Origin of the sequence: Trinickia fusca (genome assembly GCF_003628145.1) — a bacterium.
Lineage (GTDB): Bacteria > Pseudomonadota > Gammaproteobacteria > Burkholderiales > Burkholderiaceae > Trinickia > Trinickia fusca.
On sequence record NZ_RBZV01000010.1, the window covers coordinates 623 to 58,293 of the forward strand.

General features: G+C 62.7%; 47 protein-coding genes and 1 pseudogene (1 of these 48 cut by a window edge). 30 read left to right on the plus strand and 18 right to left on the minus strand.

All coding sequences use genetic code 11. The annotated features are described in order from the left end of the window. The 13 genes from D7S89_RS27525 to D7S89_RS20150 form a co-directional block, all read left to right on the plus strand. On the plus strand, window positions 1-3,346 hold a 3,346-nt coding region (locus D7S89_RS27525), incomplete at its 5' end, for a YadA-like family protein (RefSeq protein ID WP_183085295.1). 137 nt (window positions 3,347-3,483) lie between these two features. After that, the gene (locus D7S89_RS27655; protein WP_220702189.1) at window positions 3,484-3,630 is read left to right on the plus strand and encodes a hypothetical protein; all 147 of its coding nucleotides are present in this window, start codon (window positions 3,484-3,486) and stop codon (window positions 3,628-3,630) included. Between the two features lie 6 nt (window positions 3,631-3,636). Continuing rightward, window positions 3,637-4,779 carry a DUF2827 family protein gene (locus D7S89_RS20100; RefSeq protein ID WP_121280397.1) on the plus strand — a complete coding sequence of 381 codons (1,143 nt, stop codon included), beginning with the start codon at window positions 3,637-3,639 and terminating at the stop codon, window positions 4,777-4,779. Further along, window positions 4,773-5,897: a DUF2827 domain-containing protein gene (locus D7S89_RS20105; protein ID WP_121280399.1), complete on the plus strand. Its 1,125-nt coding sequence runs from the start codon at window positions 4,773-4,775 to the stop codon at window positions 5,895-5,897. The genes D7S89_RS20100 and D7S89_RS20105 overlap by 7 nt, the downstream gene beginning before the upstream one ends. Then, a complete protein-coding gene (locus D7S89_RS20110) occupies window positions 5,897-6,532 on the plus strand; it encodes a hypothetical protein (protein WP_121280401.1) in 636 nt (211 codons plus the stop codon). The genes D7S89_RS20105 and D7S89_RS20110 overlap by 1 nt, the downstream gene beginning before the upstream one ends. A gap of 118 nt (window positions 6,533-6,650) precedes the next feature. Next, window positions 6,651-7,781 carry a DUF2827 domain-containing protein gene (locus tag D7S89_RS20115; protein ID WP_121280403.1) on the plus strand — a complete coding sequence of 377 codons (1,131 nt, stop codon included), beginning with the start codon at window positions 6,651-6,653 and terminating at the stop codon, window positions 7,779-7,781. A gap of 267 nt (window positions 7,782-8,048) precedes the next feature. Continuing rightward, window positions 8,049-9,518: a carbohydrate porin gene (locus D7S89_RS20120; RefSeq protein WP_121280405.1), complete on the plus strand. Its 1,470-nt coding sequence runs from the start codon at window positions 8,049-8,051 to the stop codon at window positions 9,516-9,518. Between the two features lie 20 nt (window positions 9,519-9,538). Next, window positions 9,539-10,672: an NHL repeat-containing protein gene (locus tag D7S89_RS20125; protein WP_121280407.1), complete on the plus strand. Its 1,134-nt coding sequence runs from the start codon at window positions 9,539-9,541 to the stop codon at window positions 10,670-10,672. Window position 10,673: 1 nt separating this feature from the next. Continuing rightward, window positions 10,674-11,978 carry an iron uptake transporter deferrochelatase/peroxidase subunit gene (gene efeB, locus D7S89_RS20130; RefSeq protein WP_121280409.1) on the plus strand — a complete coding sequence of 435 codons (1,305 nt, stop codon included), beginning with the start codon at window positions 10,674-10,676 and terminating at the stop codon, window positions 11,976-11,978. An 81-nt stretch (window positions 11,979-12,059) separates the two neighbouring features. Beyond that, entirely contained in the window at window positions 12,060-13,073 is a 1,014-nt protein-coding gene (locus tag D7S89_RS20135) for an iron ABC transporter substrate-binding protein (protein WP_121280411.1), read from the plus strand. Next, complete coding sequence (locus D7S89_RS20140) at window positions 13,073-14,659, plus strand: ABC transporter permease (protein WP_121280413.1); 1,587 nt, start codon at window positions 13,073-13,075, stop codon at window positions 14,657-14,659. Before D7S89_RS20135 ends, D7S89_RS20140 begins: the two co-directional genes overlap by 1 nt. Window positions 14,660-14,767: 108 nt before the next feature. After that, window positions 14,768-15,826: an ABC transporter ATP-binding protein gene (locus D7S89_RS20145; RefSeq protein ID WP_121280415.1), complete on the plus strand. Its 1,059-nt coding sequence runs from the start codon at window positions 14,768-14,770 to the stop codon at window positions 15,824-15,826. A 96-nt stretch (window positions 15,827-15,922) separates the two neighbouring features. Next, complete coding sequence (locus D7S89_RS20150; protein WP_121280417.1) at window positions 15,923-16,201, plus strand: hypothetical protein; 279 nt, start codon at window positions 15,923-15,925, stop codon at window positions 16,199-16,201. A 34-nt stretch (window positions 16,202-16,235) separates the two neighbouring features. On the opposite strand, the gene D7S89_RS20155 is transcribed toward D7S89_RS20150, so the two are convergent. The 4 genes from D7S89_RS20155 to D7S89_RS20175 all read right to left on the minus strand — a co-directional run bounded on the left by D7S89_RS20155 (window position 16,236) and on the right by D7S89_RS20175 (window position 24,027). Then, complete coding sequence (locus D7S89_RS20155) at window positions 16,236-21,083, minus strand: RHS repeat domain-containing protein (protein ID WP_121280419.1); 4,848 nt, start codon at window positions 21,081-21,083, stop codon at window positions 16,236-16,238. 89 nt (window positions 21,084-21,172) lie between these two features. After that, window positions 21,173-22,141, minus strand: a complete 969-nt coding sequence (locus tag D7S89_RS20160) for a hypothetical protein (RefSeq protein ID WP_121280421.1) — start codon at window positions 22,139-22,141, stop codon at window positions 21,173-21,175. A gap of 53 nt (window positions 22,142-22,194) precedes the next feature. After that, window positions 22,195-22,650 (minus strand): hypothetical protein, encoded by a 456-nt coding sequence (locus D7S89_RS20165; RefSeq protein ID WP_147426715.1) that lies wholly within the window; start codon window positions 22,648-22,650, stop codon window positions 22,195-22,197. A gap of 333 nt (window positions 22,651-22,983) precedes the next feature. Further along, entirely contained in the window at window positions 22,984-24,027 is a 1,044-nt protein-coding gene (locus D7S89_RS20175; protein WP_183085283.1) for a hypothetical protein, read from the minus strand. A 174-nt stretch (window positions 24,028-24,201) separates the two neighbouring features. Between D7S89_RS20175 and D7S89_RS20180 the strand changes: the two genes are divergently transcribed. Beyond that, complete coding sequence (locus tag D7S89_RS20180) at window positions 24,202-25,113, plus strand: ATP adenylyltransferase family protein (RefSeq protein WP_121280427.1); 912 nt, start codon at window positions 24,202-24,204, stop codon at window positions 25,111-25,113. A 52-nt stretch (window positions 25,114-25,165) separates the two neighbouring features. Then, entirely contained in the window at window positions 25,166-26,713 is a 1,548-nt protein-coding gene (locus D7S89_RS20185) for an SH3 domain-containing C40 family peptidase (protein WP_121280704.1), read from the plus strand. Between the two features lie 73 nt (window positions 26,714-26,786). On the opposite strand, the gene D7S89_RS20190 is transcribed toward D7S89_RS20185, so the two are convergent. Beyond that, on the minus strand, window positions 26,787-27,539 hold the full coding sequence (locus D7S89_RS20190; protein WP_121280429.1) for a fumarylacetoacetate hydrolase family protein: 753 nt from the start codon (window positions 27,537-27,539) through the stop codon (window positions 26,787-26,789). Between the two features lie 105 nt (window positions 27,540-27,644). After that, window positions 27,645-28,621, minus strand: a pseudogene (locus tag D7S89_RS20195) (aldo/keto reductase). A 198-nt stretch (window positions 28,622-28,819) separates the two neighbouring features. Between D7S89_RS20195 and D7S89_RS20200 the strand changes: the two are divergent. Further along, the gene (locus D7S89_RS20200) at window positions 28,820-29,722 is read left to right on the plus strand and encodes a LysR family transcriptional regulator (RefSeq protein ID WP_121280431.1); all 903 of its coding nucleotides are present in this window, start codon (window positions 28,820-28,822) and stop codon (window positions 29,720-29,722) included. Between the two features lie 149 nt (window positions 29,723-29,871). Here the strand turns inward: D7S89_RS20200 and D7S89_RS20205 are convergent, their stop codons facing one another. Further along, window positions 29,872-31,065, minus strand: coding sequence for a porin (locus D7S89_RS20205; protein WP_121280705.1), 1,194 nt, complete (start codon window positions 31,063-31,065; stop codon window positions 29,872-29,874). Window positions 31,066-31,388: 323 nt separating this feature from the next. Beyond that, window positions 31,389-31,826, minus strand: a complete 438-nt coding sequence (locus D7S89_RS20210; RefSeq protein ID WP_121280432.1) for a hypothetical protein — start codon at window positions 31,824-31,826, stop codon at window positions 31,389-31,391. Between the two features lie 148 nt (window positions 31,827-31,974). Between D7S89_RS20210 and D7S89_RS20215 the strand changes: the two genes are divergently transcribed. The 7 genes from D7S89_RS20215 to D7S89_RS20245 are packed head-to-tail and all read left to right on the plus strand — an operon-like array spanning window position 31,975 to window position 39,221. Next, entirely contained in the window at window positions 31,975-32,670 is a 696-nt protein-coding gene (locus D7S89_RS20215; protein WP_121280434.1) for a CDP-alcohol phosphatidyltransferase family protein, read from the plus strand. Next, the gene (locus D7S89_RS20220; protein ID WP_121280436.1) at window positions 32,667-33,449 is read left to right on the plus strand and encodes a HalD/BesD family halogenase; all 783 of its coding nucleotides are present in this window, start codon (window positions 32,667-32,669) and stop codon (window positions 33,447-33,449) included. The genes D7S89_RS20215 and D7S89_RS20220 overlap by 4 nt, the downstream gene beginning before the upstream one ends. After that, a complete protein-coding gene (locus D7S89_RS20225) occupies window positions 33,446-34,450 on the plus strand; it encodes a flippase-like domain-containing protein (RefSeq protein ID WP_121280438.1) in 1,005 nt (334 codons plus the stop codon). Before D7S89_RS20220 ends, D7S89_RS20225 begins: the two co-directional genes overlap by 4 nt. 43 nt (window positions 34,451-34,493) lie before the next feature. Then, window positions 34,494-35,258, plus strand: a complete 765-nt coding sequence (locus D7S89_RS20230) for a phosphocholine cytidylyltransferase family protein (RefSeq protein WP_121280707.1) — start codon at window positions 34,494-34,496, stop codon at window positions 35,256-35,258. After that, entirely contained in the window at window positions 35,255-36,958 is a 1,704-nt protein-coding gene (aepX, locus tag D7S89_RS20235) for a phosphoenolpyruvate mutase (RefSeq protein WP_121280440.1), read from the plus strand. The genes D7S89_RS20230 and aepX overlap by 4 nt, the downstream gene beginning before the upstream one ends. After that, window positions 36,955-38,121: a phosphonopyruvate decarboxylase gene (gene aepY / locus D7S89_RS20240; RefSeq protein WP_121280442.1), complete on the plus strand. Its 1,167-nt coding sequence runs from the start codon at window positions 36,955-36,957 to the stop codon at window positions 38,119-38,121. The genes aepX and aepY overlap by 4 nt, the downstream gene beginning before the upstream one ends. A 32-nt stretch (window positions 38,122-38,153) precedes the next feature. Next, the gene (locus tag D7S89_RS20245; RefSeq protein WP_121280444.1) at window positions 38,154-39,221 is read left to right on the plus strand and encodes a 2-aminoethylphosphonate aminotransferase; all 1,068 of its coding nucleotides are present in this window, start codon (window positions 38,154-38,156) and stop codon (window positions 39,219-39,221) included. A 145-nt stretch (window positions 39,222-39,366) separates the two neighbouring features. Here D7S89_RS20245 and D7S89_RS20250 read toward each other — a convergent pair whose 3' ends face one another. The 9 genes from D7S89_RS20250 to D7S89_RS20290 all read right to left on the minus strand — a co-directional run bounded on the left by D7S89_RS20250 (window position 39,367) and on the right by D7S89_RS20290 (window position 50,730). Continuing rightward, window positions 39,367-40,818 carry a sialidase family protein gene (locus tag D7S89_RS20250; protein WP_121280446.1) on the minus strand — a complete coding sequence of 484 codons (1,452 nt, stop codon included), beginning with the start codon at window positions 40,816-40,818 and terminating at the stop codon, window positions 39,367-39,369. Window positions 40,819-41,412: 594 nt separating this feature from the next. Beyond that, window positions 41,413-41,733, minus strand: coding sequence for a hypothetical protein (locus D7S89_RS20255; protein WP_147426716.1), 321 nt, complete (start codon window positions 41,731-41,733; stop codon window positions 41,413-41,415). After that, complete coding sequence (locus D7S89_RS20260; protein ID WP_121280450.1) at window positions 41,720-42,001, minus strand: PAAR domain-containing protein; 282 nt, start codon at window positions 41,999-42,001, stop codon at window positions 41,720-41,722. The genes D7S89_RS20255 and D7S89_RS20260 overlap by 14 nt, the downstream gene beginning before the upstream one ends. 110 nt (window positions 42,002-42,111) lie before the next feature. Next, window positions 42,112-42,708: a hypothetical protein gene (locus D7S89_RS20265; RefSeq protein WP_121280452.1), complete on the minus strand. Its 597-nt coding sequence runs from the start codon at window positions 42,706-42,708 to the stop codon at window positions 42,112-42,114. A 132-nt stretch (window positions 42,709-42,840) separates the two neighbouring features. Next, complete coding sequence (locus tag D7S89_RS20270) at window positions 42,841-43,440, minus strand: hypothetical protein (protein ID WP_147426717.1); 600 nt, start codon at window positions 43,438-43,440, stop codon at window positions 42,841-42,843. 14 nt (window positions 43,441-43,454) lie between these two features. Further along, window positions 43,455-45,332 carry a LysM peptidoglycan-binding domain-containing protein gene (locus tag D7S89_RS20275; protein WP_147426718.1) on the minus strand — a complete coding sequence of 626 codons (1,878 nt, stop codon included), beginning with the start codon at window positions 45,330-45,332 and terminating at the stop codon, window positions 43,455-43,457. 42 nt (window positions 45,333-45,374) lie between these two features. Further along, on the minus strand, window positions 45,375-45,923 hold the full coding sequence (locus D7S89_RS20280; RefSeq protein ID WP_121280458.1) for a hypothetical protein: 549 nt from the start codon (window positions 45,921-45,923) through the stop codon (window positions 45,375-45,377). A 2-nt stretch (window positions 45,924-45,925) separates the two neighbouring features. Then, window positions 45,926-48,928 carry a type VI secretion system Vgr family protein gene (locus tag D7S89_RS20285; protein ID WP_121280459.1) on the minus strand — a complete coding sequence of 1,001 codons (3,003 nt, stop codon included), beginning with the start codon at window positions 48,926-48,928 and terminating at the stop codon, window positions 45,926-45,928. Window positions 48,929-49,215: 287 nt separating this feature from the next. Continuing rightward, a complete protein-coding gene (locus D7S89_RS20290; RefSeq protein WP_121280461.1) occupies window positions 49,216-50,730 on the minus strand; it encodes an aminotransferase-like domain-containing protein in 1,515 nt (504 codons plus the stop codon). A 117-nt stretch (window positions 50,731-50,847) separates the two neighbouring features. On the opposite strand from D7S89_RS20290, the gene ltaE reads away from it, so the two are divergent. The 6 genes from ltaE to D7S89_RS20320 all read left to right on the plus strand — a co-directional run bounded on the left by ltaE (window position 50,848) and on the right by D7S89_RS20320 (window position 56,309). Then, window positions 50,848-51,882, plus strand: coding sequence for a low-specificity L-threonine aldolase (gene ltaE / locus D7S89_RS20295; protein WP_121280709.1), 1,035 nt, complete (start codon window positions 50,848-50,850; stop codon window positions 51,880-51,882). 27 nt (window positions 51,883-51,909) lie between these two features. Beyond that, window positions 51,910-52,683: an arylamine N-acetyltransferase family protein gene (locus D7S89_RS20300; RefSeq protein WP_121280463.1), complete on the plus strand. Its 774-nt coding sequence runs from the start codon at window positions 51,910-51,912 to the stop codon at window positions 52,681-52,683. Between the two features lie 78 nt (window positions 52,684-52,761). Further along, window positions 52,762-53,670 carry an RNA polymerase sigma-70 factor gene (locus D7S89_RS20305; RefSeq protein ID WP_121280465.1) on the plus strand — a complete coding sequence of 303 codons (909 nt, stop codon included), beginning with the start codon at window positions 52,762-52,764 and terminating at the stop codon, window positions 53,668-53,670. A gap of 86 nt (window positions 53,671-53,756) precedes the next feature. Continuing rightward, window positions 53,757-54,209: a carboxymuconolactone decarboxylase family protein gene (locus D7S89_RS20310; protein ID WP_121280467.1), complete on the plus strand. Its 453-nt coding sequence runs from the start codon at window positions 53,757-53,759 to the stop codon at window positions 54,207-54,209. Window positions 54,210-54,330: 121 nt separating this feature from the next. Continuing rightward, complete coding sequence (locus tag D7S89_RS20315; RefSeq protein ID WP_121280468.1) at window positions 54,331-55,428, plus strand: OpgC domain-containing protein; 1,098 nt, start codon at window positions 54,331-54,333, stop codon at window positions 55,426-55,428. Next, on the plus strand, window positions 55,425-56,309 hold the full coding sequence (locus tag D7S89_RS20320; protein ID WP_121280470.1) for an alpha/beta hydrolase: 885 nt from the start codon (window positions 55,425-55,427) through the stop codon (window positions 56,307-56,309). Before D7S89_RS20315 ends, D7S89_RS20320 begins: the two co-directional genes overlap by 4 nt. A gap of 24 nt (window positions 56,310-56,333) precedes the next feature. Here the strand turns inward: D7S89_RS20320 and D7S89_RS20325 are convergent, their stop codons facing one another. Further along, window positions 56,334-57,401, minus strand: a complete 1,068-nt coding sequence (locus tag D7S89_RS20325; protein WP_121280472.1) for an AI-2E family transporter — start codon at window positions 57,399-57,401, stop codon at window positions 56,334-56,336. A gap of 167 nt (window positions 57,402-57,568) precedes the next feature. Between D7S89_RS20325 and D7S89_RS20330 the strand changes: the two genes are divergently transcribed. Continuing rightward, on the plus strand, window positions 57,569-57,671 hold the 5' end (the start) of the coding sequence (locus D7S89_RS20330) for a S10 family peptidase (protein ID WP_121280473.1). Its footprint extends 1,619 nt past the window's final position; the window shows 103 of its 1,722 coding nt (coding positions 1-103); the start codon lies at window positions 57,569-57,571; the stop codon falls past the right edge of the window.

A 57,671-nucleotide genomic window follows, 5' to 3' on the forward strand; every position in this document is an offset into this window, starting at 1 on the left:
GGGTCTAAGCACCACCAACAGCAATCTCGGTACGCTGGCAACCCAGGAATCGACGGACGTCGGCTCACTGTCGACGGGACTGAGCACGACCAACAGCAACGTCACGAGCCTGTCGACCTCCGCCTCGACCGGCCTTGCCACCGCCGTGAGCGGTGTCAGCTCGCTCTCCACGGGTCTAAGCACCACCAACAGCACTCTCGGTGCATTGGCAACCCAGGAATCGACGGACGTCGGCTCACTGTCGACGGGACTGAGCACGACCAACAGCAACGTCACGAGCCTGTCGACCTCCGCCTCGACTGGCCTCGCCACCGCCGTGAGCGGTGTCAGCTCCCTCTCCACCGGGCTGAGCACCACCAATAGCACGCTCGGTGCGCTGGCAACACAGGAATCAACGGATGTCGGTTCACTGTCGACGGGACTGAGCACCACCAATAGCAATGTCACCAGCCTCTCGACCTCCGCCTCGACGGGCCTGGCCACCGCCGTGAGTGGCGTGAGCTCGCTCTCCACCGGCTTGAGTACCACCAACAGCACGCTCGGTGCGCTGGCAACACAGGAATCAACGGACGTCGGTTCGCTGTCGACGGGACTGAGCACGACCAACAGCACCGTCACGAGCCTCTCGACCTCCGCTTCGACCGGCCTCAGCACCGCGGTAAGCGGCGTCAGTTCACTCTCCACCGGCCTGAGCACGACCAACAGCACCGTCACAAGCCTCTCGACCTCCGCTTCGACCGGCCTCAGCACAGCGGTAAGCGGCGTCAGTTCGCTCTCCACCGGCTTGAGCACCACCAACAGCAACGTCACGAGCCTCTCGACCTCTGCCTCGACCGGCCTCAGCACAGCGGTAAGCAGCGTCAGGTCACTCTCCACCGGCCTGAGCACAACCAACAGCAACGTCACGAGCCTGTCGACCTCCGCCTCGACCGGCCTCAGCACAGCGGTAAGCAGCGTCAGGTCACTCTCCACCGGCCTGAGCACAACCAACAGCAACGTCACGAGCCTGTCGACCTCCGCCTCGACCGGCCTCAGCACCGCCGTAAGCGGTGTGAGTTCGCTCTCGACGGGACTCAGCACCACCAACAGCAGTGTCATGAGCCTGTCGACCTCAACTTCGACTGGCCTCAGCACCGCAGTAAGTAGCGTCAGCTCGCTCTCCACCGGCTTGAGCACCACCAACAGCAGTGTCACGAGCCTGTCGACCTCAACTTCGACCGGCCTGAGCACCGCAGTAAGCGGCGTGAGTTCGCTCTCGACAGGACTCAGCACCACCAACAGCAACGTGACGAGCCTGTCGACCTCCGCCTCGACCGGCCTCAGCACCGCAGTGAGCAGCGTAAGGTCACTCTCCACCGGCCTGAGTACCACCAACAGCAACGTCACGAGCCTGTCGACCTCGACCTCGACCGGCCTCAGCACCGCAGTGAGCAACGTCAGCTCGCTCTCCACCGGCCTGAGCACCACCAACAGCAATGTCACGAGCCTCTCGACCTCCGCCTCGACCGGCCTCAGCACCGCGGTGAGCGGCGTCAGTTCGCTCTCCACCGGCCTGAGTACCACCAACAGCAACGTCACGAGCCTGTCGACCTCAGCCTCGACGGGTCTCAGCACCGCAGTAAGCAGCGTCAGCTCGCTCTCCACCGGCTTGAGCACCACCAACAGCAATGTAACGAGCCTCTCGACCTCCGCCTCGACCGGCCTGAGCACCGCAGTGAGCAGCGTAAGGTCACTCTCCACCGGCCTGAGCACCACCAACAGCAATGTCACGAGCCTGTCGACCTCCACCTCGACCGGCCTCAGCACCGCAGTGAGCAGCGTCAGTTCGCTTTCCACAGGCCTGAGCACCACCAACAGCAATGTCACGAGCCTCTCGACCTCCACCTCGACCGGCCTGAGCACCGCAGTGAGCAGCGTCAGCTCACTCTCCACCGGCCTGAGCACGACCAACAGCAACGTGACACGCCTATCGACCTCCACCTCGACCGGCCTCAGCACAGCAGTCAGCGGCGTGAGCTCGCTCTCGACAGGGTTGTCGACCGTCAGCAGCAACATGCTGTCGCTGTCCACCGGACTTTCGACGACGAATAGCACCGTGGCGGGCCTGAGCACGTCAGCCTCGACTGCGATCAGCGGAGCGGTAAGCGGTGTGACTTCGCTCTCCACCGGCCTGTCGACGACGAACAGCAATCTGGCTTCGTTGTCGAGCTCGTATTCCGGGTCGGTGGCATCCTGGTTCAGCAGTTTGAGCACGGTCAACAATAGCCTTTCGACATTGACCTTTTCCACATCGACGAGCGTGGTCCAGCTGTTTTCAGGTGTTGCGTCTCTCTCGACCGGTTTGAACACGACAAACCGAAACGTGGCGCAGTTGAGTACCCAGTACACATCGCTGTCGACTGGGCTGGCCTCCCTGTCCACGCAGATATCAAGCGGGAACGGCCAAGGAAACAAGAGCAGCACCACGTCCAACGCGACATCGGCAGCAACAACAAGTATCAGTACCGTGCAGAGCACCGTCGCCTCTTCGTCGACCAGCATCAGCACGACGACCAGCTCCACATCGAGCGGTTCGCACACGACGTCAGCGACCACCAACCCGGTTGCGGTTGCCAGTACACAAATTCCAAGCGCTTCGTCCGCTTCAAGCACCGCATCGGTGTACGGAGCTAACGCCAATGCCGTCGTCAATACGACGACCTCGGTCGGTCAAAACGCCACCGCAGCCGAAGCGGGTTCCGTCGCCTACGGTAACGGCGCGAGTGCCAACAGCGCCAATACGACCGCCGTGGGCTACCAGGCTGTCGCAACCTACACAGGCTCGGTTGCGATAGGCGCCGGCGCGCAGGCAATCGCCGACCCCAGTACCGCAGTCGGTATGAACTCGCTCGCCTCGGGGAACAACTCGGTCGCGCTCGGTGCAGGAGCGACAGCAACAGCGGCGAACTCAGTCGCGTTGGGAGCGAACTCGATAGCGACCCAAGAGAACTCGGTGTCCGTGGGTTCGCCGGGCAACGAACGCACGATCACGAATGTGGCGCCCGGCGTCAACCCGACCGACGCGGTCAATGTGTCTCAATTGGCCGCTGTGCAGTCGAACATGAACCAAGTGGCAAGGCTCGCCTATTCCGGAATCGCCGGCGCCGCCGCACTCTCGATGATTCCTGAAGTCGATCCCGGCAAAACGATCTCGGTTGGTATAGGAACGGCCGGCTACCAGGGTTATCAGGCAATGGCCGTCGGTTTCACTGCGCGAATAACAAACAACCTCAAGATCAAGGGAGGCGTAGCGGTCAACGCCGCAGGTGGCAATACCTACGGAATTGGGGCCTCATACCAGTGGTGAGTAAGGCAAATCACTGATTGATGTCATATGCGAGAGCGGAAAAGATGTGCTATCACACTAGCAGGGTGCTCGGAAGCCGTTTCAGGGGTAGCCTCTACTCCTTAGCGAGTCTCACGAGCGATTCGGGGGGATTTCCTATGCAGCCGGCAATTCTTTTGCTCAACCCTACCGGAAGGCATTTCAACAACCTGCTGGCTCTGTGCGATCAGGTGCGTCGTATGAGCAACGTCATCGACCTTGCTTTGTCGGTCATGTTGGCGGCGCAGCACGCTTCTCTGCGATAACCAGCTATGCGCATCGGGATATCGGTTCTCACACATGCCGGCCAGAACATCTGGGAAAACGGTTTGGGCCAGAACGTGTATTTTCTGGCCCGCCTGTTGCAGGCTTTGCCGTCCGTCGAGGTGCTGCTTCTCAATTGCGGTGACCAGCCGCACCTGCCCGATGACGTAGAGCAAGACGCAAACGGCTTACGACTCGTAGCGCCGCGAGATGCGACCGACCTGGTCGACGTGGTGATCGAAATGGCCGGGGGACTCGACACCAACTGGCTCGACCATTTGCGTGCAAAGGGAAAGAAGGTGGTGTACCTCTGCTGCGGGCAACCCTATACGGCACTGGTCGAACCCGCCATCTTCGGCACTACAGGCTATTTCTCGCGCATCGAGCGTTGTGACGAAATCTGGACCCTACCGAGAGATCGGTGCTTCCACCCGATGTTCGAATCGCTTTACCGATGCCCGGTATTCGAAGTGCCATACCTGTGGGAGCCTACGTTTCTCGAACGCCGTGCCGCGTCGCTGGCGAAGGATCATGGCATCGAATTCGGCTATCTCCCCTCGCTGCACAAAGACTATACGTTTCGCGCACTGAGGGTTGCGGTACTGGAGCCCAACATCTCGGTTACCAAGGTCTGCAGTATTCCCATGCTCATCTGTGATTCAGCTTTCAGGGCGAATGCGGATACCGTTTCCGAACTGCATTTGCTCAATACGATTCAGATGAAAGATCATCCGACGTTCGTGCATCTCGCCAATTCGCTGGATTTGGCGAAGAACGGAAAAGTTCGCTTCGAGCAGCGGCATGACTTCGCCGGCTACATGAGCCAGTTCGGCGACGCCGTCGTCACGCATCAGTGGCAGCAGGACCAGAATACACTCTATCTGGATGCGCTTTACGGCGGATACCCGCTGGTTCATAACTCTAAGTGGTTGGGCCCGGTAGGGTACTACTATCCGGATTCGGAGATCGCCAAGGGGGCAGCTCAGCTTATCGAAGCCTCCCGCAACCATGACGAAAATTTTGACGCCTATCGGAGCTCGGCCAGGGAGTTTCTGGCCACCCTGAGTCCGCTCGATGCGATGAATCAGACAGCCTATAGTCGCAGCCTGTTGCGGCTGACATCAGCGCGAAAACGAGGAGCGTCATGCTGAACGGACGGCGACTTAAGGTAGGCGTGACGCTCTTTGTGCGCGATGGTCAGCAATCGCTCTGGGAGAACGGAATTTTCCAGAACTGTTTCTTCCTGACCATGCTGCTCGCACAATCGCCGCTCATCGAAACCGTCTATCTGGTCAACGGCGGCGAGGGCCGGGCCGAGGATGCACGCGATTTTCTCGCCGATGCGCCGGCACAGGTGATCGACCTGCAAACGGCGAGCACACAGCTCGACGTCATCATCGAGTTGAGCGCGCAACTCAATCCGGAGTGGGCCCGCGAGTTCCGCTCCCGCGGGGGGCGCATCATTGGCATGCGCGTCGCGAACGATTACGCAATCGATGTCGAGCGCATGATCTTCGATCGCCCGCAGGGGATGCTGGTCTCTGGCACCGGATACGACATGATCTGGACATTGCCTGCCTTCGAAAAGACCTGCGCGCCCTACTACGAAGCAGCGTTGCGCGCCCCGGTGCGGGCCATGCAGCATATCTGGAGCCCGTTACTTCTCGAGCGCGCGGCAAGCCGAAGCGCACAGAACCGAGCGTTCGGCTATACCCCCGGCCGTTCGCAGTGGCGCCTCGCCATTCTCGAACCCAACATCTGCATGGTAAAGACCAGCCACATTTCAATGCTGGTTGCAGATGTCGCCTATCGTCAGTCGCCCCACTTCATCGAAGTGCTCCGTGTTTACAACTCGTTTCACCTGAAAGACGAACCGCTGTTCTTCGGTTTCGCGACAAGCCTGGATCTGGTGCGCCACGGGCTCGCCTCGTTCGAGGCGCGCTTTGCCATCTACGAAGTCATGACATCGCAGGCTGACGCGATTATTTCCCATCACTGGGAGAATGCTCAGAATTACCTGTATTACGAAGCGCTGTATGGCGGATACCCCCTTATCCACAATTCTGCGCTGCTAGGGGACTGCGGATACCGGTACACCGACTTTGATCCGCAAGAGGGAGCGCTAGCCTTGCGCCAGGCATTTGCGGAACACGATGGCCGGCTGGACGATTACAACCGCGCCGCGCGCACGTTTTTGAAAACGCTTGATCCGGTTGCCGAGCGCAACGTCGAGCAATACAGCATGGCGATCGCGGATCTCTATCACTGATGGGAATCGCAATGGGACGCTTCGGGGAGCGGGGTGATCTGAAGACTTACGCCGGGTCGGGGTGTGCGGATCGGTATCGCGCTTGGCGACAGGCCGCGCTGTGTACGGCCCTGTCCACCCTGGCGATCGTCCCTTATGCGCAGACCGCGCCGAATGGCGGAACCGAGATGAGTGTCGTGGCTCGTGCCGCCCAAACCGTAGGCATCCGGCAGTGCTTTCCGGTCATCGATCGGGTTTCGTCGCGCGTGCTCGCGGACAACCAAGGACAGGACATCGTCGCGGACTGGGATCACATCAATCCGGACAATGCCCCGTTCTTTTCTCTGACAGGTTTTCAGTATCACGGGGAGCCAGCCCTGTTCTCGCTGACCACGATTCCCGACAACGTCGGCCATTGCGCAATTCTGGCCGAGCGCATCTCGGTCAGCCCCGTCTCGTGCACTCAGGTGGCCAGCAAGCAACTCGTTGGCTATCGTGGAACACCGCTCGTGAAAGCCATCACCGTGTATAGCTTGCCGTCACGTCCGCGTGAAACCATTACGCTTTCCAATATCGCAGGCGGCTGCCTGATCGTACGGCGGCAAGTCGAGTACCAATGGCCCGCCGCCCCTGCCAGTCCCGGCTCGTCAAAATAGGCGCGCACGCACGATGGCGTGTGACATCTCCTCAACGAGGGCGCGCAACTGAAGTCGGCAGCCCAGATTGCGTCCACCGGCCGTGAAGCGCAAGGCGAGATGAGAGAGGGAGAAAAGTATGGCTGCACGATCATTGCGCATCGGCATAACCATCGGCCTGCGGGAGGAAGGAGAAAGCTTGTGGGTCAACGGGATCAAGCAAAATGCGCTGTATCTCGCGAAGCTCTTGCAGCGCTCGACGCGCTGCCATCAGGTCACACTGGTCAATACGACCGCAGTCCGCGTTACGTCGCAGCTGAAGTGGGATATCGGCCAATACCCGGTGCGAACCTTCGAGGAAGCCAAGGACAATCTCGATGTGCTCATCGAACTCGGCGGGCAGATCAGCGAAGCGCAGACAAGATACGTTCGGGACCATGGAACGAAGCTGGTGAGCTATTGCTGTGGGCCCGAATACGTGCAGCGTATGGAGGCGATGATCTTCGGGCGGAACCTCGGGAATGCCGTTTTCATCAACCAACAATACGACGCGATTTGGGTCATCCCCCAAGTTGTGGAAACGAGCAAGCATTACCTTGGGATGCTGCGCCGTTGCGTCGTGAGAGAAGTGCCCTTTGTGTGGGATCCGATGTTCATCGATGCCAGCACGAGTGATTTTCCTCACAACGGCGAGTATCGGCCGCGAGGGACATCGAAACGGATCTCCGTCATGGAGCCGAATATCGATGTGCTCAAATTCTGCCTCTATCCGATTCTGATCGCCGAACGGGCCTACCGCACGGAACCGGACAGCATCGCGCACGTGCACGTGACCAACGCCGACCGCCTTGCAACCGAGAATGTAGAGTTCGCCGGCACGATGCATTACCTCGATCTGGTCAAAGAGCACAAGATCAGTTTTGTCGGACGATACGAGACCCCAACGTTTCTTGCAGAGCAAACGGATATCGTCATTTCCCACCAATGGGGGCTGGCACTCAACTATTTCTATTTCGATGTGTGCTGGAAGGGCTACCCGTTGGTGCACAACGCGCACTTGTGTAGCGACCTTGGGTACTTCTACAGCGCCAATGATGTAGACGAGGGTGCCCGTAGGCTGCTGGACGCCGTCCATCACCACGACAAGAACTGGAACGGCTATTTGGAGCGACAAAGGGGGCTGATCTCCCGGTTCACCCCGGACAATGCGTCGCTGGTCGAGGCCTACGACAGGTTGCTCGATGAGCTCATGGTTTCGGCTGGCAACTGACTCGGTGACGCAGCGGTCTGAACGCGCAAGCGCCTAACTCAAAGCGCCGAAGATTACAAATCGCTAACGTAGATGCGAATCATTCGCATTTGTATTGACGCTCGCATTCCCTATGGGTACGATTCCGCCAGTCGTCGCCGCCATGGTCGTTTTCGTTTTTGCGGATATCCCTCTCGAACGTCATGCGCCGAACACCGCGGCACGTTCAATAACAAGCCAGCGCAGCCCATTTGCCGCCAGCCAATGCAACGAACAAGAAGGATATCGATGAAGTCCGCTTCGTCCTCCGCGCGCCCCGCGGCGGTGCCGGCATTGCGCCGCATCGTCTCGTGCACGGCCCTCGCCTGCGCCACGCTCTCCGCCTCCTCTGCCTTCGCAGCCTCCCCCGACGCCACCTCCGACGCGCAAGAAGCCGACCTCGCCATTCAGGCGAAGCCGACTACGCAGTGGACCGGCCTGTGGACGCGCCAGACGCTGCTCGGCGACATCGGCGGCTTGCGGCCGTGGCTCGGCAAGTACGGCGTCAGCTTCGGTTTGAGCGAGACGAGCGAATACCTCGCGAACCTGCGCGGCGGCCTCGCGCGCGGTGCGACGTACGACGGCCTCACGACGATGTCGGTCGGCATCGATACGCAAAAGGCCTTCGGCCTGCCTGGCGGCACGTTCAACGTCAGCGCGCTCCAGATTCACGGCCGCAATCTGAGCCAGTACTACCTCGGCACGCTGAACACCGCGAGCGGCATCGAGGCCGACGACACGACGCGACTGTGGGAGCTCTGGTATCAGCAGTCGTTCTTCAACCAGCGCATGGATATCAAGGTCGGGCAGCAGAGTCTCGACCAGGAATTCATGGTGAGCCAGTACGCCGGCACGTTCATCAACACGATGTTCGGCTGGGCAGGCGTGCCGTCATACGACATGCCCGCAGGCGGCCCGGCGTACCCGCTCTCCTCGCTCGGCGTGCGCGTGCGTGCGCAGATCACGCCGTCGCTGACCGCCCTCGCGGGCGTGTTCGACGGCAACCCGGCACCCGGCGTGGGCGACGCGCAGAAGTTGAACGGCAGCGGCACCAACTTCAACCTTCACAACGGCGCGCTCTATATCGGCGAGTTGCAGTACTCGATCAATCAGCCTGCCGAAGGTCAGATGGATCTCGGCCAGGGCAAGACCAGCGGAGGTCTGCCGGGCACCTACAGGATCGGCGTCTGGTACAACAACCAGAGCTTCCCCGATCTGCGCATGGACAACACGGGCCTGCCGCTCACCGATCCGTCGTCTAGCGGCACCGCCGCCCAACACCGAGGCGACTACAGCTTCTACGCGGTAGCCGATCAAATGATCTGGCGGCCGAACCCCGACGAGCCGCGCAGCATCGGCGTCTTCGCACGCGTGATGGGCGCCCCGGGCGATCGCAATCCGGTCAGCGTCAGCGCGAACCTCGGCGTCGTCATGAAAGCGCCGTTCAAGGGGCGCGATAACGACAGCGTCGGCTTGGGCCTCGCCTATATCAAGATCGGCAACCACGCCCGCGCGTCCGATATCGACAACAACTTTGTCCCGCGCGGCAGCGAGACCGCACTCGAAGCCACCTACCAGTATCAAGTCACGCCGTGGTGGCAGGTGCAGGGCGACATGCAATACACCTTCAACGCCGGCGCGGGACAGAACCCGAACGATCAGACACGTACGCTGCGCAACACGTTCGTGGTCGGCGTACGTACGAATATTACGTTCTAACTTTCGACGAGGGCCTCCTCATGACACATCTCAAGCTTGGCAGACTCGCGGCAACCGCAGCCGTCCTCGTCGCCGCGAGCACCGCACACGCACAGCCGCAAGGCTTCCTTGAAACGATCAAGCGGCACACGACGCTGATCAACACGGTGCCCGAGAACGGCGATCAGAACCCGTACGCCATCGCGGTCGCGCCGGTGTCGGCCGGCACCGTGAAAGCCGGCGACGTGCTCGTCGACAACTTCAACAACGCGACGAATCTGCAAGGCACGGGCAGCACGATCGTCGACTATCACCCCGACACGAAACAGATGTCGGTGTTCGCGACAATTCCGCGCGAGCTCAAGGAGTGTCCGGGCGGCGTGGGCCTGTCGACGGCGATGACAATGCTCAAGTCGGGCTGGGTCATCGTCGGCAGCACGCCCAGCAACGACGGCACGACGAGTACGAAAGGCGCCGGGTGTCTCATGGTGCTCGACAGCAACGGCAAGGTCGTCTCGACGATCACCGGCGAGGACATCAACGATCCGTGGGGCAACATGGCCGTCGTCGACAACGGCGACACGGCGACGCTGTTCGTCAGCAACGCCGGCTTTGGCGTAGGCGGGCCGACGCCCGGCGCCGACGGTGAAGTGCCCGTGTTCAAACAGTCGACGGTCCTGCGGCTCGATCTCGAGATTCCGGCTGGCAAGGTGCCCGTTGTGAAGTCGCGCACGGTGATCGGCAGCGGCTTCGGCGCGCAGGCCGACAAGGGCGTGTTTCTCGTCGGGCCGACGGGCATGGCGCTGTCGGCCGACCGCAAGCTGCTCTACATCTCCGATGCCATCGGCAACCGCATCACCGAGATCGACGAACCGATGACGCGCGACACGAGTGCCGGCGTCGGCCGTCAGCTCACGGCCGACGGTCTGCTGCACCGTCCGCTCGCGATGGTGACGGCGCCGAACGGGCACCTGCTCGTCACCAACGCATTGAACGGTCAGGTCGTCGAAATCGATCCGCAATCGGGCAAGCAGCTCTACGCGCGCTGGATCGACACCGACAAGGCGCAATCGCCCCCGGGCAACGGCGACCTGTTCGGCATTGCCATGACGCCGCAAGGCGATGGCTTCTACTACGTCGAAGACGACGTGAACACGCTCGTATTGGCGAAATGACATGAGCACACACGACGACAACGCGCCGAAAGAGGCCAAGCGGCGCGGCTTCTTGAAGGCGGGAGGCGTGGCAGGCCTCGCGGCTGCGCTCGGTGCAGCCTCCGGCGGCACGCAAGCGGCGGCCAAGCCGTCGCATGCGCCCGACGCACGCGATCCGATGGCGGCCGCCGAGCCGTTCTTCGGTGAGCATCAAGGCGGCATCGTGACGCCGCAGCAAAGCCACGCCTACGTGGCTACCTTCGACCTGAAGACGGAAAAGCGCGACGAGCTCGTGCAGCTGCTGCGCGACTGGACCGCGGCGGCAGCGAAGCTCACGCGCGGCGCCGCGCTCGAAGACTACGGCCAGACCGGTGACGACGCCGTGCCGGCCGATTCGGGCGAAGCGCTGGGCATCGGCCCGGCAGGCCTCACGATCACGTTCGGCTTCGGCCCCGGCATCTTCACGCACGAAGGCAAGGACCGCTACGGACTCGCGGCGCGCCGCCCCGCTGCCCTCGTCGATCTGCCGCGCTTCAACGGCGACCAGCTGCTACCCGAGAAATCGGGTGGCGACCTGTTCGTCCAGGCCTGCGCGAACGATACGCAGGTCGCGTTTCACGCGGTGCGCCAGCTCGCGAAGATGGGCTACGGCATCCTGCAGATGCGCTGGGGACAAGCTGGCTTCATGTCGAGCGCGCGTGGACAAACGCCGCGCAACCTGATGGGCTTCAAGGACGGCACGAACAATCCTTCGACGCAAGACCGCTCGCTGATGAACCAGTTCGTCTGGGCCCGCGACGAAGGCTCCGCGTGGATGAACGGCGGCACGTACACCGTCGTGCGCCGCATCCGCATCACGCTCGAGCACTGGGATCGCATGGAGCGCGGCTTCCAGGAGCAGGTCGTGGGCCGGCACAAGCTCAGCGGCGCGCCGATCGGCAAGCAGCACGAGCACGACCCGGTCGACCTCACGGCGACGGACAAGGACGGCAACCCGCAGATTCCCGAGAACTCGCACGTGCGCCTCTCGAACGCCGCCAGCAACAACGGGGCGCAAATCCTGCGTCGCGCGTACTCGTACAACGACAGCACGAATTTCTACATCGAGCGCTGGCCGCCATGGCGCCAGGAAACCGAATATGATGCGGGGCTGTTGTTCATCGCGCATCAGCGCGACCCGCGCACGGGCTTCATTCCGATCAACGAAAAGCTCTCGAAGCTCGACATGATGAACCAGTTCACGACACACGTCGGCAGCGGCATCTTCGCCTGCCCGCCCGGTGCGCGCGAGGGCTCGTTCATCGGTGCGGGGCTGTTCGAAGTCTGACGAAACCCGCATGCCCCGATCGAGGGTGCCGCATGCGCTGGCGCCCGTGACAACACGACAATAGAGAAAGGACTCACCAACATGACCCAGTTCCGATTCGGTTCGCGCGTCGCAGCGCTTGCGCTCGCCGTGGCAGCCGCCGTACCGTTCGCGGCGCACGCTGCCTCGCTCACGCTCTACAGCGCGCAGCACGAACAGGTCGTCAACATGCTCGCGAAGGACTTCCAGAAGGAAAGCGGAATCTCGGTGAAGGTGCGCAGCGGCGAAGGCCCCGCACTGGCCGCGCAGCTCGTCACCGAAGGCGACAAGACCCCGGCTGACGTCTACTTCACGGAAAACTCGCCCGAGCTCGTGCTGCTCAGCGAAAAGGGCCTGCTCGCGAAGGTCGATGCCCCGACGCTGGCTGCGGTACCGGCGAAGTTCAGCTCGCCGCAAAGCGACTGGGTCGGCGTGCTCGCGCGTGAGAACGTGCTCGCCTACAACACGACGAAGATCCAGAGCGCACAACTGCCTGCATCGCTGCTCGATCTGGCCAAGCCCGAATGGAAAGGCAAGGTCGGCATCGCCCCCAGCGATGCGGACTTTCTGCCGGTCGTGAGCGCCGTGCTCGCGATGAAGGGGCAAGCCGCGACGCTGCAATGGCTCAAGGGCCTGAAGGCCAACGCGCAGATCTTCGACGACGACGAAGGCGTCGTGGCAGCCGTCAATCGCGGCGCCGTGGCGACGGGCATCGTCAACAACTACTACTGGGCCCGTCTGCACGCCGAGCTCGGCGACAAGAAGACGCAAAGCACGATCCATCACTTCGGCAACAAGGATGTCGGCTCACTCGTCAACATCTCGGGCGCTGCCGTGCTGAAGGCTTCGCACAACGGCGAAGCGGCGCAGAAATTCGTCGCGTACCTCGTGTCCGAACGCGCGCAAAAGCTGATCGCGGGCAGCCACGTGAGCTTCGAATATCCGCTCGTCAAGGGCGTCTCGCCCGATCCGATCCTCAAGCCGTTCGCCGAGCTGACCCCGCCTGAGCTGACGATTCAGCAACTCGGCGACGACAGCCAGGCCGGCAAGCTGCTGCGCGAAGCCGGGCTGCTTTGATGAGCGCGACGGCAGCACTGATGCAGCGCGCAAGATCCCGTGTGGGCCGTGCGCCGCGTGGCCTCGTCGCCGCGGCGGCGGTCGGCGCGCTGCTCGTGCTGCTGCCGCTGGCGCTTACGCTGTACCGCGCCGTGAGCTTCGGGCTCGCCGACGCGGCCGAACTCGTGTTTCGGCCGCTCGTCGGCGAGCTGTTGTGGAATACGCTGGCGATCACCATCACGACGACGCTGACCTCGGCCGTCATCGGCACGACAGCCGCGTGGTTCATCGAACGCACCAAGCTGCCCGCGCGCGGCTTGTGGTCGATGTTGGCTGCCGCGCCGCTCGCCATGCCGGCGTTCGTCACGGGCTACGCCTGGGTTTCGCTGAGTCTCGATTTGCAGGATTTCGCGGGAGCCGTCGTCGTCATCACCTCGACGTACTTTCCGCTCGTGTATCTGCCTGTGGCTGCCGCCCTGCGCGGGCTCGATCCCGCGCTCGAGGAAAGCGCGCGCGCCCTGGGCTGCGGACGCTGGCGCACGTTCTTGCGCGTGATCCTGCCGCAGCTGCGGCCCGCCCTGCTCGGCAGCATGCTGCTCGTCGCGCTCGGCGTGCTCTCCGAGTTCGGCGCTTTCTCGCTGCTGCGCTTCCGGACGTTCACGACGGAGATCTACGCCGAATACCGCACGAGCTTCGACGGCGGCGGCGCGGCGATCTTCGCGTGCCTGTCGATGCTGATCTGTCTCGCGTGCCTCGCACTCGAGTTTCGCGTGCGCGGCCGCTCGCGCTATGAACGCGTCGATCGCGGCGCGCGCCGGGCAGCGCTGCGCTACGAGCTCGGCCCGTGGCGCTGGCTCGTCGTCGCGGGGTTCGTCGTGCTCGCGATCGTCACGCTCGGCGTGCCGCTCGGCATGATCGGCTACTGGCTCACCCAGCCCGGCGCCGCAGCGGTGACGCCCGCTGACGTCTCGCCGCAGTTGCTCACCGACGCCGCGCTCGCATCGATCGGCTTCGGCGCTGCCGCGGCAAGCGTCACGACGCTGCTCGCGCTGCCGCTCGCGTTCCTGCTCGCGCGCCATCCGGGCCGCATCGCCACTGTGCTCGAACGCATCGTGCTCATCGCGCAAGGCATGCCGGGCCTCGTCATCGCGCTGGCGATCGTCTCGCTGGCCGTGCGGGTGCTGCTGCCGCTCTATCAGAGCGCCGTGCTGCTCGTGTTCGCCTACTCGGTGCTGTTCCTGCCGCTGGCGCTCGTCAGTGTGCGCGCCGCGTTGCTGCAAGCCCAGCCGCGGCTCGAGGAAACGGCCCGTGCGCTGGGCTTGAACGCATGGCAGGCACACCTGCGCGTGACGCTGCCGCTTGCCGGCCCCGGGCTCGGTGCGGCGGCGGCGCTCGTGTTCATCTCCGTCGTGACGGAGCTGAACGCCACACTGCTGCTCTCGCCGATCGGCACGCATACGCTGGCCACGCAGGTGTGGGCCGATACGTCGTCGCTCGCCTTCGCCGCCGCCGCGCCTTACGCCGCCCTGCTCGTGGCGATCTCGCTGCTGGCCTCGGGCGTGCTGTTCGCCCTGCTCGGCAAGTCGGCCGTCCTCGAGCGCACGTGATGGGCTGGCCGTTCGAGGGCAACTCGCGTTAAGCTCTCGGTCCTTCCCATTCCGATTCGCGCGCCGCGCCTGCGGTGCGAAACACGTGCTCCACGCCCAGTCAATCCGATGAGCAACCTCGACATCCACGGTCTCACGAAATCGTTCGACGGCCACGCCGTGCTGCACGGCATCGATCTTTCCGTCGAGCGCGGCACGCTGCTTGCGCTGCTCGGCCCGTCCGGCAGCGGCAAGACCACGCTGCTGCGCGTGCTGTGCGGCTTCGAGCGTGCCGACGCGGGCACCATCGACATCGACGGCCGCCGCGTGGCGGGGCCAGGTCTGCATTTGCCCTCTGAAGCGCGCCGTATCGGCTATGTGCCGCAGGAAGGCGCGCTGTTTCCGCACCTGTCGGTGGCCGACAACATCGTGTTCGGCCTGCCGCGCGCACAGCGCCGGGCGCGGCATCGTGTCGCGGAGTTGCTCGAGCTCGTCGGTCTGCCGGCTTCGTACGCCGACCGCGCGCCGCAGCAGCTCTCGGGCGGGCAGCAGCAGCGCGTCGCACTGGCGCGCGCCCTGGCGCCAGCCCCGACGCTCGTGATGCTCGACGAGCCGTTTTCGTCGCTCGATGCGACGCTGCGCATCGAGACGCGCCAAGCCGTGGCCGATGCGCTGGCTGCCGCCGGCGCCACGGCCGTGCTCGTCACGCACGACCAGTCGGAAGCGCTGTCGCTGGGGCATGAGGTCGCGGTGCTGTGGCGCGGCAAGCTGATTCAGAGCGCGACGCCCGATGTGCTGTACCGGCGTCCCGTCTCGCGCGAACTCGCCTCGTTCGTCGGCGACGCCGTGCTGTTGCCCGGTAATGTCGAGAATGGCGCCGCCGTCTGCCACCTGGGCCGCCTGCCGCTGGCGGTGCCGCATGCGGAAGGCCCCGTCGACGTGATGCTGCGCCCCGAACAGATCCGTATCGCGCCGGCCGGGTCGGCGACGCAAGACGATGCCGGCACGCATCTGGCGACCGTGCACGACGTCTCATTCTTCGGTCAGGATGCGAGCGTCGGGCTCACGCTGACCGAAGCGCCGCAGTTCACGCTACGCGCGCGCGTGCCCGGTCATTTCTGCCCGCACGTCGGCGAGCGCGTGACGCTGCGCGTCGAGGGCGGTGTCGTCGCGTATTCGCGCCCCTGAACGCCGTTCGTCACCGGCACGCCGCGATCGGCGAAAATAGCGGGCACATGGCATAGTCGAAACCCATGCCACGTTCGAACGGATGAGGAGCCCGCTGTGATCCGAAAAACGCTCAACGCCTCCCGGCTGCAAGACGAAGTCAGCCGGCGTCTGCATCGCATTCACGAGATCGTCGAAGACGGCGTGAAGATCCGCGTCCCACGCCCGCAAAAGCAGGAGCCCGATGCCTCGGGCTGCAACTGGACGATGAAGCACTTCGGCAATGCGATCGGCTACGAACGGTTCGTCGACGAAGTGCTCTCCGAAGTACGTGCCCAATACAACCTGTCGGACAGCGACGAGACGAAGGACATTCGTAGCCTGTTCGGCGAATAAGTCGTGCGCGGCCCGTGATGAGCCGCGCGGTTGGCTACAGACGCGTGATCTGCTGCTCGCCCGGAGCCGTAGCACCGACACGGCGCACGGCTTCGTTTGCACGCGAGGCGGCCGATTCGCCCACGGTCTGCGCACCGGGCGTGCCCGGCGCATCTTGCACGACGCTTCTGCCGGCCCCCGCCCTGCCCGCAATCGACTGTGGCACCTGCGCGCGCTCGACCATGCGCCCGTTGCGCGAGGCAAGCGCCACTTCGCTGAAGAAACTCGTCCACCCCGCCCCGGCGAGCGCTAACGACAAACCGCTCAACGTATACGAGAGCCACTCCGGCGGCTCCTTGCCGAATGCCTCGGCGATCTGCGTCGAGGCACTCTGCGCGCTGGCCGCCACCGACAGCGTGGAGCGCCCGATCGCAAACCGCTTGCTTGCTACCGACACGGTGCTGCGCGGGGTGCTTGCAGCACTCTTCACCGCGCTCGACACGCTATAGACCGAGGATGCCGCGCCGAAACCCGTCGATACCCATCCCAGGATGCCGGCCCTTTCAGGGTCGCTTTCGGACAGCGCCGACGACGCGATCGCCGTCGCACTGGCGGCCAAATCGGCCACGGCGAAGCCCACCCCCAGCACCCCCGAAACCGTGGCCGACGGCACGGTCGCAAATGTCGCAAGCCCCGCGCTCGCTTGCGCGAGGCCTGCCGAAATCGCGACGCCGGTGCCGAGCGAGGCCACGGTAATCGCAATCGCCACGACGCCGATCGCAATGCCCAGAATCGACTGCCAGCTCAGGTTGCCGGTCGGATCGATGCGATTGATCGGGTCGCCGAGGCAGTAGGCGTAGGGGTTGATACCGCCGCCATCGAACGGACTCAACGCATCGGGGCTCGTGAAGCGCATCAGTTGCGGATCGTAAAGACGCCGACCGTTACCGAGCAGATAACCGCCTGCCAGCGCATCGAACGGCTCACCATTGAAGCCGAGCAGTCCCGGCAACCCGGCTTGGAGTGTCCGATCGCCGTACGGCGTGTAGGCAATCTCCGTGGACGCACTACCCTCGCCTGCCAGCACTAGCCGCACGCTCTGCCCGGCATCGCTGCCATACAACGACGTGCGTGCACGCGTACCGCCATCGTGCTGCGCAAGCAGCAGCTCGCCGTCGCGCACGTAGCTGCGCTCAGTGCCGTCGCCGGTTTCGCTGACGAGCCGAGCGTCGCGATAGGTGCGGCGCGTGCTCGTACCCTCGTCGCGTTCGCAAGCGATCAGCGTATCGCGTGCATCGTAACGGTAGCGCCCTTGCCCGCCGCCTTGAGATGGCGTGACTTCGACGAGCCGCCCTAGCGAGTCGTACCGATAGACGCGCGCCGATGCGCGAACGAGATTGCCGTCGGCGTCGTAGGAGAATGTTTCGGTCTCCGGATAATCCGCGTGGCTGTTCGTGACCGCGGTCATCTGCGTCGGGTCTTCGGCGTTCTCGTATCGATACCGAGCGACGTTTTGTCCGCCGGCGAATTCGGTGGTCACTTCGACGAAATTGTCCCATTCGTCGTAGACGTAGCGTTGCCCCAGAATCCCGTTGCCGTAGGGATCATGTGCCGGCTGCGAGCCCGAGCAACGGTAAGCGACGAGACGCCCGCGCGCGTCGTACGCATAGACTTCTTCGCGCGACGTCTCGCCACCGACACGCGTAGTACGGCGGGCAAGCTTGTCGCCGTACGTGTAGGCCTGCGTCGTCACGGTATGCGCCGTAGTACCGACCGCAAACGTGCGCTCGATTTCGCGGCCGAAGTCGTCATAGGCGCACGTCATCGTCAGCGTACGGTCGGTGTTCATGTCCTGCGTGATGGTTCGCTCGATCCGGCCGAAAGCGTCATAGCTGATACGGCTCGTCAGCGTCCCATAGTCGATCGACGCGAGCCGTCCCGCACTGTCGTAATCGCTGCGCTGGGTGCGGCCGAACCGGTCCGTGTAGTGCAACGGCCGCCCTTGCAGCGACGCGATGTGGCGCACCTCAGGCGACTGACCGTCCTCGGTCCATTGTTCCCGGCGTAGATGGCCCTGCGGCGAATACTCGAAATGATGCTCGCCTTGCCCTTCGCTGCGCATCGAAATGAGCTTGGCGATGCGGGCGTCATAGACATAGCGCTCGTCGAGTTCGCCCACGCTGCGATGCACGGGTTCGTCGGTCAGACCTGGTTCGTACTCGAAGCGAATCGTGGCGTCGGACGGTGTGCGCTCGATCGAAGGCCGCCCGTAGCCGCCGCTGTAGCCGAACGTGCGGCGGCGCCCGCCGATGGTACGGCTCACGAGCCGCTCGAGCCCGTCGAACGTCTGTTGGCCCGCGCTCATCGTCCCGCCGCTCCCCGGACGTACGCGTACTTCGATCGGCAAATCGGCGCTGCTGTGCCGAGCATAAAGATACTCGAGCACCATACCGTCAGGCAGCATGCGCTGCGTCGTGCGACCGAACACATCGTAAGCAAACTCCGTGACGTTGCCGACCGCATCCGTCTCGCGCACGCAGCGGCCGAGTCCGTCATATTCGCTGGCGCTCGTGCGATGGCAGGCACCGTTCCGATCGCAGCGCTCGATCGACACCGGCGTGCCGAACGCATTGCGCCGCGTGACGATGCGGCCCGATACGCGGCCTTGTGCATCTTCGAGCCATGCCGTTTCGACGCGGTCGATCGGGTCCGTCACGTGGTGTTCGATGACGCCATCGGGGCGTATCGTCGCACGGCGCTGGCTCCAATCGTCGTACTCGTGCCGACTCGGCAGCGCGAGCGGACGCTCGTCGAGCCAGTCCGTGTGGACTTCTTCGACGAGCCGGCCCAATGCGTCGTAGCGTGCTTCGTACGTGAGCCGATATGGCGCGCCGGCAGCTGCGTCCTCTTGGATCTCGATGCGGCTCTCGCGATGTAGACCGTCGTACCACGTGCGCGTGGTCAGTCCGTTTGCATCGGTCACGCTCACATACACCGGGTCGTCCGCCGTACCGGCGAGCGCGTACTGGTAGCTTCTCGTCGCTTCGTAGGCGGTGCCAGGTGCCGTCGTTTCCATCACCACGCGGCCCAGCGGGTCATACACGTAGCCTACGTGCGCGCCACCCTCGCTTTCGATGTCCAGATCCTGACCGTCGACGAGCGAGCTCAATACCGACGAGACGCGTTTGCTGCCGTCGAAGCCGGTTATCGTCGTGACGATGCGCAATGCGGCCGACTGCAACGCGTAGCCGTACGAAGTATGCGTGGTCAGGCCATCGAGCGTCGTGGTTTGCTCCCGCTCGCGCAGGTGCAGGAACGAATCGGAAGGCGTATTGAAGTACGTGGTCCCGGTCTCGCGCACGAGTCGATCGCTGCCTGCTTCTTGCGCGTAAAGCGACTCATGCGTACACACGACGGTGGCAGGCGCGTAGGGCAGTAGCGAAGGAATCGACGCATAGCGATAGCGCGTGACCATCACGGGCGCATCGGCTTCGGCCGCCGCTGGAATCACGCGCTTTTCCTTCACGAAGCGCGCAAAGCCGAGCGGATCCGCAGGGCACCCCTCGCCGCCTTCGGCCGGGTAGTACTCGTACTGCTCGACCACACCGGCCGCATCCACTTGACGCAAGAGGTTGCCGTACTCGTCGAAGGCGGTGGTGACGACTTCTTCCCGATGCCGCCCGGGCTCGCTGTTGAGGTGCCATGATGTCACGGTCGTCCTCGGCAACTGGCATTGCGCTGGTTGATCGGCGTAGGGCCGCCCATCGAGCAAGTAATACTGCGTCTCCTGGCGGCGCACGTGGCCGCCCTCGTTGACCTCCTCGCTGACGATCAGGTGAAAACGGTTATAGACGCGCGTCGTCGTCCGTACCGCTCGCTCCGCTTCGCCGTCGCCCACCATCAGCGTCTCCACCGAATCGTAGCGATAGTCCTCGAGCACCTTGCACAGGTTGTCTTCACCGTCCACCCATATAAGGCCGTTCGCTCCGTAGCCCAGAAAGTTGCGCGCCGAATAGCGATAGACGGTGCGGATCGGCGGCTGCCCCACGCGTGGCCCGCGCACATGCTCGATCACATAGGGCAGATAGCGTTGCGAGGCGCCATTCGGAAACTCATGCCCTTGCGCCACGTGGCGCACGAGCTCGAAGCCCCCGAGCGGCGTGTCGACACGCGAGATGACCGTTTGCCCGCCTATCGTGTCGTACTCGAAGCGCCAGGACGCGCGATTGTCGACCGGCAGGCGCAACTCCGTGACGCGATCGTTGACGAGCCACAGCGACAACGTGGCCGCTTGCGGCGTGCCGGGCCAAAGAACGATGGAGACGAGCCCGGCCGTACGCTCGATCGACATCAGCACCCGTTCGTCGTCGCGCACCTCGTTCAGCATGCGCCGGCCGAGAAACATCGTATAGCCCAAGCGCAGCGAGCGCCCTTCGGGGGAGCGAATCGCCGACGGCAGGTAAACGCTGTCGCTGGTGCCCGCATTCGACAGCACTTCACTCAAGCCCGACTTGTAGGTGACGACGAAATCGCTGCCAGTCTTCTCGACGCGAAACGTGTGCAGCTTTTGATCCTCGATGACAAGCTTGGGGCCCGTATCGAGTGCGCGATAGGTCTCGCCGCTCGACAGGCGCAACTGCTTCGCTATCGGATCGTAGCTCGACAGGCGCAGCGACCAGCCGATGCCGAAGCCGCAATCGTCCGGCTGCATGGGATTGAAGGCCAGCGATGCCGGCAACGCCGGGCCTGCCAATCCGTTCGCCATGACTTGCGGCAGCGACAAGCTGACCGTATAGAGCCCCGTGCGTGGATCGACACCGGTCTCGACGAAGCTCAGGAAATTGAATGCGTTCGAATACACGGCCGCGGCTTGCGCCGGGCCCGCCTGATCGGGCGTCGTCATGAGGCAACCCTCTTGGTTCGTGGATAGTGGTACTGGCAACGACGACAACGTGAAGGCTCCGGCACCTTCGTACCGGCGCGGTGTTGTGCTCAGCGTCTGGTGATCACGAGCTCGTTGCGATTCGAAGACGATTTGAACGACAGGCGCAGCGGGTAGTCGGTGCCGAACTCGTCGCGCGCGTCGACGTCGCACGCCCCTTTGTGCACGCTACCGGCACTGCTCTGGCTGATACGGTTCGAGCGGATCAGGATCACGATGCCCTCCCCATCGCTCGGTTCCCTGATGGGACTGTGCTTGCGGCTGTTGAACAGTGCCGGCACGCTATAGTTGGCGACCGTGCTGCCCGGCGTGCCAAAGCCCGTGAAGCTGAACAGCTCGCTCGCCGGGTTTGCGCTCTCCCACTGGAACGTGCTGGCCGGCCTCACGTTGAACTCGCGCAGCTTTACGCGATTGCCGTTGATCGAGAGCCCGCAGTAGTAGTAATCGACGGTCTCCAAATCCCAATCGTCGTCATCGCCCACGATACGCTTCACTTTCCACTCGTAATCGACGGCCCGCGTCTGCTCCAGGCTCGGCAAGCGCTCGGGCAGAGCTTCGATGAACTGTTTCACCTTATCTGATGTGAAGACCGTACCGTCGTCGTTGCGCACTAGCGCGCCGATTCGCTTCGGCGCCTCATCGATCGTCTGCACATATCGCACGGCGAACGAATACTCCGACGACGGCGCGGGACCTTCACCTTCCGCCTCACGAGCACCTGGAAAGAATTCGTACTCGTTGCGTGTGTCCGTGGTTCCCCACCCTTGCGTGACGGCACCCGAGGCCGGCACGGGCGGCAGTTCCTCGCCACTGTTGTAGTCGGTCAAGCGAACACTTCGCATCTCCGCCTCGCTCAACGGCACAATCTGGCCCTGCCCATTGCGCGCACGCAGCTTGACCGTGACTTCGACTTGCTGCCGGCCATTGCGATAAAGCCGGTTGCTGGGCGAGCTCACTTCGACTTCGAACGTCTCCAGACTCGTCCAGCTCGATAACGTATGCGCCTGTTGCGTACTCATGACATCCTCCGAGATTGGCTGTTGCTTCGTTCAAGCTCGCCCGCGCACGTTTATCACTGGGCCGCGTTGTCTTCGGTGCTCAGCGGCGCATTCCAAACCTTCAGGCATGAAACCTTGCCGTGCAACTGCCCTGATTTATCGCGGCCGCCAGACATCAGGGTGTCGTGAATCAGGTGCCCCGCTGGCAAGCCACGGCTCGCATCGACGGCCGTGATGCGAATGTTGCGGTTGCTGTCGCCTTTACCCGTCTTGTAGGTCGCGAAGCTCTCGTTTTCCTTGCAATCGGGGTTGTTGTAGATGCCGAACTGAACGCCGTCCTCAGCGCCGGAGATCGAGAAGTAATAGTCGTCGTCGTTCGAGCACGAATTGCTCGAATGCTTGAAGTTGGTCGTGCCGTTTTTCATCGTAATGCGGCAATCGACGTACGACTCGCCTTGCTTTCTGTAAAACGTAATGACCGGTGCTGCAATCGCCTGGCTAGCCATCGTTGCACACAAAAGCACAAGCATGGCCATAATCGCTTTTCGCATAATCGCTCTCCTTATCGATGAAAAATGCGGGAGGCATAATGGCGACCGCCATATGCCTTTTTTGGGCAAGCGCGTGCCGAGCCGGGCCTTCCAGCAAGGCATTCGCAAGGTATTTTCTGAATCAAGCGGGACTACGCAGCAGGCAGTCTATAGGACAGCGATTCAGCACCACAAGTATTTTTATATGGATAAAGACAGGCCTGAGCGAAGACAAATGTGAAGCAAGCGCATAAATCACGCGATGCCAATTAATTATTTTTATCCGAATTTTCAAACCACCGCACTTGAAATGAATTTCAACCGCTTTATTGCTCAAGCATCGAGTGTTTTGGACCGCATCACGCGACCCAGTGCCGTGCGCACGACAAACCGCAGCCGCAGGCGTCTCGCAAGCAACCGCTTCGCCCACGCGCGCAGCTGCCCGATACGATGCGCGATCGAAATGGCGCGCCACAATCGCGCAGGATCGAATGCTTCATGACGAGCCTCATGCTCGATCAGCGTCTTGCTGCCCGGCAGATGCAGGAATGCGCAGCGGCTGAACCAGTAGAGATTGCGATGCGTATTGCCGGGCCAAAGCCGGCCGACGGCCTGATACGCCCCGACGTCGACGAGCCTTTCGCCGCTTTGCGCGAGCAAGCTGAGCGCGGCCGAAATGAACGCTTCGTCGCCGTGATGATGCAGGTTCGAGATTTCAGCCACGTAGCGCACAAAGCAACGCTTGCCGCAGGCAACGAGACGGCTCAGAAACGCAGGGGTGCACAGCAGAAACTCGCCGCCATACCAGCGCGGATTCTCGAGCGTGCAGCCCGCGACAGCCTCCAGGTCGGCAATTACGCGTGCGCTGCCGTAAACCGGGAACACCTGATCGGAGATATCGAACACGCCGGCACCGAGCCGCGCGCTGCGCTCGACAAGGCCCTCATCGAGCTCGCGCATCGCGACCATATCGGTATCGAGCAGCAACAGCAGCGCATCGTGCGGCAATGTCGACGCGACCTGGCTCATCAAGTCGAGCTTGAAATGCGCGGCGTAGAACGGCGTACTTTTGGGTAGGTCGACACGCGTGACGAGCAAGGCATGGACGACCGGGCGCTCGTTCGCAGACGTAGCGGCAAGCGCGTCCATGACCTCGTCGACCGCATTCGTATAGATGTGCAGACGCGGCATACCCTCGCGCAGCAGCGATTTGTTCAGACAGACCGCCTGCCGAACGTAGGACGCCGGATCATTGCTACGACAGTTCGGACTCGCAGCGCCGGCCGCGTCGAGGTAAACGAGCGCGCATGGCACGACCGAGCGCACTGCGGCGCGCTTGCGCTCGCTTGCAAGGACATCACTGGTTTGTATCGTCATAGGCTCGCACCTGTCGACGCGCCCTCCACTCTGGTTCGTTATTGCGCTCCGCAAGGCGTGTGCCAGAAAACAAAGCCGGCCCGGAGCGCTGAAGTCGATTTCCGATGATATGAAGGAGCGAGCGCCCATTTGCGCCACAATGTCGCCATTGAAAGCCACGCCAAAGCTTGCTCCATGCCCTCTGTTCTCCTTCGGCCCGGCACGTTATGGCCCGCAATCGTGCGGAGCACGTCTCACGCGCTCGAGCGCGGCGCCTTGCGCCCCATCGAGACCGTGCAGACCTCGCTCGAGGACGACGGCGTACGCTTCTTCATCCGTCAGGTGTCGAGTCTCGTGCACAAGGCCCGCAGCCAGGCGGAGCAGGCGCAGCAGCCGTCACGGGCAAGCGTCGACCCGTTCCTGCCCTACGATCCAGACCTGTTCGTCGCCGACATCTCCGACACGCACGTTGCCCTGCTGAACAAATTCAACGTCATCGACCATCATCTGCTGATCGTGACGCGCGCCTATGAGTCGCAGGAAGCATTGCTCGATCTCGCCGACTTCACGGCCTGGTGTGCTTGCCTTGCCGAATTCGATGGCCTCGGCTTCTACAACGGCGGCCAGGAAGCCGGCGCGAGTCAGCCTCACAAGCACTTGCAGATCGTGCCGCTGCCGCTCGGCGATACAGACACGGCGTTGCCCATAGGGCCACTCATCGATAGGGCATCGCTGGAAGACGACATCGGCACACTACCCGCGCTGCCGTTTGCGCATGCCTTCGCGCGCCTCAGACCTGCGGCGCACCAAGCGGCCCCGCAGGTGGCGCTTGCCTGTTATCGCGCGATGATCGCCAAGCTCGCCTTGAAAACGACGACCGTGGACGGCCAGGCGCATCAAGTCACGCCTTACAACCTATTGATGACGCCGCGCTGGATGTTGCTCGTGCCGCGCTCGGTCGAACACGTCGAAGGCCTGTCGGTCAACGCACTGGGCTTCGCAGGGTCGCTGTTCGTGCGCGATGCCACTCAGATGCAGCGCGTGCGGGAGCTCGGCCCGATGACGATCTTGCAACGCGCCACGCTGCCGCGCACGGCACACGCTTGATCGGGCGGCTATCATCATGACCGAGCACGTTCCCTTGCACCATTCGCACACGATGGCTACCACCGCTTCCGCCACACCCCGCTTCTCGCTGCTGCTACGCCCGCTGCAGCTGTCCGCACTCGTGCTCTGTGCGGCCCTCGCCGCCTGCGCGACGCAACCGTCGGCGCTACCGTCCGCACCGACTGCAGCCTCAGTCGACCCGATCGGACTCTTTCCGATGGCGTCGTACGATCAGAACGTCGATCACTGGATCGATCCGGCGAGCCCCGACTACGACAAGCCGTTTCTGAACGCCGACGAACAGCATGCCCACCTCGACGCGCTGTTCGCCCGCTACTTCGGCCGCGCCGAGCACGACCCGTCGCCGTGGAATCCTGCGTTCGTCCGCGAGCGTGTCTATCACCAGGGCGGCCAGGACATCGTCGATCTGCAACTGCGCCGCATCGCGCACTACGACAACGCAGGCAAGGACGAGAAGCGCCTCGGCTATGGACAGAACGATCGGCCGCATACGACGCAATGGATCGATGCGATCGAGAAAAACATGAACGTCCAGCAATTCGCGCAAGCGCCGCGCTATATGCCAGCCGCCCGCGCGATTGCCACTGGCAACCTGCTCGTGCGCGAGCTGCCGACGATGGACCCGTCGTTCTATTCCCGTCGCCTGGCGGGCGAAGGCTACCCGTTCGATAACCTGCAAATCTCCGCCATCCGCCCCGGCACACCGCTGTACGTGCTCGGCCACAGCGCCGACGGCGCGTGGGACTACGTGCAGACGCCGGACGTGCAAGGCTGGGTGCAGTCGAGCGCGGTCGCACAGGTGGACGACGCGTTCGTCGATACCTGGACACGCGGCGCGCACAAGGCTTGGGGCGCGGTCATCGCCGCCTCGGCGAGCGTGCGCGACGAAGGCGGCGCGTTCCGTTTCGATGCGCCTGCGGGTACGTTACTGCCGCTCGCGCACCCCACAGGGACAGGCGCGCGCACGGTGCTCGTACCCGTGCGCGATCTCGACGGCCGAGCCGGCATTCGTCATGCCACGCTCAGCGATGCCCAAATCGCGCCGATGCCGTATGCCGCCACGCCACGGCATCTGGCTGCGCTGATCAAAGCGTTGATCGGCCGCCCTTACGGCTGGGGCAACACCGGCTTCTATAACGATTGCTCGTCCGAGCTGCAAAGTATCTTCACGGCGTTCGGCGTGTGGCTGCCGCGTCATTCGTCAGCCCAAATGACGGCTGGGCACATGACCGATCTGTCCGCTCAAACACCGAGCGAACGGCTCGCATTCCTCATGCGCAACGGCGTGCCGATGCGCACGCTGATCTACATCGGCGGCCACGTCATGCTGTATCTGGGCAACACGACACGCGACGGCAATGCCGTGCCCGTCGTCTACCAGGACATCTGGGGGCTGCGGCCAGAAGACAACAGCCGGCGCGCGGTCATTGGTGGCTCGGTGATCCTGCCACTGTTGTTACGTATTCCTGAAGATCCGTCGTTGCAATCGCTGGCGGGCACACCGATCTTCCAGATCAGCGTGCTCGGCGCACCGAGCGGCTCGGCACCGCCGCCCGATGAGGAAAACCCGGCGAGCTGAGCAAGCCATACGCCATACGCCGTACGATCCATCACGGCGGCGGATCGTCGGCGCGTGTGTCGGGCTTGCTACCTCAAACGATCTCGAATTCGATCTGCCCCAGGCCCTCGATCGTCCCCCGCACACGCCCCGGCTTCGTCACCATGTACAGCGGCATATAAGTGCCCGTGGTCAGCACGGTGCCCGCTGGGATCGAATGACCGTTCCCGAGCGTGCGTGCAACGAGCCAAGCCACGAGGCGCCGCGGATCGCCGGCTGGATGACTGGCGCGGCGGCGAACGACTTCATGGCCGTCGTGATAGAACGCGATGGCCGGCGACTTGAAGTCGAAGTTGCGATCGTACGGCCGCGTATCGCCGATCACGAGCGCGCCGTTGTTCTGCAGATCGGCCAGTTGCAACAGCGGGCTCACGTTGGGCCACGCTTCGAAGCGGCTGTCGACGACTTCGACGACGACCGACATCGCGTCGATCGCATCGAACGTGTCCTCGGCGCGCTCGGCGAAGGTCCGATCGATGTCGACCGCGAAGCTGAACGCGATCTCGAGCTCGAGGCCTACATGCGCGTAGTCGGCCAGGCGGATGCCCGAGGCTGCGCGGAATACCTTTTTGGCCGGCAGCGGCGCGCATTGGGGCTCGGCATCGGGCGATGGCGCGCCGATCTTGTAACCGGCACACCCGCCGAGCTCGGCGAGGACCCATTGCTGCACGAGGTACGCGTCGTCGGCATTGGCCGGCTCCGGCACATCGAGGGGCGTCGTGCCGATCGGCTCATGCGAACGGTGCGCCTTCACCAGGCGCGCGGCCAGCGTTTGCATCGGGGTCATGGGCGTCTCCTATTTTTGGGTACAGCGAAACGCTGCCAGGATACCCCGAGGCAAGTTGCGCGCCAGCCCCCCGTGAGCGGTTTTACGCGCGCAGTCGACGCAACATCAACGCGGCAGGTGCCCCATCTGCGCTTGCGGATAGCGCGTGCCCGCCGCCGCACCGGCCGGAATAGCCGCCTCGATGCGAGAAAGATCATCGGGGGACAGCGTCAATTCGGCTGCAGCGAGTGCATCGACCAGCTGCGTTCGACGCCGCGCACCGACGAGCGGCACGATGTCTTCGCCGCGTGAGAGCGCCCAGGCAATCGCGACACGCGCCGGGTTCGCGCCGCGCTCGTCTGCAATCGCACGCAACGCCTCGACGAGCGCCAGGTTGTGCGTGAGGTTCTCGCCGCTGAAACGCGGGCTCGCGCCACGAAAGTCACGCTCGCCTTCGACCACTGCCCGCTCAGCAAGCCACGTGAGAGTACGCCGTAGGCGGTCACACCGATGCCGAGCTCGCGGCACACCGGCAGAATCTCGGCCTCGATGTCGCGCGAGAGCAGCGAATATTCGATCTGCAAGTCGGCGATCGGCGCGACGGCGTGCGCACGACGAATGGTTTCGACACCGACCTCCGACAACCCGATGTGGCGCACGTATCCGGCCTTCACGAGATCGGCGATGGCACCGACCGTCTCTTCGATCGGTACATTCGGGTCCAAACGTGCCGGTCGGTAGACGTCGATGTAGTCGGTACCGAGCCGCCGCAGCGTGTAAGCGACGAAGTTGCGCACGGCGCCCGGCCGGCTGTCGTAGCCGACGAACGTACCCGCCGGATCGCGCAGTGCGCCGAACTTCACGCTGATCTGGACGTTTTCACGCTGCCGGCCGCGCAATGCATCGCGAATCAGCAGTTCATTGGCCCCCATACCGTAGAAGTCGCCCGTGTCGAGCAGCGTGATGCCGGCATCGAGCGCGGCGTGAATCGTTGCTATGCTCTCGTCCTGATCGGCCGGCCCGTATAGATCGGACATGCCCATACAGCCGAGACCGATTGCCGATACCTGCGGGCCTGTGCGGCCGAGTCGTCGAGTGTTCATGCGTAGGCTCCTTTAGCTTTAACGAGGTGCGCCGGCAAACGGCACAGCGCTTGATGGGCATTGTGCACAGGCGATCATGCGCGATAAACAGGCCGCACTCGATCAATTTATTCGAGCCGAATTACCAATCCAGGACGCACTGACCGCCGCACCGGATGACGCTGCGACGGCCTGCCCAAGCCATCGAATCGACGACCTATGGACCATTTGCAAGCAATGAGAGTGTTCGCGCGCGTCGCGCAACTCGGCAGTTTCACGAAGGCAGCCGAGCAGATGCAGTTGCCGCGCCCGAGCGTCAGCAATGCGATCCAGTATCTGGAGGAACACTTGCGCGTGCGTCTGTTGCAACGCACGACGCGGCGCGTGTCGCTGACGCACGAGGGCAGCGCCTATTACGCGCGCTGTGTGCAGGTGCTTGCCGACATCGACGACGCCGAAGCCCTGTTCGTCGATGCCACGGCAGGCCCGCGCGGCGCGATTCGCGTCGATTTGCCCGAGCGCTTCGCCCTGCATAGAGTCATTCCGGCGTTGCCCGAGTTCTTCGCGAGCTATCCCGACATTCGCATCGTGCTCAGCGCGGCGGATCGTTTCGTCGATCTCGTCGAAGACGGCATCGATTGTGCGGTGCGCGTGGGAACGCTGCACGACACGTCGCTCGTGGCCAAGCGCATCGGTGAATTCGATCAGATCAATTGTGCGTCGCCGGCCTACCTCGAACGTTACGGTATGCCGCAAACGCCCGAAGACTTGCCGCAGCATGTGGCGGTCGGCTTCTTCTCGAGCCGCACCGGCCGTGACCTCGATTGGGAATACGAAGAGGATGGCGAGCTGCGCACGGTGCCGATGCGCAGCAGCGTGTCGGTCAACAGCGGTCAGGCCTACCTGGCCTGCTGCCTGGCGGGGCTCGGCCTCGTCCAGATGCCACGCGAAAACATCGAGTCGCTGCTCGAGAGCGGCGAGCTCGTCGAAGTACTACGCGATTGGAAGACGCCGGCGATGCCGGTGTCGGTCTTGTTTCCGCACAGCCGCCATCTGGCGCCGCGCGTGCGGATCTTCATCGATTGGGTCGCGGGATTGCTCGGCAACGGGAATAACGGCTGAAGCGCGCCCGGAAAAGAAAAAACCCATTCGCAGCACGAAGCTTCGAATGGGTCGAGTCGAAAGTGGCGACGGCACCGCTTGCGCGGTAGGCCCGCCATCGATCGTAACCGTCGCACGGTACACAAGGTACCGCGCGACGTTGTTCTTGCTTAGAACTTGTGACGGATGCCGACGCGAGCCAGCACTTGCTTCGACGTGCTCGAGTGGTCGTCCGCGCCCGGAATGAACGCGCTGTCCAGCGTCGACGAACCCGTCTTGTCGCCTGCAACCTGCTGGAACGCGCCTTGGACGTACACGTCCGTGCGCTTCGACAGGTTGTAGTCGGCCATCAGACCGAACGTGTGGATCTTCGGCTTCGCGCTGCCAGCCGTCGTGTCGTAGTTCTCCATCGTGTACACGTACTGCGCACCCAGGTACAGAGCCGGCGTGAGCTGGTACTTGCCGTTGATTTCGAAGTTCTGGAAGCGCAGGCGGTTCACGCCAGCGTGAGCCAGTGCGCCCGTCGTCGCCACCACCGAATCGTTGCCCACGAACATGTTGTCGTTGCCCGTCGGGTTGTTGATCGTCGAATTCGTGTACACGAAGCCAGCCGTCGCCGGGCCGAACGTGTAGTTCACGCCAGCACCGAAGATGCGCAGACGCGTCGAGATGAAGTTCTCATCGGCACCTTGGCCAGAGCTGTTAGGACCGGCGATTGCGCCACCCGAGGTCATACCCGGGTTGTTTGCTTGCAGGTAAGCCGCCGCAACAGCGAGGCCACCATTCGTATACTGCGTGCCGACGCTGTACTGGCGGTTGTTCGCGAAGTTCGTGTCGTTGCTGAAGCTGTACGTTGCACCGAATTGGAAGCCTGCGAAATCCGGGCTCGCGTACTTAACGGTGTTGTTCACACGGAACGAGTTGTCCGTGTTGTCGTTGTCATACGGGTGCGAGAAAATCGTGCCGCCCCAGTTACCGTTGGCCGTCAGCGGTGCCAGGTAGTCGACGAGCGCGTCGTATTGACGGCCCAACGTGACGGTACCGAAGCCGTCTTTCGACAGGCCGACGAACGCTTGACGGCCAAATTCGCGGCTGCCTTCGCCCAGCTTGCCGTTGTTCACGTTAAAACCGTTTTCCAATTGGAATACTGCCTTGAGGCCGCCGCCCAGGTCTTCCGAACCCTTCAGGCCCCAACGGCTGCCCTGCACGACGCCGCTTTGGAGCTCATAGACATGGCCACCGTTCACGTTGTTCGTGTAGTTGAAGCCTTCATCGATCAAACCGTACAGCGTGACGCTGTTTTGCGCGAAAGCAGGCGCTGCAAAAGCCGTCAACACCGCCACAGAAATTACATGCTTCTTCATCGAATGCTCCAAACCTTTTATTGGAAGAATATATTTTTCGTCGCTCGCTCTTATTCGTCGGCAGCGACTTGAATAGCTGGGCTGCATATCAACAGCAGCGGGTGGGATAGTTGCATGACGAAACCCGGAAGTCCATTCTGGTGCACGTTTGCAGCACGAAACGTTGCGCATAGCCAACTATCGGCACGCGTTCGACGCAGTTGACAGCCCACCCGAGGACAAAAAAATCCGAACAATAAGGTGTAACCCCTAAACGCGGGTCACAATTAATTCAAAATGGGGCAATAACGTCGCGCGCGATCAGTCCCACGCGCGCGCCGAACTTAATCCCGATCGCAAAAGATGGCAGTAATAAAGGGACCGACGTGATGCACGATCGCGGGGCTGTGCGCCCCCTCCACCGCCGCGCGCACCTTTTCCGTGCTACCCAATACAACGGCACCATAGGCCGAGCGCGACAGCATCTTGCCGTCGCCTGGCCGAAAGATCGGGTCGTCTTTCTCGAAGCCGACGATCGCGAATACGTGGAAACCGAAGGCACTCAGCGACGCACCGCTCGCGGGGTTGAACGCGTTGATCGAATTGTCTTCGACGTGCATCGGTTGCGGCTCGATGAGCTTGTCGTCGAGCAGCTTGCTGACGAAGTCGTGTGCCGAGCGGTCGCAATGGAGAGGCGCATCGAGGTCGACTGCACAGGCCGACATCGGCACGAACGCAATGGCCGCCACAGCGGCCAGGACGGCAATCAGCTTGCTTGTCATGAGAGGGCACCCGATGAGAAGGCACGCACTTTAACGCTTTTGCCATTCAGGCGCAGAAGCCGGTGCCACCGGACGGCCCGCGCATCGATAACGCTTGGTAATGCGCTCAAAACGACGCTGCCTCGCAAAAGCGTATATATTGCTGCGGATGGATAAAAGTGCCGCTACAACGCCTCGCGCCACGCCCTTGTCGCCTCCATCCACCTGGGATGCCCGCCTCGCCCGACGTCTCGTCACGCCGCTCAAGGACACGCGCGTCACGCCCAACCACTTGACGACGGTCAGGCTTCTGACCGGCCTCGCGGGCGCGCTGTGCCTCGCGCAAGGCGGCTTCGCCTGGATCAATGCGGGCGCGCTGCTGATCGTGCTGTCCAATTTCATCGACCATACCGATGGCGAACTGGCGCGCATCAGCGGCAAATCGAGCAAGATCGGCCACTTCTACGATCTTGCCAGCGACGCGCTCGTCACGGTCGCGCTGTTCGTCTCGATGGGGATCGGCATCGCCGCGCACGGCGAACGACTCCTCCCCTCGCCGATCGTGCTCGGCGGCATTGCAGGCGTCGCCGTTGCGCTGATTTTCTACCTGCGCATGCGTATCGAATCGCTGGCCGGCAAGGCCGGCACGAAGCAGGCAGCGGCTGCCGGCTTCGAAACCGAGGACGTCCTCTATCTACTGCCGCTCGTCACGCTGGCAAACGGCGTCGAGCCGTTCGTCATCGCGGCCGCATTCGGCGCGCCACTGTTTGCACTCTGGGTTGCGATCGACTACCGACGCGTCATGCGCGTCATGCGGCAGCCTCGGCCCGCGCAACAGGCACCCGAAATGCGGATGTCGCGATGACGGCCCCGGTTGCCACGAACGACGTCCGTGCCACACTCGATGACGCGCTCGCTACGCGTACGCGAGCGCTCGACACCGCGCGGTTGAAGGGCAGCTTCGTCGATGACGGTGCGTTTCTCTATCTCGAGGACTTCCTGCCGCCCGAGCAGACCGCGCAGCTCGTGCAAGCAGCCCGCGATCTGACGCGCGTCGTCAATCGCAACTATCTGCCCGGTCACAAGCAAGGCGGCAGCGTCAGCCGTCACACGATCGACGAGCAGGCGCCGTTCATCGCCGAGCTCTATCGTTCGCCGGCCCTGATCCGCTGGCTCGAATCGATCACCGGCGATGCGCTGCTGCCCTCGCCCGACGACGATCCGCATGCCTATGCGCTGTACTACTACACGCGCCCGGGCGATCACATCGGCTGGCATTACGACACGTCCTATTACGATGGCCGCCGCTATACGCTGCTGCTCGGCGTGATCGAGGAGTCCTCGTGCCGGCTCGACTACGAATTGCATACGCGCACGCCCGGCGCGCAAGCGGTGCCGGGCTCGATCCAGTATCCGCCCGGCGCGATCGTGCTGTTCGACGGCGACAAGCTGCGCCATCGCATCACCCCACTGGGCGCCGACGAAATACGCGTGTCGCTGACGTTCGAGTACGTGACCAACGCGAGCATGCGTCCGTGGTGGCGATTCATCTCCAACATGAAAGACGCGATCGCCTACTTCGGCTTTCGGCAGGTGTTCCGCCGCTTGGCCGGGCGCCGGCCCGCTACCAGGAATACCGCATGACGCGAGCGGCGATGATCCTGCTCTCGTTTGGCACCGCGCTCTTCGTTGCACTGCTTGCCTGGCAGGGTATCGGTGCCATCGGCACGATGCTTGCTGCCGCCGGCTGGGGCTTGCTGCTCGTGGCCGCGTTCCACATCGTGCCGCTCATCATCGACGCAGGTGCCCTTCACGTGCTCGTCAGACGCCGCACGTCGTTTGTCGATGCGCTGCTCGCGCGCTGGGCCGGCGAATCGGTCAACAGCCTCTTACCGGCCGGCCAGCTCGGGGGGCCCGTCGTGATGGCGCGGCATCTCGCGCAGCGCGGCGCGCCGATGCGCGACGCCGCGGCTGCCGTCACCGTCGGCACCACGATGCAAGCGCTGGCCCAAATCGCGTTCGCGCTGCTCGGGCTCGGCACGTTCGCGGTCTATGCCGGCGCGAGCGGCCATCCGACGCCGCAAGGCGTGCGCACGGCCGCCGTCTTGGCAAGCATCGTGCTGGCGCTCGCGCTCGGCGCGTTCTACGTGGCGCAACGCCGCGGCCTGTTCGGGCGCTTCGTGCGCACGGCGGCGAGGGTATTGGGCAAACGCGACTGGTCAGCACTTGCCATGCGCGCCGATGCGATCGACGATGGCGTACGCGCGCTCTACGGCGATCGCCGGCGCGTGGCCGCGACATTCGCGCTCAGCTTGGTAGGCTGGCTCGTCGGCGTCGGCGAGGTGTGGCTTGCGCTCGCGGTGCTCGGCCATCCCGTCGATTGGCTCGATGCGTTGCTGCTCGAAAGCGTGGGCCAGGCGATTCGCGGCGCGGCCTTCGCTATTCCGGGCTCGCTCGGCGCGCAAGAAGGCGGTTATCTGCTGCTTGCCCCGATCGTCGGCCTTGCGCCCGATACCGCACTCGCCCTGTCGCTCGCCAAGCGTGCACGCGAACTCGTGCTGGGCCTGCCCGGCATTTTGTATTTGCATTGGAGTGAACGGAATTGGCAGCGTCGGAGAGCACCCGGCCTGCCGCTCGCCGATTGACGCCGCGCCTGCGGCGCTCGGCCTTTGCAAGGAGAAAAACAACATGCGAGCAATCATTCTGGCCGCGGGCCTCGGGCTACGCCTCCAGCAGCCGCCCCAGCAGCAGTTTCCGAAGTGCCTGCTGCGCTTCAACGGCATCACGCTGCTCGAGCGTCATTTGCACGCACTGAAGGCCGCGGGCGTCACCGACATCGTGCTCGCGCTCGGTTTTCAACCCGAACAGATCGAAGCCGAGCTGGCGACGCTGGGCTGGCAGCCGAAGCCCGAAATCGTCCTCAACCCGCGCTACGACCTCGGCAGCGTGCTGACCGTGCACACGGTCGCCGATGCGCTCACGCGCGGCGGCGACGTGCTGCTGATGGACGCCGACGTGCTCTACGACGAAGCGATCCTGCGCAAGCTGGTCGCCGATGACAGCGCCGATCGTCTGCTGATCGATCGCGACTTCGAAGCGGGCGACGAGCCGGTCAAGCTGTGCGTGAAGGACGGCGTGCCGGTCGAGCTGCGCAAACAACTCGCGGTCGGTCTGCAATACGACACGATCGGCGAATCGGTCGGCTTCTTCCGCTTCCGCGAAGAGACGGCGCTGCGTCTTGCGCAGATCGTCGCTGGCTACGTCGATAGCGGTCGAGCCAACATGCCGCACGAGGAAGCCGTACGCGACCTGCTGCTCGAAGGCGGGCACACGTTCGACGTCGCCGACGTCACGGGCCTGCCGTGGATCGAGATCGACTTTCCGAACGATGTCGCGCGTGCGGCCGACGAAGTGCTGCCGCGCTTGCCCGTCACTACCGGAGCCGCACGATGAACGCGCGCGAGGCGATCGCTCCCCCCGCGTCGCGATTTGCGCGGCTGCGCCAGATGCTCGTGAGCGACGAGCTCGATTTTCTGATGGAAGCGCATAACGGCCTGTCGGCCCGCATCGTGCGCGAAGCCGGCTTCAAGGGAATCTGGGCATCGGGCCTGGCGATCTCGGCGCAGTTCGGCGTGCGCGACAACAACGAAGCGAGCTGGACGCAAGTCGTCGACACGCTCGAGTTCATGGCCGACGCCAGCGACCTGCCCATCCTGCTCGACGGCGACACCGGCTACGGCAACTTCAACAATGTGCGTCGGCTCGTGCGCAAGCTCGAGCAACGCGGCATCGCGGGCGTGTGCATCGAGGACAAGGTCTTTCCCAAGACCAACAGCTTCATCGGCGGCGAGCGCCAGCCGCTCGCCGAGATCGACGAGTTCTGCGGCAAGATCAAGGCCGGCAAGGATTCGCAGACCGAAAGCGACTTCTCGATCGTCGCGCGCGTCGAAGCGCTGATCGCCGGCTGGGGACTCGAGGAAGCGCTCACGCGTGCCGAAGCGTACCGCCGCGCCGGGGCCGACGCGATCCTGATCCACAGCAAGCTGTCGCGCCCCGACGAGATTCTCGCATTCGCGCGCGAATGGGCGCAGCGCGCGCCGCTCGTCATCGTGCCGACGAAGTACTACAGCACGCCGACCGAAGTGTTCCGCAAGGCCGGCATCAATCTCGTGATCTGGGCCAACCACCTCGTGCGCGGGGCCGCCTCGTCGATGCAGGCGGTGGCGAAGGAAATCCACGACAGCGAAACGCTCGTGAACGTCGAAGAGCGCATTGCCAGCGTCGACGAAATCTTTCGCCTGCAGAATGCCGACGAATATTCGGAGGCCGAACGAATCTACCTGTCGAGTGCGCGTGGCGCGGGCAGCGCGATCGTGCTGGCCGCGAGCCGCGGCAAGGGTCTCGAGGCCGTCACGGCCGAACGTCCGAAGGTCATGCTGCCGGTGGCCGGCAAGCCGCTGCTGCGCTGGCTCGTCGACGCGTTCAAGAAGCAAGGGGTCAACGACGTCACAGTGGTCGGCGGCTATCGCGCCGACGCGATCGACACGACCGGCATCAAGCTCGTCGTCAACGAGCGCCATGCGCAAACGGGCGAGCTCGCCTCGCTCGCGTGCGCGATCGACACGCTCGCGAGCGCCGATACCGTCATCTCCTACGGTGACCTGCTGTTTCGCCACTACATCCTGCGCGATCTCGCCGAAAACGAGGCCCCGTTCACCGTCGTCGTCGATTCATCGCTGACGCAACCGTCGAATCAGAGCGTGCGCGATTTTGCGTACTGCTCGGCCTCCGACGACCGCGCGTTGTTCGGCAACAAGACGCTACTCAAGCGCATCGAGAGCGGCGCCTACGACACGCGCAACGGGCCGCCGCCGCACGGCCGCTGGATCGGGTTGCTCGGCGTGCGAGGCGACGGACGCGAACGGCTGCGCGCGATGCTCGCCGCGCTGCGCGAGCGGCCCGACTTCGACACGCTCGACATGCCCGCACTGATCAACGCACTCATCGATGCTGGCGAAGCGATCGACGTGCAGTACGTGCACGGCCATTGGTGCGGCGTGAACGACCTCGAAGACTTCCGTCGCGCGGGTGACTTCGCGCATGCGCAGACACCGTTCGCGCTCGCGCGCCAACCTCATGGAGACGCGCGATGATCGACGCTGCGCAGTTCGTCGACGCAGCGCGCCACCGCGGCTTTCAGTGGTATGCAGGCGTCCCCTGCTCGTTCCTCACGCCATTCATCAACTACGTGCTGCAGGACCCGAATCTGCATTACGTGAGCGCGGCCAACGAGGGCGATGCGGTCGCCTTCATCGCCGGCGTAGCGCTCGGCGCGCGTAACGGCGTACGCGGCGTCACGATGATGCAGAACTCCGGCCTCGGCAACGCGGTCAGCCCGCTCACGTCGCTGACCTGGACCTTCCGCCTGCCGCAATTGTTGATCGTCACTTGGCGCGGCGAACCCGGCGTCGCGGACGAGCCGCAGCACGCACTGATGGGCCCGATCACGCCTCAACTGCTCGAGACGATGGAGATTCCGTGGGAGCCGTTCCCGCGCGACGCAAGCGAACTCGAGCCCGCGCTCGAGCGCGCCGTCGCGCACATGGACGCCACGGGCCGCCCCTATGCACTCGTCATGCACAAGGGCAGCGTCGCACCGTATGAGCTCAAGGCCACGCCGCCGTTGGCCCGGCCGGCGCTGGTCGCGCCGCGCACGCATTGGCGCGATGTCGCGCCCGAGGCGCTGCCGTCGCGACGCGACGCACTCGAGCGCGTGATCGCGCATACACCGCTCGAGTCGACCGTCGTGCTGGCGTCGACAGGCTTTTGCGGAAGAGAACTGTATGCGCTCGACGATCGGCCCAATCAGCTCTATATGGTGGGCTCGATGGGTTGCGTCACGCCGTTTGCGTTGGGCCTCGCATTGGCGCGCCCCGATTTGCGCGTGGTGGCGCTCGACGGCGACGGCGCCGCGCTCATGCGCATGGGCGCTTTCGCCACGCTCGGTGCATACGGCCCGGCGAACCTCGTACACCTTCTGCTCGACAACGGCGCGCACGATTCGACGGGCGGCCAGGCCACGGTGTCCCCGCAGGTATCGTTCGCGGGTGTGGCGGCGGCCTGCGGCTACGGCTCGGCCGTCGAGGGCGACCATGTGGGGCTCGTCGACGAACTGCTCGCGGCACCGCGTTCGGGCTCCGGCGCCTCGTTCGCGCGCCTTACGATCCGACGCGGTACGCCCGACGGCCTGCCGCGCCCCACGATCACGCCTGCCGATGTGAAGACACGCCTGATGCGCCATATCGGCGCCGCCTGACGACGATTAGCGATTAGATTAGGAGTCCCACGATGTTGCTGTTGAATCCCGGCCCCGTCACGCTGACCGAACGCGTGCGTCGCAGCCTGCTGCAAACGGACCTGTGCCATCGCGAAAGCGAGTTCTACGACTTGCAGGACGAAGCACGGGCTAGGCTGCTCGAGGTCTACGATCTCGATCCTGCCCAATGGTCTGCCGTGTTGATGACCGGCTCAGGCACAGCGGCCGTCGAAAGCATGATCGCGGCCCTCGTGCCGCAGCAAGGCAAGCTGCTCGTCGTGCAAAATGGTGTGTACGGCGAGCGTATTGCCAGCATCGCCAAGCAATACGGCATCGCGCACGACGTGCTCGACCACGACTGGATGCAAGCGCCCGATCCCGCCCGCATCGCGGCGCAGCTCGATGCCGATCGCACGATCACGCACGTGGCCGTCATCCACCACGAAACGACGACGGGGCGCTTGAACAATCTGTGCACGCTCTCTGCGCTATGCCACGCGCGCGGCGTGCAGATGCTCGTCGACGGCGTCAGCAGCTTCGGCGCGGAGTCTATCGATTTCGTCAGCAGCCCGATCGCGGCGGTTGCCGCCACCGCGAACAAATGCCTGCACGGTGTGCCCGGCGCCGCGTTCGTGATCGTCAAGCGTGAGGCGCTTGCGCAAGCGGTGAGCCGCACGTACTACCTCGATCTCAAGCGGCTGGCCAGTTTGCAGGATCAGCGCAATACGCCGTTTACCCCGTCGGTGCACGCGTATTACGCGCTCGTCGAAGCGCTGTGCGAATTCGTCGACGAGGGTGGCCTGAAGGCGCGTCATGCACGCTACGAGGCGCTGGCGGAACAAGTGCGCGCGGGACTCGCTGCGCTAGGCGTCGAACCGGCGCTGCCGCCCGAGCAATCGTCGGTCGTGCTGCGCGCGTATCGGCTGCCCACGGGTGTCACCTATGAGCAATTGCACGATGGGCTCAAGGCGCAAGGTTTCGTCATTTATGCGGGGCAAGGCGGCTTGTCGGCACAGTTGTTCCGCATCTCGACGATGGGTGCGATCGAGCCCGGCGATATCGAACGGCTGCTGCAGGCGTTCGGTCAGTTGTTACAGTGAGTGTGTGCCCCGGGGCGGCATTGAAGTGACCGCCCCGGAAATGATGTTGATCCATCCTCGACAAACAGTCCGCGCGCCGCGTTAGCCATCCAACCAGGCGGAGGCAAGCGGCAGATTCGCGGCAGCGCGGGCAAGGCCTACGATGCTACTGGGCGAATACCCCATTCAATGGCTGCGGGCTCGACCAAGTCGTTCCATCGCTTGACTTTACGTAAAGAATTGCCTGACTTCCATCATTCGCCATGTATGCAATATACAGGGATCCGTTATAAGCGCAAATCGACGGTGAGCTACCCGCGGAAACGCCGGGAATCAGAGCGTATTGCCACGGCGGGTTCTCGATATACACGCCTGAATAGAGCGAGTGGCCATCCGAGCCAAGGAAGGCGATATACAATTTCCCATTGAGGACGGTCAGTGAAGGCGAGCCGCTTATGATGATGCCGACGTAGCTCGGCTGCGGGGTTTCCCAGGTAAATCCGTCAGTAGAAATTGTATAATATAGCTCTTGTCGAGATGTATTTTGCTTGTAAGCGCAATAAATCGTCCCGTTAAAATTGGCAAGTGCCGGGGCGCTTCCAATCTGAACATTTTTAATTGCCGTAGCAGGTGCTTGCCAAGTAACACCATCCGTGGACTTCGTCACATACATTGTGTGACTCGAATCATTTGCCTGGAAGGCGAGCAGAACCTCACCATTGAGCTCACACATGCTACCCGGGCTTCCCATATAGACATCCTGCACAATCGTTCCCTCAAGGTCATTAGAGAATAATTGAAGCAGCTTGGCCGGCGAAGCGGGAGCAGTTTGTTGTTTCTCGGCAGTTGTATTGGCATAGACCGACGGAAAAGCGACCAACCCCTGGCCATTGAATGCAATGCCATTGGGTGAGTCCTCGATTTGCATAATATTGACCGATATAGGCGGATAATACCAATTTTGGCCGTCTGTGGAGAAGGAGTTAGACAGGGTCTGGTTGCTGGCCGACCTGAAGGCGACATAAAGCTCATCGCCAACAGCGTATAGAGAAGGTTGCCGGTCAGTGATGAAGTAATTGCCGGAACTCTCCGCGCCATACGCCGCCTGCACTGCCGGTTGGGCCGAGGAAATCGAGCAGGCAGAAACCGCCTTGACACAGTCTTCGACCAAAAAAGCGAATGCTACGAGCTGTGCGACGATGAACGCCACCAACGCGACGCCATCCGTCGCCAATGCGGATACAATCACGGCGACGGCTGAAACGCCGTAGAGAATCATGTTGTACCAGGTTAATGTTTTCTGGAACGCCTTTCCGACAGCAGGCAAGCATCCGCCCTTATAGATGATTCCCAAAATTTTGAATATACCCCAGGCCTGCTGCTCGGCAGTTACCCCCTCCTGTGAAAGCGTATAAATAACGACCTCGATCTGACTGGCAACCGGCCACACTGCCTCCGCCATATCCGCAGCGGCTGAAGCGGAAATTCCGGCGCGGAGTTCCACGGCGCCTGCGGCCAGGCAAACAGCATCGAAGACGACGTAACCCACTGCAATAGTACAATCGTTCGATACGGATGCCGAGGTCGCACCCTGCGAGAGCATGGAAGTGTTGGTCATTTGCCTTCCTCTTTCAATAGACGATTATTCGATGGTGTTATCGAAGGATATCGACTGCAATTGCAAGAGACATGGTGCAAACGGGGAACGTCCCAGATCGGGACGCTATTGCTGCCGACAGCGTTGGATGGCTGGTAAGAGGACGTAAAGTTATTTGAGCAGAACCTGTGATCGCGCTTGGCGATGCTCTGCTTAGAAAGCGTGATTCGGAACGCCTCGGTCTGCCGGATCAGGGCCAAGCGTGAATTGGGCTGCCGGCAGATTGCTGTTACCGGTGCGGTGAGACACAGCGCTGGCACAGCCGAGGGAATACTCTGCATCGTGCCTCCGATCGTGACGTCGTGCGAATGCCCTCATTGTTGATACTCGGGAGCTTGTGAGGGCGGGATGCGACTAGCCTCCAAGCTCCTTCAGGGCACTACGTGCATCGCACGTCGTCATTAAACCTGAGGCCGGCGGTAAGGGGTCCTGCTAACTTTGCCAGGATGGCGTTGGCTCATGCTCGGCGCGCCCCCTTTCGGGATGTCCTTCGCCGGGCTCGTCGCAGGCGGGAGACTGCGTGCGGAGGCTGATGGGGTTACTGCGCTAGCCCTCTCAGTCTCCCCAAAAATCCTCGTAAAAGGTCGTTGCTTTTCCGTCGACGACCATCTTGTATACGAACCCCTCGGTGACGCGTTTTGACGTAGCCACAATGGTATGGCCGTCCAACGAAAATTTTTCGCCGACATCGTTGTCGTTGCGCAGAACGCCTTCGATGACAGCAGTTGAATAAGGCAATCCCGCCGTAGGATCGTTTTCATTCTGCGTGATACCGAGCATGTTTTTATTACGGCTCGCTTTGGGGACAATCTTCGCAGCGTAGAAATACTTCAGCCCGCGAAGTTGAATAGTTATATCAATATCAATCGGCCACACTCGCGGCCGTGCTCCCAATTAGCGTACAGCCGCATTCTGTACGATGCCCATGCAGGGCAACGCGCTCCCCGCCGATCGTGAAGGTCGGGTGAGCCTCGATGATCTTGTTCACTCCGTGCGGACGCCCGTCGGGATACTTTTCCGGACAGTCGACAAGATCATGCAGGCGGGCAATCGGTTTGCCATGAATCGTATGATCTTCCGAGCCGGAAATGACTTTTCCCCCGTGGGAGGTCTGATCGCCGACAACGATAATTTGCGAAGCCATCTCAAGTCCTCTCAGAAATTTCTAAACGAAAGGCGCCGATGCGACGGACTCCGCATCGAGATCGACGCGCGCTGCGCAGAAATCTTAGTGCAGCGCGCTCGACGTTTGCATTAGTCCGGAAAAGGGTCTTCGTAGAGCGAAACAGCCTTTCCATCGACCTTCAACTTGTATTCCAGCCCTTCGCCGGCACGCTTTACCGAAGTCGAAATATTATGCCCTTCGATAGAAAATTCTTTCGGAACGCCTTCGACACCGCTTAGCTCGCCTGCAACGACAACGGACGAGTATGGCGCCGCTTCCGTTGGATCACTTTCACCTTTCGTGAGAGCCCGCATATACCTATTTTGACGTGCCTTATCGACAAAATTAGCCGAATATATGTGCTTCCACCCGCGATTTTTTTTAAAATGATCAATAGAATCAGGATCATCCTTGTACTCTGTAAGCAGATCCGACAGCTTAACCTCAACTAGGTTATCCACTCGCAAACAGCACCGCACAGCGGCCCCACTGTCGCCAACCTGAAGTGATGTGAATACCGTTGGTTTAACCAACTTCTCGTTTAGCATCACATAGCTCGGCTTCTTGCTAGCGGTAGCTGCCATGGGAGAATCGAGAACCGGAATCCGCTCCCAAAGGCCCACGCTCTGCGCTTGGCAAACACCGCTCAAAAAAACAATCAATGCACCCCAAAACACTCTTTTCATAGATTCCGCGAATTTTAGTCTCTGACGCTCGCGGGCGCATTATCAATTATGCGTGCGACCGCATCCTGTGCGGTAACTGTGTAGTGCGCACGCTGCGCAAAAATCTTCGCGCAGCGCGTTCGACGTTGCGCGTTAGTCCGCGAAAAAGTCTTCGTAGAACGAAACGACCTTCCCATCGACCGTTAAATTGTATTTCTTCCCTTCGTTCCCGACACGCTTTGCCGAAGTCGAAATACTATGACCATCGACGGAAAATTTACTCGGGACGCTATCAACATTACCTAGCTCGCCAGCAACAACAACGGACGAGTATGGCGTCGCTTGCTTTGGATTATTTTCGTCCTGCGTGACGGCCAGCATACTCTTATTTCTATGAACTTTATCGACAAGATGCGCCAAATAAATGTACTTCAATCCGCGGACATTTTTAAAATGTTCTACATCATCCGGAGCACCCTTATACTCTGCGAGCAGATCCGGCAGCTTAACCTCAACCGGGTTATCCACTCGCAAACAGCACTGAACCTCGGACGAACTTTCACCAATCACGAGCGCCGTAAATACCGTCGGCTTAGTTAACTTCTCATTTAGCATCACATAGCTCGGCATCTTGCTAGCCGTCATCGCCATTGGGGAATCATAAACTGGAATCCACTCCCAAAGGCCCACGCTCTGCGCTTGACAAACGCCACACCAAAGAACAATCAATGCACCCAAAAAGACTTTTTTCATAAACTCAACCCAATTTAGTGACCATTTTCCGACCAGTGCATCGTTTCACCGTCGAAATACTTCACACCGTACAGCGCGCCAAATGCCTTCAATTCGTCCCACGTCCGTACGTGGATGTCATTACCATCAGGATCCTTGATCATCTTACCCAGGTAGCCAGTGATATTAAGGTCTACCGCCTTCCCCTGGCAGTGCTGCGATTTCCCCGGCTTCGCTGCCTTTTGCGAGATCTTGTAGCCGTGACACATCGCGACCGCTGCTCTCTTCGAAGCCTCCATGTCAACCTCGCCAGACTGTGTTCGATGTACCCAATCGATCGGTACGCCAGCAAACGGAGGCACTTTATCGGGCTGCGCCTTCCCCTGTTTTATCATCAACGCCCAGTACATCAAGTACGTGCGAGGAACGGGACGAAATGCAGCGTTGATTTGAACCGTGGCACCCGCTGCCCTGAGCGCATTAATGAACCCCGTCGCCTTGGCCCTGTAACCCGGCTCCAACGAGTCCAGAGAGTTACTCCCCTCGAAGCGTGAACACCAAGCCGGGCCGCTCGGCTCAAGCGTGGCAGAACTCACTAGGGTCTCGGGGTGTCCGTTATCGTTGCGTTGGTGTGTCACCCCCGATTCGCGTTGATGGCCCGAACCTGCAGGCTGAGCGGCCTGAGCAGCAGGCGGCGCGCTGTGCGACGCCCCGTGTGCCGGAGCATTTGCTGCGGCCGGTGGGCGTGCCGCCCCATGCGCGTTTCCAGCGCCGGGCGGCGGCACCGCCTGCGACGAGTGCTGATCTCCCGCCCCCGGCAATTGCCCTGCCCCCGCTGCGCTGTGGGTCGGGGTCGGTGCGGACGGCTGCGGAGCGCTGGCCGCACCACCTTGGGCCGGCACGCTAGCCGCACTGTTCGCGCCGGCGGCACCTCCCGATGCGCCGCTTGCCGCAGAGCCGCCTCCCGACGGCTTAGCCGCGGGAGCACTCGCGCTTGCCGCCGCATTGGCGTGCTGAGCTCCCCCGCCATGCGCAGCAGGGATCTTCAAATGCTGACGAGCGTAAATGTGATTGGGGTCGGCCAAGCCATTGACTGCCACCATCGCATCCACGGTCGTGCCGTACTTCGCCGCGATACTGGACAACGTCTCTCCCGCGAGCACGACATGGATACGCGGACGCTCGGTCTCCTCGGTCTTGTGGACCCACGGCCGAGTGGGCACCAAGTGATAGGGCGCATTGAACGTATAGCCCGTCGCGGCAGACGTGCTCAACCAATTCCCCACGTGTTCCAGTTCGTCGTGCGCGCGCTTATAAAGAATATGCACGTCCTGCCCCAGCAATCCGCTGTAGAGCCAGGGCAGTTCGCCGTTCTCGTCCGTCACGACATCGACGTGCGCGTCCGTTCCCTTCACTTGGAACGCCTGCTTCGCGAAGGGCTGGTTCAGCTTGTCGCGCACGTCGACTTGGATTGGCTTCCCCAGGACCTTGATCACGCCCGGCTTCCAGCCTTCCTTCAGTTCCATCGACGCCGACACCGCTTTGAACTTGTCCTCGCTCAACGAGCCGACGACGTCCGTCTCGGACACCCCGGCCCGCCCGGTCACGAACTTGATGTAGCCTTCCGTGTCGTTCTGCTTCTTGGGAGCATAGGCACTGATCATGTTCCTGATCGTGGAGTTTCCGTATTGCTCCTTCAAGACTTTGACGTGGGCCTGATGTCCCGTCTCCCGATCGGGAAAAATGATGAACGGAACCTTATCGGTACTAATACGCAACCCGTAGCCGATCGCCCCGGGCATCATGTATCTCGAAGGTTTCGTGACGTTCCCGGGATTGTTGAAGCGCCAAGCAAACGAACCGCCGATATACAGCGTCTCGTTGCCCTCGGCGTCGAAATAGTGGACCGTCAAGTGCTCTCGGTCATAAGTTGCCCTAACGAACATACCGTGCCCCTATTTCTTGAAGAACTCTTTCACCAGGCCGTCGCTGGCGTTCAGGAATGGCTGTGTGCTCTGAAACTTCTTGTCCTGATCGAAACGCACGAAATCGGACTCGCCGTGATATCGGTACGTCGTAAACTCGACGCGTGCCGGCTTCAGGTAGAGATCGGGCGGGTTCGCGCCGATCTTCTCCGCTTGCACGACGAACAATGACCCGCGCTCACAGTAGAGGGCAATCGCCTGGACATTCGAGTCCGCAGATTCAAATGACCGGAAATCGGCGACGTCGCTATCGGGCTGGCGCACCCGAACATGCAGCCATTGATCGCCAGGATGATTCGGAGCGACGAACGTCGTGTAAGTGTCGTAACTGTGCGCAGTCCCGACGTTGACGAAGGCTTTCACCACCTTCAACGTATCGGTACCGACGTGTACGTCGTTGATCCCGTCAGCCAGGTCGATCGGCTTGCGTGCGGGAATGTTCGTGCACTCGGCGCCGTATGCGCCGACCGTGCACAACGCCGCAACTAGAATTGCGGCGGCCTTTGCTGCCATCTTCATTGTCATTCTTCCCCGTCGAGAATTGCCTGTTTGATGTCGGGATGACTGAAAACCAACTGCTCGAGAAGCGCCTTGCGCACCGCGTCGCTGCTACTTGGGCTGGCCGACGCCCCTGCGCCCAATGCCGATTGCAGTGGCTTTCCGTCCCCCTCCTCGCTCGAGCCGGCCTTGCCCGCTGCGCTATCGACGAGATCGCTGAACCCTGGGGAGGGAGCGTCCGAATGGTCGAAACCGCACCCGCAGTCTTCGAGAAGATGCTCGGCTTTCTCCCAAGGCCCCTTGCTGCCGAGCAAGACGGTCAGCGCCTCCGTACTCTTGTGGAAGACGCGCTCGGTCATGCCGTGATCATCCAAGACGCCGCTGCTGATGACCTTCCCGGCCGAATCAATGTATTGGTACGGAACCGACGACGCTTGCCCCGCGATCCATTCATGAATTTGCTTATCGACCGCGACCCTCGCGCTATACGGTTTCGGAATTTGCCCCGGCCAAGGCTGCTCCGTCGCAGGCAGCTGCGCGGGCCCTACTATTTGGAAGCTCGCGGACTTCATCGTGATTTCGCCCGGACATCCCAATTCGATGTTCCCGTTGGCAATCTTGATGTAAGCGCCGCCGCTCGTGATCGTAATGCCTTGCTTCGACGAGACGGTCATTTGCCCATCCGTACTGACGAGCTTGACGTCCTTATCGGCGGCCAGCATCAACCGCCCGTCACTACTCGTGACCGTCAGATCACGAAGTGCCGTGAGCGCCATTTCATCGCTCTGGGCTTCGATTTCGACTTTGCCTTTCCCGGCGAAGAGCTTCATGCCGGCCTGCTGCGCGAACACACTGACCTTCTCGACTACGCTCGCGACCAATGACTTTCCGGTTGCAAGGTAGGTGTTCTGACCACTCACCAGATTGACGTGCTGATCGGCGGCGATATGTGTCGACTGCTGGGTCGACACGCCGACACCGGCCGGACTCGCCAGCAGCAAAATCGGGTCGGCGAAGCCGTTGGCGCCTCCGGTTCCTCCCCCTGCCGTGCGGCCGTCCAACAGGTCGCCGGCGATGGCAAACTGCGTCGTGTCGGTGAATGCACGCAACGCGTCACGTCCTAGTTTCAGTCCCTCCGCCCGGTTCTGTATGCCTGCTCCCGACACCGCCTCCATCACGCTTTCCGCATTGCTCAGCTGCGATGCGGCGTGGCCCACATCGAGCGGCTGGCTGGCCGTCGTGGGATGCGTGGAAACATAGAGGCCTTGCCCTGCGCGAATCGCGCCGTAGTCGGTCGACTTCAGATCGAAGCCACTCCCAAGGTACGCCCCGCGCGTGTTGTCCGAGTGATCGACGAGATAACCCAAATGCAGATGCGAATCGGCACTCGTCGAATAAAGATGAATGCGGTTCTGCCCCGTGGAGTCATCCATCACGAGCTGGTTATAGCCTCCACCGCCGTACTCCTTGGACCGGAATCCCGATAGCAGCGCGTTCGTGTGCCAGGTCGGCGGCGTATCCCCGCCATGCATTCTTCCCATGATGACCGGCCGGTCGCAGTCCCCTTGCACGAAGCCGACCAGGACCTCATCGCCCGCCCGCATCGGAAAGTGTCCGCCACGGGTAGAGCCGGCATCGGGAAACGCCGCGCGAATCCAGCACGATGCGCTCTCATCCTTCCCGTTGCGACGGTTCCAGGGAAACCACACCTTCACGCGGTTGAGGTGGTCCGTGAAGGCCTCTTCGCCGTCCGGCCCCGCGACGATGCCCGATTGCAATTGCATGACGGGCTTCTCATGCTCACGCGGACTGCGGAACGGCGTGCGACGTCGCTGCGCCTCGATCTCGACTTGAAAGAAGCCCTCGCTGCCATCGCCATGCTTGACGACCACCCCACCGCGGCCCGCCGCAGCAGCACCGGCGATCTCCGAGCGCAGGCTCTCCGGGAAATCCGCCACCTCGTCCATGCCGGGCAGATTGTTACGCATCGCCCAAGCAGCGGAGAGAATCACGAACTCGCGATCGCTGGAACTGCCCTTGTCGTGCACAGGGTGTCCGGTGAGCGTGAACCAGTATCCCGGCATCGCCGAGCGCAGACTGCCCACACCATGGAAGCGCTTCGATTTCGATTGCCACTCGTCGAGCCGCAACTTCGCCTGGTTATCGCCGTGATCAGACTCACCCCAGGTATAGGCGCCGGTGTAGTCGTACACCTCGCCTTGTGACGGAACGGAGTCGTTACGGCCTACGTCACCCGTGACGTGCTTGGGCAAATCCGGGCGCTTGTAGTCGAACGTGCGCGTAGTCAACGTCGCGCTCTGGATTTCCTGCTGTTCCTTCCATTGCGCGAGGCCATCGGCTTCCTGACGGACGCCTATCCGCACGAACTTGACCGTCTCCGGCTTCAATTGCGGCACGAAGTACAAATCGTCCATCAACACGAGCTTGTGCGACTTGCCGTCTTCCGCCTGTTCGATGCGACCGAAGACCCCCGTTTCCTCCAAGCTGCGATGGACGAAGTTCCAGTCATATTCCCATTGCACACGATAGGAATACGAAGGCATCGATTGCCGCAGATCGAAACGATACGCGCCCCGCGCTTGCGGATGTTCGTTGAAAACGTCCGCGATGATCTGCTCGCCGGTTGCCTCCTGCCAGTCGCGCATATCGCGGCGCAAGTGCAGGAAGTACATCCACGACGAAAAGCGGAGCTGATAGAAAGTCAGGTAGCCATCGGAGCCGAGACGCGACGCTCCGTGCACATAGCCGTGATGCGGCTGATAGGAACCGTCCGCCTGTTGTATCCACAGCGTGATGGCCTTACCGACCAGCGCATTCAGATCGATACGATCGCCCCGATACGAAAAGGCGTCCACGACGAATTCGTAGTCGCGTCCGATACGCGAAGTGCCTTTTACGTAGAGCGGAAAGAGCCAATCCTCACCCAAGCTCGTGTCGAGCTTGAGCAAACGATTGCGTTGCGAACCCCCGTCGTAAACCGCATCTAAAAGCTTATCGTAAGCCATCCCGCGTTCCCTCTTTAGTTTGCCGGGCTATTCAGCAGGGAGCGGATTTTAATTCACGACCGTGTAGAAATCGACAGCCTCTCTCCCGAAGTAAGAGATTAGCATTTCTTTTCGCACTTTTTACATGAAATCCACACCATGAATTAGGTAAAAAATACCTAATTCACAGCAATTATCGATGGACCGACCGGTAAGCATAATTAGCGCTGCCGCTAAAGCCGCGCGGAAGTGCGGGCAATGCCGCCTCTACGATTGCTATTTCCAGCAATGTTCTTCCCGCCGTCCGGTCACGGCAGCGAGCGTCCGTCATCGCGAACCGCCTGTCGCGCCAACACCCCAAGTCGCTCGACGGCGGCCTCGAGCTCGCTCGTCCACTGATTGCCCGCATTCAAGCGCAGACAATCGTCATAAGCCCCGCCCTCACCGAACAAATGCCCCGGCGCAAAACCGATGCCCTCGGCACGCGCGAGCTCGAACAGCGTGCGTGTACTGATCGCGCGCGAGCCCAGCGCGGGCAGCTTCGCCCATAGCACGAAGCCGCCGGCCGGGTCGGTCACCTGCGTACCGTCAGGAAAATAACGCAGCACGGCTTCGCGCATGACCGTCAGCTGCTGCCGCAGCGCGGCCTTGAGCCGCCGCAGATGCAACGCGTAGCCGCCACTCGCGAGCATCTCGGCAACGGCCGCCTGCTGCAATTCGGCCGTCGCCATGCTCGTCGTGTACTTGAGCGCCTTCACGCGTTCGGTAAATCGCCCCGCCGCGAGCCACCCTAAACGCAAGCCGGGACACAAGCTCTTCGAAAACCCGCCGCACAACAGCACGTTGCCGTGCGTATCGAATGCGCGCACGGGCGCGGGCCGCGTCTCGCCGAAACAGACGTCGCCGAAAATGTCGTCCTCGATCAGCGGCACGTCGCGCTCGCGCAGCAGCTTCACTAGGGCCTCCTTGGCCGCATTGCTCGCCACGCTGCCCAGCGGATTGTTGCCGTTCGCCACGGTGACGACGGCCTTGATCGGCACATGCGCGAACGCCTCCTTCAACGCGTGCAGATCCATGCCCGTCTCGGGGTGGCACGGGATCGGCCATGCCTTCACCTCGAGCGCACGCAACATTTGCAGCAGTACAAAGTAAGCGGGCGACTCGATCGCCACCACGTCGCCGGGCCGCACGACTGCGCGCAATGCAAGGTTCAGCGCCTCGACGCAGCCGTTCGTGATGACGAGCTCGTCGGGATCGAGCTCGCACGCGTACTGCATGGCCTGCCGTGCAATCTCGCGCCGCAAAGCCGGATAGCCGGCGCCTCGCACATGCGAGCCGACGAGATCGCGATGCTGATAAGCGAGCCGGCGCAGCAACACGCTGAAGCGATCGATCGGATACAGCGACGGTTCGGCCGACGCCAGATCGAAGCGCACCGCACACGGCTCGCCGACCATCGCGAGATGATCACGTGCCTGCGAGTCGAGCTCGGGCGGCGGATCGGACCAGCGGTGTGCGAGCTTGTCCGACGCCTCGCCAGACACGCCCTCGACACTCGTGCGTTTGCTGCGCCTCGCCCGCTTCGCGACGAAGTAGCCCGAGCGCGGCCGCGCCTCGATGCGTCCCTTGGTCTCGAGCCAGCGCAGCGCCTGCAACGCCGTCGTGAGGCTCACACCGTACTGCGCAGCCAGCGTGCGCACCGACGGCAGGCGGCTGCCCTCGCCGAGCCCGGCTTGCTCGATGCCATCCGACAGCCGCTGCGCGAGTTGCCGATACAACGGCTCGGCAGGCTCGTCAGATGAGAGTGGCGCGTCGCGTCGCATGACCTGTCCTGTGCTCTTTCGCAAAATCTGTTATGTAACAGATTCGGCGCTGTTGTGCATAGTCCGGCGACACACGGCATGCCACCATGGCCACACTTTCTGGATCAGGAGGAAACGATGAGCGCAGCAGTTCTGCAGTACGACTTTCGCAGCGATACCGTGACTCGCCCAAGCCCGGCGATGCGTGCCGCGATGGCCGCGGCCGAGGTCGGCGACGACGTGTTCGGCGACGACCCCACCGTCAAGCGCCTCGAGCAGCAGGTGGCCGAGCGGCTCGGCAAGGAAGCCGGCCTCTATGTCCCGTCGGGTACGCAATCGAACCTGATCGCGCTGATGGCACATTGCGAGCGCGGCGACGAGTACATCGTCGGCCAACAGGCGCACTGCTATCGCTGGGAAGCCGGCGGCGCCGCGGTGCTCGGCAGCATTCAGCCGCAGCCGCTCGCGAATCAGCCCGACGGCACGCTGCTGCTCGCCGACATCGAAGCCAACATCAAGCCCGACGATCCGCACTATGCCCGTACGCGGCTGCTCGCGCTCGAGAACACGATCGGCGGCAAGATATTGCCGCAGACGTACGTCGAAGCGGCGACGGCACTCGCGCGCCGCCACTCGCTGAGCTGCCATCTCGACGGCGCGCGCGTGTTCAACGCGGCCGTCGCGCAAGGCGTGCCCGTCGAGACGCTGGCGCGGCCGTTCGATACCGTTTCGGTGTGCTTGTCAAAGGGCCTCGGGGCGCCGATCGGCTCCGTGCTCGTGGGCCCGGCCGCGCTGATCGCCAAAGGTCGGCGCCTGCGCAAGATGCTCGGCGGCGGCCTGCGCCAGGTCGGCATTCTCGCGGCAGCCGGGCTTTACGCGCTCGAGCACAATGTCGAGCGGCTCGCCGACGACCACGCGAACGCTCAGGCACTCGCGCAAGGGCTCGCCAAGCTGCCGGGCCTCAAGGTCACGCCACCCGATACGAACATCATCTTCGTCGAAGTGCCCGCCGACATTGCACCGGCCTTCGCCGAGCATCTGGCCCAACACGGCGTCAAGGTGACGTCTGCCTACGGCGCGACGCGTCAGCGCTGGGTCACGCATCTCGACGTCGACCGTGCGGCCGTCGAGCAAGCGCTCCTCGTGGCATCCCGTTTCTTTGCAAATCGTTGAACATCGTTGATCGAGAGCCCCCATCACATGCAGGCAACCAATTTCTCCCTACGGCATTACTTCGAACGAATCGGCTTCAAGGGCGAGCCCAAAGCCGACATCGCGACCGTCACCGAACTCATGCGCTGCCAGCTGTTCACGGTGCCGTTCGAGAACGTCGACGTGCAGGCGGGCAAGATCGTCTCGCTGGTGCCCGAGGAGATCGTCGAAAAGATCGTCGGCGACGCGCGCGGCGGCTATTGCTATGAAGTCAACGGCGTATTCGCGATGGCGCTGCAAGCGCTCCGCGTGCCCTATCAGTTCGTCGCTGCGCGCCCCATGTTTTATCCGGCGCGGCGGCCGCGGACGCACATGGCGCTCGTCGTCACGCTCGACAACACGCGCTGGCTCTGCGATCTGGGCTTCGGCAGCTACGGCATCCGTGCGCCGATGAACCTCGATCTGCTCGATGTCGAAGTGCAGCAAGATGCCGATACGTTCATGCTGTCGCGCGGTGACGACGGCGTGTATCTGCTGCGTGCGCTCGTCGACGGGCAATGGGTCAACCAGTACGGCTTCGATCTGTCGCCGCAGGAGTGGGTCGATTTCGTGCCGGCCAACTATCTGAATTCGACGCACCCCGAGTCGATCTTCGTACAAAAGCTCGTCATCGTTCAGCACAATGCAGAAGGCCGCAAGATTCTCGCCGGCGATCTACTGAAACTCGTAGCGCACGGCCGCACGCAACAGCGTACGATCGCAGCCAGCGAACGAGCCGACGTGCTCGCACGCGAATTCGGTCTGTCACAGACGACACAATAAGCGCCGCCACCGCGGTTACACACTCGGGGGCGGCGCCGTCTTGGATTCCTGGCCGCACTTTCATCGATCGTTACCGTCATGACTACGACAGCCCTGCCCCCCGGCACCCACGGCAGCGACGCATTCGCGCCGCTGCGCCCACGCCTTTACGCCATCGCCTATCGCATGCTCGGCACTCGTGCCGATGCCGAGGACGTTCTGCAAGACGCCTGGCTGCGCTGGCATCAAACCGATCATGCCGTCGTGCAATCGGCCGAAGCCTGGCTCGTGACGACCGTCACGCGGCTGGCGATCGACCGGCTGCGCGCGGCCAAGGTCGAACGCGAATCCTATGTCGGCTGGTGGCTTCCCGAACCGCTCGTCGAAGTCGATGAACATACGCCCGAGGTAGCGGCCGAGCTTGCCAGCGAATTGTCGGTCGCGCTGATGTGGGTGCTCGAGCGGCTGTCTGCCGAGGAACGCGCGGCCTTTTTGTTGCGCCAGGTATTCGACCGCGACTATGACGAGATCGCGGCGCTGCTCGGCAAGAGCGAGGTCGCCTGCCGGAAGGTGGTGCAACGCGCGTCGGAACGCGTGCAGGAGGCGCGCGTGCGCTTCGACGTGTCGCAAGACGCGCATCGCCGGGTCGTCGAGAATTTCATGCGCGCAGCGCAAAGCGGCGAGCGCGACGCGATCCAGGCCCTGCTCGCCGATGACATCGAGCTCGTCGGCGACGGCGGCGGCAAGGTGGCGGCGTTTCTCCATGTGGTGCGCGACGTGTCCCAGATCGCGAATCTGTACTGGAGCTTCCGGGAACAGCAGTCCGAGCGGATCGTCTATCGCACCGCATTCATCAACGGCCAACTGGGCCTGCTGCGCTACATCGACGGCAAGCTCGAATCGGCGCAGGCCGTGGCCACCGACGGCGAACGCATCACGGGCATTTACGCGGTGCGCAACCCGGACAAGCTGGCCCACGTGCCCGATTTTTTGGGCGCGAGCAGCTGAGCTGTCACAAACTCGCGGTGTGCCCCGTCTTGTAGGGTAAGGAGGCCGCAAGGGGCGGTCTCCAACCCTCAAGAAAAGGTACAGCAATGGCACACACCGCCCGCATCAACTACTTCCAAGTCGCTCCGAAGTCGTTCCGCAACCTGCTCGAGCTGTCGAACGGGCTGCGCCGCGATCTGCTCGGCGAGCGTCTCGTCGATCTGGTCTTGCTGCGCGCTTCGCAGATCAACGGCTGCGCGTTTTGCATCGACATGCACTGGCGCGACCTGATCCGCCTCGGCGCCGATCCGCGGCACGTGAACGCCGTGGCCGGCTGGCGCGAGGCGCCGTTCTTCAGCGAGCGCGAACGCGCGGCGCTCGAATGGACCGAGATCGTCACGGGCACGCCGCACACGGACGCGAGCGACGAGGCGTTCGCCCGCCTGCGCGAGCACTTCACCGACGAGGAAATCGCCGAGCTCGGCTTCGTCATCGTGACGATCAACGCCTGGAATCTGCTCAACGTGCAGTTCCGCAATCCGGTGCCGCTCGAGGTCTGAAGCCGCCTCATGGGTGGGTGCATGAGGACGATAATCTGCCGACCTGAGCGAGGCCGACGGCCGGTCTCGCTTAAAATCAGCGGCGTTCGCCATCCCGGCGCATCGCCGCGCTCTTCGCCTCATGCAGAAATCGCCGCAACGCTCCATCGAGCTCGACTTCTTTCGTGGGCTCGTGCTGCTCGTCATCGTCGTCGATCATGTCGGCGGCAGTATCTTGTCGCGCTTCACGCTGCATAGCTACGCGTTCAACGATGCAGCCGAAGTGTTCGTGTTCCTCGGCGGCTACGCGGCCGCCACCGCCTATCTGTCGCTGAGCGTCCGTCACGGTACGTTCGCGGCCATCGGGCGATTCGCCAGACGCGGATTCGAGATCTATCGCGCGTTTCTCGTCACGGCCGGGCTCATGCTCGCGATCAGCTGCGTGCTGCATGCATGCGGCGTCACCGCGCCCAATGTTGCCGACGACGATGTGAAAAGCCTCGTCGAAGCCCCCTTGCAGACGCTCACAGAAATCCTGTTGTTGGAACGTCAGCCGTATCTGGCCTCGGTGCTGCCAATGTATGTGGGGTTCGCTCTGCTGGTGCCGCTTGCCGTGCCGCTCGCGCGGCGCAAGCCGTGGCTGCTCGCTTGCGCCAGCGTCGCGGTGTGGGCCGGCGCCGCACTGGCCAGCGACTGGCTGCCCACGACCGACGACGGCAGTTGGGATTTCAACCCGTTCGCCTGGCAGTTGATGTTCGCGCTCGGCATCCTTGCGCGCTGCCAACCCCTCTATCGGACCATCAAGGCACACCGCATCGGCCGACATGCCAGCCTGGCCGCCGCCTTCGTGGTCGCCACACTGGCCTGCGCCAAGCTCGCCGGCTTCGGCAGCGATGCCGACTTTGCCGTCAAGTCCGATCTCGGGTGGCTGCGCGTCGCCAATTTCGTCGCGCTCGCCTGGCTCGCCGCCGATCTCGTGCATGCGGGCTGGATCGCGAAGGCCGCACGCAAGCTCACCTGGGTCAACGCGATCGGGCGCGACGGACTCGTCTGCTTCGTCGCCGGCACGGCCATTTCGCTGATCGTCGACTCCCTGCTTTATCGCGTCACGGACGGCTTGCTGCACGTGCCGTTCGGCCTCATTGCCGATGTCGTTGCCATCGCCGCGCTCGTCGCCGTCGTGCGCGTACGCACGGCGTATCGGTCGCGCGTATCGCCGGTGCGCGTCGCGCCCTCATGAACGCTCGAACGTCCGCCTTGGCGCGGCGCCTCGCCACGCTCGTCGTCGCACTGGCCGCCGCGTCGCTCGCGATCTGGAGCGCTCACGCCCCGGCGAGCACCGTGCAAACCCATACGTTCCATTCGGCCACGCTCAGGCGCGATTGGCCCTATACGGTCTACCTGCCCGACGGCTACCGGTCAGGCAACGCGCACTACCCGGCCGTCTATCTGCTGCACGGCAATGGCGGCAATGCCAACGATTGGCTCACGCAAGGGCACTTGCAAAGCACCGCCGACGCGCTGATCGCGCGTGGCGCAATCCCGCCTGTCGTGATCGTGATGCCGCAAGGCGGAACCGACTGGTATGTCGACAGAAAGGAGCCGATCGAGACTGCCTTCTTCGAGGATCTGCTGCCCGAGATCGAATCGCGCTACGCGGTGGCCGCGCAACGCGAAGCTCGCGTGATCGGCGGCGTATCGATGGGCGGATTCGGCGCGCTGCGTTACGCGCTGCTGGCGCCCGAGCAGTTTTGCGGCGTGTTGTTGTTGAGTCCCGCGATCTATGCCGACCTGCCGCCCAGAACATCGGCTGCCCGCCGGGTCGGCGTATTCGGCTCGACGCAATTCGATGCGAGCGTCTGGCACAAGCTCAACTACCCCGCGCTATGGGACGCGTACATGAACCGGCCCTGGCGTCCTGCATTCTTCATCGGTGCCGGGGACGACGATCTACCGATCCAGTCCGAGGCCGACTCTCTCTACACGCGCCTGCGCCAGGCCGGCAACCCTGCCTCGCTACGCATCGTGGGCGGCGGCCATACCTGGCAGGTCTGGCGGGAATTGCTCGAGCCGGCGCTGATCCATGCGCTCGCCTGCACGAAGGCCCGCGGCACGCACTGACAGCCCTACCCGTCGGCGTCAGCGTCAGCGAATCGACTCGCGCCACATGACGGCCAGCACCGTCATCAGCGCGGGGCCGATGAACAGGCCCACGAGCCCGAATGTCTGCGCGCCGCCGAGAATGCCGAACAGCACGAGCAGGAACGGCAGGCGTGTCGCGCTGCCGATCAGGATCGGCCGTACGAAATGGTCGGCGATGAACACGATGACAACGCCCCACACGAGCACGCCGACCGCCGCGGCCATCGAGCCTTGCAGAAACAGCCACAGCACGGCGCCACAGAATACGATCGGCGCGCAAAACGGCAGCATGGCGGCCACGGCCGTCAGCAGGCCCAGCACCGCGGCATGCGGCACGCCCGTTACCACATAGGCAACGCCGATCAAGACACCCTCGCCGAGCCCCACCACCACGAGCCCGCTCACCGTCCCGCGCACGGCCGCCGCCATGCGAATCGCGTGCTGCGCGCCCTCCGCGCCGAACATGCCGCGCACGGCCTTGAGCAATTGCTCGGACAGGCGCGGCCCCACTTGCAGCAGCACGAACAACGTGAGCAGCATGAAGCCGAAATGCACGATCCCGCGCAAGGCCAGCGCACCGAAGTGCCGCCCGACGTCGACGACGGCCTGCCCATGGAGGCTGCCCATCGCGGAGGGGCTCAGCAGTGGCTGGGCCAGATTCGCTTGCCACCACTCATGGATCTGCGTAGCGAATGGCAGTCGCGCGAGGAAGTCGGGCTCGGGTATGCCGTTCGCCTGTGCAGCCTTGAACCACCCGAGCAGATCATGGGCTTCACGCAGCGTCTGGGCGAACAGGAACGCGAACGGCAGCACGACGAACAGACCCACCGCGAGCGTCAAGCCGAGCGCGACGAGCGTCGTGCCGGCCCGCCCGCTCCGCGCGACGGTCAGCCGAAGCAGCGCGGGCCATAGCGCGATCGCAATGACGGCAGCCCAAACGATGGCCGGAATGAACTCGCGTATGACCCACAGTGCGAGCGCGATCAGCACGATGTTCAGCACGAGCGAGGCGGCGCGCTGCCACTTTTTCTTGTCGGACGATGCGAATTCGGCAGGGGGACGGGAGGACATGATGGAAGACTCGATTAATCGGGGGGCGATCGCCGACATCTTAAAGGACTTGACCGATCGTGCGGTATGCAAGGGGCCGCCTTGACTTGCTGCGTGCTCGTGGACAACCTGTCGTCGACAACCTAAGCTGCACTGGCACATTCGCAGCACCGATGCCGGGAGCAATCATGTCCCTGCCGTTCGCCCTCCAGCCGCGCGTGGCGCGGACAATCCTGGCCACCACATTGTGCGCTTGCGCGCTTACCTCCTTCGCGTCGGCCACGAGCGCCG

Excerpts from the sequence above, each read along its gene's own strand:
- D7S89_RS27655 (WP_220702189.1), top strand. The coding sequence starts at position 3,484 with ATGCAGCCGGCAATTCTTTTGCTCAACCCTACCGGAAGGCATTTCAAC.
- D7S89_RS20100 (WP_121280397.1), top strand. The coding sequence starts at position 3,637 with ATGCGCATCGGGATATCGGTTCTCACACATGCCGGCCAGAACATCTGG.
- D7S89_RS20105 (WP_121280399.1), top strand. The coding sequence starts at position 4,773 with ATGCTGAACGGACGGCGACTTAAGGTAGGCGTGACGCTCTTTGTGCGC.
- D7S89_RS20110 (WP_121280401.1), top strand. The coding sequence starts at position 5,897 with ATGGGAATCGCAATGGGACGCTTCGGGGAGCGGGGTGATCTGAAGACT.
- D7S89_RS20115 (WP_121280403.1), top strand. The coding sequence starts at position 6,651 with ATGGCTGCACGATCATTGCGCATCGGCATAACCATCGGCCTGCGGGAG.
- D7S89_RS20120 (WP_121280405.1), top strand. The coding sequence starts at position 8,049 with ATGAAGTCCGCTTCGTCCTCCGCGCGCCCCGCGGCGGTGCCGGCATTG.
- D7S89_RS20125 (WP_121280407.1), top strand. The coding sequence starts at position 9,539 with ATGACACATCTCAAGCTTGGCAGACTCGCGGCAACCGCAGCCGTCCTC.
- efeB (WP_121280409.1), top strand. The coding sequence starts at position 10,674 with ATGAGCACACACGACGACAACGCGCCGAAAGAGGCCAAGCGGCGCGGC.
- D7S89_RS20135 (WP_121280411.1), top strand. The coding sequence starts at position 12,060 with ATGACCCAGTTCCGATTCGGTTCGCGCGTCGCAGCGCTTGCGCTCGCC.
- D7S89_RS20140 (WP_121280413.1), top strand. The coding sequence starts at position 13,073 with ATGAGCGCGACGGCAGCACTGATGCAGCGCGCAAGATCCCGTGTGGGC.
- D7S89_RS20145 (WP_121280415.1), top strand. The coding sequence starts at position 14,768 with ATGAGCAACCTCGACATCCACGGTCTCACGAAATCGTTCGACGGCCAC.
- D7S89_RS20155 (WP_121280419.1), bottom strand. The coding sequence starts at position 21,083 with ATGACGACGCCCGATCAGGCGGGCCCGGCGCAAGCCGCGGCCGTGTAT.
- D7S89_RS20160 (WP_121280421.1), bottom strand. The coding sequence starts at position 22,141 with ATGAGTACGCAACAGGCGCATACGTTATCGAGCTGGACGAGTCTGGAG.
- D7S89_RS20165 (WP_147426715.1), bottom strand. The coding sequence starts at position 22,650 with ATGCTTGTGCTTTTGTGTGCAACGATGGCTAGCCAGGCGATTGCAGCA.
- D7S89_RS20175 (WP_183085283.1), bottom strand. The coding sequence starts at position 24,027 with ATGACGATACAAACCAGTGATGTCCTTGCAAGCGAGCGCAAGCGCGCC.
- D7S89_RS20180 (WP_121280427.1), top strand. The coding sequence starts at position 24,202 with ATGCCCTCTGTTCTCCTTCGGCCCGGCACGTTATGGCCCGCAATCGTG.
- D7S89_RS20185 (WP_121280704.1), top strand. The coding sequence starts at position 25,166 with ATGGCTACCACCGCTTCCGCCACACCCCGCTTCTCGCTGCTGCTACGC.
- D7S89_RS20190 (WP_121280429.1), bottom strand. The coding sequence starts at position 27,539 with ATGACCCCGATGCAAACGCTGGCCGCGCGCCTGGTGAAGGCGCACCGT.
- D7S89_RS20200 (WP_121280431.1), top strand. The coding sequence starts at position 28,820 with ATGGACCATTTGCAAGCAATGAGAGTGTTCGCGCGCGTCGCGCAACTC.
- D7S89_RS20205 (WP_121280705.1), bottom strand. The coding sequence starts at position 31,065 with ATGAAGAAGCATGTAATTTCTGTGGCGGTGTTGACGGCTTTTGCAGCG.
- D7S89_RS20210 (WP_121280432.1), bottom strand. The coding sequence starts at position 31,826 with ATGACAAGCAAGCTGATTGCCGTCCTGGCCGCTGTGGCGGCCATTGCG.
- D7S89_RS20215 (WP_121280434.1), top strand. The coding sequence starts at position 31,975 with ATGGATAAAAGTGCCGCTACAACGCCTCGCGCCACGCCCTTGTCGCCT.
- D7S89_RS20220 (WP_121280436.1), top strand. The coding sequence starts at position 32,667 with ATGACGGCCCCGGTTGCCACGAACGACGTCCGTGCCACACTCGATGAC.
- D7S89_RS20225 (WP_121280438.1), top strand. The coding sequence starts at position 33,446 with ATGACGCGAGCGGCGATGATCCTGCTCTCGTTTGGCACCGCGCTCTTC.
- D7S89_RS20230 (WP_121280707.1), top strand. The coding sequence starts at position 34,494 with ATGCGAGCAATCATTCTGGCCGCGGGCCTCGGGCTACGCCTCCAGCAG.
- aepX (WP_121280440.1), top strand. The coding sequence starts at position 35,255 with ATGAACGCGCGCGAGGCGATCGCTCCCCCCGCGTCGCGATTTGCGCGG.
- aepY (WP_121280442.1), top strand. The coding sequence starts at position 36,955 with ATGATCGACGCTGCGCAGTTCGTCGACGCAGCGCGCCACCGCGGCTTT.
- D7S89_RS20245 (WP_121280444.1), top strand. The coding sequence starts at position 38,154 with ATGTTGCTGTTGAATCCCGGCCCCGTCACGCTGACCGAACGCGTGCGT.
- D7S89_RS20250 (WP_121280446.1), bottom strand. The coding sequence starts at position 40,818 with ATGACCAACACTTCCATGCTCTCGCAGGGTGCGACCTCGGCATCCGTA.
- D7S89_RS20260 (WP_121280450.1), bottom strand. The coding sequence starts at position 42,001 with ATGGCTTCGCAAATTATCGTTGTCGGCGATCAGACCTCCCACGGGGGA.
- D7S89_RS20265 (WP_121280452.1), bottom strand. The coding sequence starts at position 42,708 with ATGAAAAGAGTGTTTTGGGGTGCATTGATTGTTTTTTTGAGCGGTGTT.
- D7S89_RS20270 (WP_147426717.1), bottom strand. The coding sequence starts at position 43,440 with ATGAAAAAAGTCTTTTTGGGTGCATTGATTGTTCTTTGGTGTGGCGTT.
- D7S89_RS20280 (WP_121280458.1), bottom strand. The coding sequence starts at position 45,923 with ATGAAGATGGCAGCAAAGGCCGCCGCAATTCTAGTTGCGGCGTTGTGC.
- D7S89_RS20285 (WP_121280459.1), bottom strand. The coding sequence starts at position 48,928 with ATGGCTTACGATAAGCTTTTAGATGCGGTTTACGACGGGGGTTCGCAA.
- D7S89_RS20290 (WP_121280461.1), bottom strand. The coding sequence starts at position 50,730 with ATGCGACGCGACGCGCCACTCTCATCTGACGAGCCTGCCGAGCCGTTG.
- ltaE (WP_121280709.1), top strand. The coding sequence starts at position 50,848 with ATGAGCGCAGCAGTTCTGCAGTACGACTTTCGCAGCGATACCGTGACT.
- D7S89_RS20300 (WP_121280463.1), top strand. The coding sequence starts at position 51,910 with ATGCAGGCAACCAATTTCTCCCTACGGCATTACTTCGAACGAATCGGC.
- D7S89_RS20305 (WP_121280465.1), top strand. The coding sequence starts at position 52,762 with ATGACTACGACAGCCCTGCCCCCCGGCACCCACGGCAGCGACGCATTC.
- D7S89_RS20310 (WP_121280467.1), top strand. The coding sequence starts at position 53,757 with ATGGCACACACCGCCCGCATCAACTACTTCCAAGTCGCTCCGAAGTCG.
- D7S89_RS20315 (WP_121280468.1), top strand. The coding sequence starts at position 54,331 with ATGCAGAAATCGCCGCAACGCTCCATCGAGCTCGACTTCTTTCGTGGG.
- D7S89_RS20320 (WP_121280470.1), top strand. The coding sequence starts at position 55,425 with ATGAACGCTCGAACGTCCGCCTTGGCGCGGCGCCTCGCCACGCTCGTC.
- D7S89_RS20325 (WP_121280472.1), bottom strand. The coding sequence starts at position 57,401 with ATGTCCTCCCGTCCCCCTGCCGAATTCGCATCGTCCGACAAGAAAAAG.